This is a genomic window from Gilvibacter sediminis, assembly GCF_028561565.1.
Taxonomy (GTDB): Bacteria; Bacteroidota; Bacteroidia; order Flavobacteriales; family Flavobacteriaceae; genus Gilvibacter; species Gilvibacter sediminis.
On record NZ_JAQQTE010000002.1, the window covers coordinates 57,672 to 114,754 of the forward strand.

Sequence of the window (57,083 nt, forward strand, 5' to 3'; positions counted from 1 at the left end):
CCTGGCTGTACTGTGCTTAGTGGATTCACACAGATGCGCTTGCTCCTCAAGGAAGGTACTTTCATGATACAAGGTATCCACACCAGAAATCAAAGGAACTATGGTGGGTTCATAGGCCGTGTCGCTGCAGTAGGCGTAGGATCTCGGAGAAGCTCCCGCCGTGGTGACCGTTTTATGATCAATAAGTACACCCGCTTCATTGTAGACATCCTGCCCCGCTTTTAATTTTCGGTAGTAGGCTTGGTCAATCCCCGCTTCTTTGGCCTCTTCTACCAGAAGCTTCAGTGGCCCCGGCTTTTCTCTGAATAGAAAACCGTTGGTGTAAATTCTGTGATTGAGTGGAATGGTGTGCACGGTGAGCTGCTCATCTTCATAGATCAATTCTGAAGATTTTGACTTGAGTTCGACGAACTTGAGTTCAAACTGCGGCCAGGAGTTCCCCAAGCGCAATTGCATGCTTATTACCTCTTTGAGTCCTTTTGGCGCATAGATGGTCAATGGGGTCTTTCTTCCCAAAAGTTGAAAAGTAGATATCAAGCCAATGAGCCCAAAGTAATGATCGCCGTGCAAGTGTGATATAAAAATGGTTTGCACACGTGTAAACTTGATCTTTGAGCGCCTAAGCTGTACTTGAGTGCCTTCTCCACAATCTATTAAAAAATGACGCCCTCGAACCTCTAAAACCTGAGCAGTGGGATGCGTGCGTGTACGTGGAGTAGCTGAATAACAGCCAAGTATAGTCAGTTTCACCTCATGAGGAGTTTAAAAGCCAAGATCGCGCTCTATTGTTTCCATCTCTATGATGTCACCAGCTTCTTGAAGTGTAGGCACCACCACCATTTCAAAAGGGATATCATCAACGGGGACTGAGGTGCAGACCATTACAAAGGAGTGCTTTGCAGCGCGATGCGCATTAGAAACTGGTAAAAAGTGTAAAAGCTGTGCTAGTGAAAAGTCCTTGTATTTGGTGAGATCTACTACCACGTTCTGCTCAGCGAAATACTGCGGTATCACTCGCCCCAGATGATCTGCAAAGTCTTTGGGATCGTTGTAGTCGTCAATCAATACAGTAAGATTGTCCTGCTGTTTAACTGTCATCTCGCTTAATTTTTGAGGCTAAGAGATAGATCACCGCCATTCTAACGGCCACCCCATTCTCTACCTGATCCAATATAATGGCTTGGTTGGAATCTGCCACATCACTCGTGATCTCTACGCCGCGATTTATAGGTCCTGGGTGCATGACCACGATCTCCTTATCCAGCCTGTCTAAGTGTGCTTTTGTGAGTCCATACTGCAAACTGTACTCTCTGCTCGAAGGGAAATACGAACTGTCCATGCGTTCGTTTTGAACGCGAAGCATGTTGGCCACATCACACCATTGAAGTGCTTTTTCTAGATTCAATTCGACTTCAACCCCTAATTTATCTATGTATTTAGGAATAAGTGTCTTAGGACCGCATACTTTAACTGAAGCTCCAAGCTTTTGCAGTGCAAAAATATTCGACAAAGCTACTCGTGAATGCAAAATATCGCCTACAATGACTACTTTTTTCCCAGCCACATCACCGAGTTTTTCGCGAATGGAAAAGCAATCCAACAGCGCTTGGGTCGGGTGCTCATGTGCGCCGTCACCTGCGTTGACAATGCTGGCCTTTACATGCTTGGATAAAAACAACCCAGCTCCAGGATTGGGGTGACGCATCACCACCATATCCACCTTCATGGATAAAATATTATTTACGGTATCAATAAGGGTCTCTCCTTTTTTTACTGAGGAAGAGGCCGCAGAAAAATTGATGACGTCCGCAGAAAGTCTTTTCTCTGCGAGTTCAAAAGATAAACGCGTACGTGTGGAATTTTCAAAAAAGAGATTGGCAATGGTAATGTCTCGCAGGGAAGGCACCTTTTTGATGGGCCTATTGATCACTTCTTTGAACTGATCTGCAGTTTCAAAGATCAGTTGAATGTCTTCTGGGGTGACGTATTTAATCCCGAGTAAGTGGTCTACACTTAAGCTACTCATTGAACTTATTTATTAATTAAGTAAACGGCGTCTTCGCCATCATTCTCTTGCCAACACACCTTCACCTTTTCATCGTTTATGGCATCTACCTGCCGTCCACGATAATTGGGTTGTATGGGTAAATGTCTGCTAAACCTACGGTCGATAAGACATAGTAATTCCACGTTCTTCGGCCTTCCAAAGGCCTGGATCGCTGTCAATGCCGCTCGTATACTACGACCGGTATAAAGCACATCGTCTATGATCACCACGTTCTTATCCTCTACGATAAACTCAATATTTGTGGCGTTAGCTGCTAGAGGTTTGTCTCCCCTTCTAAAATCATCTCTGTAAAAGGTGATGTCCAAATAACCGAGCTGTAGGTCTTTGATGTTGTAATCCTCTTTGAGGAGTTGCGCCAAACGATCTGCGAGATAAACCCCTCGGGGTTGAAGTCCGATAAGTACGGCGTTGGAAAAGTCTAGGTGATTTTCAAGCAATTGACAGGCCAAACGGTGCAGTGTAATATGCACTTCGGTTTGGTTAAGCAGGACTTTTTGACTCATACATTGCTTCTCTACTGCAAAAATAGACGATTTTCTCGGGTTGTGCAATGCCTTCGCTAGTCAAAGCGCAAGTCGATCAAGGAACGCACTGCATCTAAGAGCGATATGAGATCCATGCTGTGTTTGTGAGCCATTTTTTCTGACTGAATTTTTCCCGCCTTCAGGCAAGAGACCACCTCATCGATCTCGTGATAATAGCCTCGGCCCATATAAGGAAGCTCCAAGGTTTCAAGCGTTCCATTCTTTTCAATACTGATGGCTTGACAGTGATGAAAACGCGGATGCATATAAATTCCGCCCTCAGTCCCTTCTATGATGGCCTCCGTGGGCGTGGTCTCTAAAAAGGTAGATTCCAATATAGCACTTTGCCCCTCATCATAGGAAAGCTCCATATGACAATGACTATCAACCCCAGTATAATGCATAGTAGCCTCAGCGTCAATAGCCTCTGGCCTACCCAAAAGCAAATAACTCAAATACAAGGGGTAAATTCCAATGTCCATCAAAGAACCCCCTCCCAAACTGCGATTGAACAAACGCCCGTTGGGATCTTGAGAAGCCGGGAAGCCAAAATCTGCTCTAATGGAGACTGGCTGGCCAATAACTCCTTGTCCGATCAATTCTAAAACTTTCTCTGTTGCAGGAATAAAGCGTGTCCAAAGCGCTTCCATTAAAAACAATTGCTCAGCCTTGGCCTTGTTGATCATTTTTTTGACCTGAGTGGCATCAAGAGCAAAGGGCTTTTCACAGATCACATGTTTCCCTGCCTCCAGGGCATCCATAGTTTGTTGATAGTGCAAATGATTCGGGGTCGCAACGTAGACCACATCTACTTCCGAATCCTTAAAAAGAGCGTCGTAACTGCCGTAATGCGAGACCGCCTCGTACTGTTTGGCAAAAGCTCGGGCTTTTTTTGTAGATCTGGAGGCAACTGCTTGTAAGCTCGCTTCAGGGTGAAGTGCGAGGTCTTCCGCAAAGCGACCTGCAATTTTTCCCAATCCTATGATGCCAAATCGAATCATAGTCTAAAGATACGCACAAATGCTTAATCCACTGCTGTGATAAAGCCACTGGTCACCGTCTGGGTTCCGCGTAAAACCGCTTCATAACTATACTTATTGCCTTGGATTCCGGTAATTCTTACAATTAGTACTTTGCCAATTAGATTTACCGCGTGTTCACTTGTAGATTCGGTATAAGTCAATTGATAGTTGCAAATATTGTCCCAGGTCACTGTGGCCTTGGTCACTGCTCCAGTTTTTATGTTGGTTTCAATTTGCTGATCGCCTTTACGCTCAATGCGGACGGCATAATCATCCTCAGGTTTAACAATCTCAAAAACACCTTCGTGAAAGTCTTCACAGGTCATTGGAGTGTCTTTGCATGACCCTAGCGTTAGCAGCAGTCCAAATGTTAAGGCAACTCTATTTAATGTCATCGGTATAATGTCCGTCATGTTTTCCTTTTGCAAATTTTTGGTCATTGAAAGCTTTGGAACCTCCCTTTGGAATGCTCAAAGACTCCCAGTCTTGATCCTTGAGCATACGTCCTACATATACTATCTGCCCAACGTGATAGGCGTAATGTGCTAATTGTCTGTTGCACGCAGCGGAAATGCTGTGTTTTTGATTCCGAATATAAATCGGTTGGTCAAAATTAGAGGCATTTATAGAATCTAAAGCGGTAAATAGGCAGCTCCAGCCTGATTCCCATTTTTGATTCAGTTGCATTCGCGTCTTAATGGTCTGTTCAAATTCTGAATCGCGCTGTCTCCAGGTCTTTTCACCATCTGAGCTAAGAAAATCGGTCCAACGTGACAACATATTGCCGTGCAAATGATTTACCATGATCGCAATAGAATTACTCGCTTCATTATAATTCCAGAACAATTGCTCATCCGTCAATTGAGTGAAGGTCTTATCGCCCAAAGACTTGTAGTACTCAAATTGAGATTTGATGTTCTTTAAATATTCCTGAGGATCCATCAGTCGTTAGGTAACTGCTCAAACAAAGCGCGCTTTTCATTGAAGTAGCGTTCCATGGCCTCTGGTGAATCCATCAGCTTTTTAATGGCTTGCATAGCTTCTAAATGCGGCTTATCGCCTTTTTGAAACATTTCCATGCCGTGATTTTTACTCGAGGCGATCATCTCTTCAAAGGTTGCTGCCCTGAAGCTAAGCTCACAAGCACCACCCAACTGTTTACAAGTCATTGTTTTCATAAGCATTGCTTTTAAAATTGCACTCCGTAATCTGCAGGGAATGGAGCAGGTATTTGCGCTGAATCCTCTCCCAGGTTCTGGCGCAGATCAATCTCAATACCTCTGGCAATAGTAGATATCGGCACATCATTGGCAGTGCCCTCAAACGGATTTTCCCCGGTTCTACCAATGCGCTCCATGGTGTGAAAGATCCAGGCCACCGCCATATAAATAGGTATGCAAAACCAAATAAAGGCCATTCCCAATAAGGGTCGTGTTAAAGCGATCTCCTGCCCTATCTCTAAAAACTGAGGGACCAAGGCCATGGGTAAAAGCAACAACAAGGTCCACATAAAGAAGTGGTTCAAAGTGGCGTATTGTCTAGGATAAGGGAAATTCTTAATACGCTCAGATTTACCTTGCAAGGTAAAGAGCTCTTCCAAAACTCCCTCCAATTGTAAGAAGGCAAACTCCCAGACCAATCCAGCCTCTTTAAGCTTCCGTAAATGGTGAGATTGTAGGTAGAGCACAGCTGTCTGTTTATTGCCTTTACTCAACACGTATTCCAGATCTTCTTTGGGCAAATAAGGCTCAAGTGCCTCTGCCAGGGGTATCTGAGATTCTGGAGTTTTGATTCCCCATTCGGTATTGGTTCTATGCTGACTGGTGGTCTCCCAAGGCTTTAGTTGCCTCATGGAGTAACGCAAAGCGGTCATCCAAGCTATATGGCGATAGGTCAAGGTCTTAATGCTCGCATTGATTTCTTGTTCTGGCACGACCTGTTCGCAATATTCATTGGAAACCATGTCTTGAACAAACATACCGAAGGTTCTAGAAGTGTTGACCACGCCACCCCAGATTTTACGGGCTTCCCAAATTCGGCCGTAAACGGCATTGTTTTGAAAACCGATCACAAAGGCCACCGCAGTACCGATCAGGGCTACAGGGGTCCAAGGAATGGTAAGCCACTCAATATCGAGGAAAAAATAGGCTGCCACCCAAAGGCTTATATAGAAAATAAAAAATAAGGATTCGTAGCGCGTCCAAAGCACCATGGCTTTTAGCGAATAGATCTTTCCGGTATACATGTGTTATTTAGCTAATCGATGCGATTAAAGATAGGTAAATATCAACGTTTATAAAACCGGCGCGAAGGTGGTGAATGTTAACGCGTGACCTCTTTGAGGATCTTATCCACAACGCGCTTTAATTTCCCAGGTGTCTTAGGGCCGCTGTGGTTGGTAAAGATGGTGATCGCAAAATCTTGATCCGGATATAGATAAACCCAGTTTTGCATGCCCGGACTTCCCCCGTGGTGGTTGTACGAGGTGCCGTACTTATCTTTCCAAATTCGCCAGTAATAACCTAAGCGCGTGGTTTTACCGTCGTGAAAGAGCTCTTGACGAGACTCAGCGATCGTTGGATCATCACTTTCCATTAAGAATTCGAGGTAATTGGTCATGGCGAGCAAATTGGACTTCACCCCTGCACCACCTGCCCACAGCGTATTGGCAAAATAAGGTGAGGGTTCTAAATTACCCATCCAATAGCCCAAAACAGCATTCGCCTGCATCTCAGCGGTCATTGCAATTCCCGATAGTTCCATATCGCATTTTTGAAATAACTCATCTTGCAGCAGCTCATCTAAGGATTTGCCGTAGACATTTTCCAAAATATATGACATCAACTCCGCCCCCGCATTCGAATAATAGAAACGCGTTCCGGGTTTTTGAGTCAGCTCAAAGCTTTCTAGCGCTTGCCAAAAATCATCCTTAGTAACTGCAGATTCTACTTTATAAAAATCAGTTGGCACCTCTGGACTTAGGCGTTCAAAAATTCCATCTAAAGATTCCGGCATAAAATGCGGCAAGCCCGAGGTATTGGCAAGTAAGTGCTTAATACGAATAGGGTCTCCTTCATAACTGAGGTTGGGATACGGTTTTCCCAAGTACTTTTGAACCTCGTCATCTAGATCGATCTTACCCTCCAAAACCGCCTTGGCCGCCAAATAACCCAACATGGTTTTACTCACAGACGCGATCTCATAGACCGAAGAATCATCAAGCATATTGGGGTTTTGATCGCCTTGCTGTCCAAAATAATAACGATAGGTTTCGCCTTTATAATAAACTCCAACAGCTACTGCTTTGATCTCTTTATCCTTGAGTAAGGATTTGGTTTGTTTGTTTACTGAGGATTCTAGTTGTTCGCTGTACTGTTGCGCATAGCTGATATTTGCCATAAAGAGCAATAGGAAAATTCGGAGGTAAAGATGTCGCATAGTTTTTTTTAAGCAGGAAACTCAAGAATCAGACCAAAGGGGAGTCAATTCTTTATTTCTGTTTTTCGATTAAAGATCTTATCAGGACCAAATTATCCTTGAGCTCCTTATAAGCCCCTAAAAGGTCATAACCCATAGAAAGGCGCTAGGAAATTAAATTTTCAAACTCCAGGTCTGACAATACTTTATAATTGTCATTCTTGTAGAGTTTAGACGGATGGGTACCGTTCCCATCAGTGACTCGATAGATCAAATTTGTGATGCTGTAATTCTTGTTCAAGTAGGGTAAAAAGTGATCGGAAAGGTCATCATTAGTCATCTTCTCGCGTTCCTCTGCGGCCGCATTAAGCCTTACATAGCTATAGATAGCAGCGGTGAGCGAATCGTCTTGTATCAAAGCAAGGTCGCCATTTTCTCGACCTTCAATGATGATATTCATATCCAAGTTCAGATCAAAATCAAAAAGATTGTACATCACCAGCGAATCTATGGTCGTATCATTGACCTCATCTTCTGATTTACCAATGATGGTCATTAACCTATTGGTTTCCGCATAAAAGAAATCATTGGTCTCAATATATAGATCAATGGAAAGCTCGTTGCGATCCAACTGAGCACTTAGTTTTTCTAAAAAGCGATTGGCCTGCTCGACTTGTTGGCTCCTCGTATTTAATGTGTCCAACCACAAGGCGATCAAAATCCCGATAACCACCAGGAAAATCTCTCCGAGTGCATAGAACCCGTACTTTTTGAATTTGCCGTTCTCTAAGAGTTGTTTGCGAATGTTGCGAAAAAACCGAATCATGAGGCTGCGATAAGCCTGTAAGTTACGCTTTTAGAAAAAACTCTTTACCGTGGCGATAGCACAAAGCCCCAATAGAACAATAGAAACTACCGTCCAAAACTGTTTTTTGCTTTGCGTTAAGTATTTGATTCCAATAGCGGTAAAAACAACCAACGCGATCAAAAAAGGAATGGTCAAAAGTTCACCTACGGCTTGTATGGCCTGACTTTTAAGCTGATAGTAATTGACCAAATACAAGAGTGAAAAATAGGCAACGATCAAAAAATTGACCACAGTAAGCCCCTTGTTGCTCAATACTTTATTCATAGAAGTTTTCTTTTTATAACCGCAGAAAACTCAAATTAGTATTTAGAATTACTTGAAAACCGCAATGAAAGATTCAAAGTCAATCAAAGAGTTGGTCCAAGCCTAAAGCCTCGGTATCCATAAAGTAAATATTCCACGGGCCGTACTCGTAATTCCCTAAATTCTCCGCTTGAGTAAAAAAGAAGTATTTGCCGTCTCTAGAAAAGCGAGGGCTGGTCTCTTCATTTTTGGTATTGAGCAGACTCAAAGGTTTTGCCTGAGTCCAACCGTCGGCACTGCGTTTGGAAACATAGAGGTCTTCCCCACCTGCTCCACCAGGCGCTCCATAGGAATTAAAGACCAGATACTGATCATCTGGACTGATCACTGCAGAATAGACCCAAGTACTGTCATTCTCAAAGAAACCATTGATCACTTCTGGCTCAGAGAATCCTTTTGCTGTCTTGGTGGTGGTATAAAGTCTGATGGCATAGTCTCCCCGCTTCATAGTAGTGTAATAGAATTGCTCACCATCATTGGTGAAGAAGAAATTATTGTTGGAGGAAGGCCAATTCTCATCCTTTACTTGTACTTCGTTGATGGGGGCCGGCAATGATGTTGGCTTACCCCAACGTCCCGATTCATCCTTGGTCATTTGCCAAATATTCATATCAAAGCCTCCTAAGTTTGGACACCCTTCAATGGGTCGCTCTGAGCCAAAATATAGCGTGTTTCCGTCTGGAGTGATGCTTACCGTTTCGTCTCTATCTGTGGAAAAATCGGCCAATACGGGGCTGCTCCACATACTGTCGTTAAAGGTGGTGACAAAAAGCTTTTGCTTCTCCCCTTCTTTACGCCTGGAAAAGTAAGCCGTGTAGCCATCGGCACTAAAGCCCAATTCAAACTCATTGAGTTCTGTAGAAACGATTCCCGGAGCGAATAACACAGGTTCATTTAAAGCGACTTTAGAATACTTCGGAAAGGGTTTGGGGCTGTCTGAATCGCATCCCAAGCAAATAAAAACAAGACATAAAAGCGGAAATACAAACTTCATAAATCAAAGATTTCCTTGAAGTTAGCGATATTTTATTCATTGTGACAAAAAAGCCTCCCTTTTACAGGAGGCTCCGGAGAGTATAATCGAAGGATTAATACTCGTCTACCTGAAGCTTTTTGACCAAATCTCCCGTTTCATCATAAAAACTCCAAGTGCCTTTGGGTTCGCCGTAGCGATCAATTTTGCCTTCCAGACAAACTTTCCCATTTCTGTAATAGTATTTCAAGCGTGAGCCTGAGTAAGAGATCAAGGTCTCTCCGCTCATATAAAAGATCTCAACATCATCTTGCTCTTCCCCGTTTCTGTACTTACCTGTTTTGTAGAAATAAGGACCTATTTCCAGATAGGGTTCCAGTTCAAAGTCTTCGTCCGTGAAATAGGGATATTCAAATTCGGAAGAGGTTTTAAAAGTCAGGCGCCATTTACCATCGCGTTCTCCTTTCTTGTAATTACCCTGCTCCTCTATGTCCCCATTTTCCATATATGAGGTATACAAACCATTGCGATCGCCGCCTTTATAACTCTCTTCCGTTCTTTTGGATCCATCCTCATAAAAAGTGGTATACGGCCCTTCTAAGGATCCGTATACATAGGTTCCTTGATGGCTCACTTGAATGGAGTTGGGAAAGAGCTGTTTGTATTCTCCGTGGCGCTTTCCGTCTACCTTGTTGACACTCCAGCTCACAGATCCGTCAGTATTTAGACCAACATCGGCGGTGGGAGTCTCTTTATAATCTAACTTTCCGTCTTCATAGTAGTAGGTTTCAAAAGGGTCTTCTTCCAGTTCCTGTCCTTTAAATACCTCTCGGTTGTACAATTCACCCTCATAGTAAGAATAGAGTTCAACCAACAAACCTCGGCTGTTGTAAACCCGCTTTTCATAAAGATCTCCATAATCGTCTTTCTCTACCCAGGTTCCGAATTTGTAAATATGTTCGTCTCCGGGGATTATAAAATAAGCACCATTCTTTCCAGGCCTGGTATCCTTTGCCACCCCAACAACACCTTTGTATATGGCACGATTTCCATCATAGCTACGGTATTCTATGATAACGTTTCTGGCATAGATAGAGCTAAAGTCACCAAAGTAACTCGTTACGGTCTCGTTGGAGTTAGACATGCTGTAGTCAACCATACGGCTGTACTGGCTATCGTCTTTATACTCGATATAGTCAATGACTTCTTCAAGGATCTCAGAGTCGCTCATTTGCCCTTTTGCTGTGAGGGCGCAAAAACACACTAGTAAATAAAATAGGATTCTCATGTTATTAATATTTACTCCAAAACTAGTGTGCGGTAGTAAGGCAAAACATACCCAGTACCGTGTATAAAAAAAGCCCCCCGTTACCGGAGGGCTTCTATTTTTAAAGAGGCTGGAAATTATTTCTTCCCGTCCATCTTGTCTTTCAACTCTTGAAGTTTAGCGTTAGCATCACCAAGGGTTGGTTTTTCAACCTGTTCTGACTGCTTCTTTTGTGCAGCGCGAACGTTCTTGGCTTCTTCTTCGCGGTGGATCACCATGTGAGAGGCAACTACACGCTTGAAGTCTTTACTAAACTCAATGATTTGGAATTCAGCTTCCTCACCTTTCTTAAGCTTGGTACCGTCTTCCTTCTCCATGTGACGCTGTGGTACAAAGGCTACGATATCTTCGTTGAAAGTAATAGTAGCTCCTTTGTCAACGATCTCAGTGATGGCAGCAGTGTGCTTGCTTCCAACTCCGAAGTCATCTTCATACTTGTCCCAAGGGTTCTCTGTAGTCTGCTTGTGACCAAGGCTTAGCTTGCGTCCTTCCACATCCAACTCCAAAACGATCACCTCTAGAGTATCACCAACATTGGTAAACTCACTTGGGTGCTTCACTTTCTTAGTCCAAGAAAGGTCAGAGATGTAAATAAGACCGTCGATTCCTTCTTCCAACTCTACGAATACACCGAAGTTAGTGAAGTTACGTACGATTCCACTGTGCTTAGATCCAACAGGATACTTAGTTGTGATATCAGTCCATGGGTCTGGAGTCAATTGCTTGATACCTAGACTCATTTTACGCTCTTCGCGATCAAGTGTCAAGATAACTGCTTCGATCTCGTCTCCAACGTTTACAAAGTCTTGCGCACTTCTCAAGTGTGTAGACCAGCTCATTTCAGAAACGTGGATCAAACCTTCAACACCTTCAGCAACTTCGATAAATGCACCGTAATCTGCGATTACAACAACTTTACCTTTTACTTTGTCACCGATCTTCACTTCTTCACCTAGTGCATCCCATGGGTGTGCGCTAAGCTGCTTCAATCCAAGTTGGATTCTTGTTTTGTTTTCGTCGAAGTCTAAGATTACCACGTTCAGCTTCTGATCCAATTCTACGATCTCGCTTGGGTGGTTGATACGAGACCAAGACAAGTCGGTAATGTGTACTAATCCATCTACACCTCCAAGGTCTACGAATACACCGTAAGATGTGATGTTCTTTACAACACCTTCCAATACTTGACCTTTCTCCAATTGAGAAATGATCTCTTTCTTTTGTTCTTCGATATCTGCTTCGATAAGCGCTTTGTGAGAAACAACTACGTTTTTGAACTCGTGGTTGATCTTAACCACTTTGAATTCCATAGTTTTTCCAACGTACATATCGTAGTCGCGGATTGGCTTCACGTCGATCTGAGAACCTGGCAAGAACGCCTCGATTCCAAATACATCAACGATCATACCTCCTTTAGTACGACACTTCACGTAACCGTTAACGATACTACCTTCGTCATGAGCTTCGTTTACACGATCCCAAGCTTTGATAGTACGTGCCTTACGGTGAGACAGGATCAATTGTCCTGTGCTGTCTTCACGCACATCGATCAATACTTCTACTTTGTCACCTACTTTTAGATCCGGGTTGTAACGGAACTCGTTTAGTGAAATAACACCTTCACTTTTTGCGTTGATGTCGATGATCGCGTCACGCTCGGTCATGTGAATAACCTCACCTTCAACTACCTCATCATCTAAGGTGTCAACAAAATTCTCAGCAACTAACTTTTCAAACTCTTCTAGTTTAGAGTCTTCGATAGGGTCGATCCCCTCTTCGTAGTTGTGCCAGTCGAATTCTTTAAGGAATTTTTCAGGGTTCTCCTGAGCTGGAGATACCGCTGGAGCCTCTTGGGCTTTTTTAGCTTCAGTAGCTTCTGCTACTACCGCTTCTTCTTTAGCTTTTTGAGCCATAAATTGAATTTATTCTTCGCCGCTTGTGCAGTCGAAAAATAAGGGTTTGTATTCTGTAGTTCTCGGGAAGCTTTACTGCGGATCAGACCGTACAGAAGTTTTCTACTTTGTTTTATTCCTTTTTGATGCTTCCATACCGCCAAAAAGGACGGCAAAAGTACACCAAATATTTTGAAAATCAAAAGTCTAGCGGTAAACAAAAGTGCGGGTATATACGCGCTCCACAGATCCTATTCGTGGACGTTCTATCTTGGTGATCCAGTTGCCTTTATCATCGTAGGTGTATTCATAAGTAAAACTGACACGACCCTTCTTGAATGCCACAACATCTCCCTGCTCGTTATAACTGTAGGTGGAGACCGTTTCCCTACCCGATGCGCTGCGTCTTGTTTCTTGAATTAATCGTCCGCTATCATCATATAAATAATCAATTACAGCATCTAAGGTGGAGCTGTCCTTATAACTCAATGCTCTGGAGATTCCATACTCCCCATAGGCCTTAATCGACTTAAAGGTCTTAAAGGTATTGGTGATCTCTCGTGTCTCGCAATGATAGGCTTGATCATCCGTTAAGTCTTGCATTTCTTGCGCTTCACAAGCGCCTATACTGTAGACAATGGTCTTCACCACATCTCCAGTATTGTTTAGATGCGTCTCTTTTTGCAGCCAAAGCCCGTTAGCATCCCACTGATAATCAATTTGAAACACATCATTTCCCTCAAAGTCAACTCTTTTGATCTGACTGAGGTTTTGATCGGCGTCATCCAAATAAGAATAACTCACACGCTGATTGTAAACAATTCCATTCACGGTATCATAGACCACTTGAGATTTGATTCGACTGTAGTCGAGTTCCAATTCATAACGCGTGATCTTCTGAATTTCAACATTACCGTCTTTGGTCTTTTTCTGTTTGACCTCCTCTACCGTAAAGGATTTGGGCTTGACTTTAAAGTCTTCCAAATAGTCCGGTTCAATTTGAGCGAATGCATTTACTGTGAATGCAGTAAAAAGGGCAGTTAAAAGGATGATGCGATAATTCATAATGTGGATTTTCACAAACATAACACAATCACATTCAAGTGTCTATTAGTCAATTGCCCTATATTTTAACAGCGGCATTGTAAGGGATTTGCCGAGGTGTAACTTCCAATTTTTAGAACTAATCCGTACTTTTAGATTCTAAACCAACCTCGTATGAAAAGAATCATCTCCCTATGTTTGTTGCTTATTAGCGGCAGCCTCTTTGCCCAGCAAGGACTTACTGAAAACAAGAAAGCAATTTTAGCATCCGTAGAAAAGCATCAGAAAAATCTCATTGAGATCTCAGACGCTATTTGGGCTAACGCCGAATTGGCCTTTCAAGAAACCAAGTCTTCCAAGATCTTGGCAGACTACGCAGAAGCTAACGGCTTTAAAGTAGAAAAGAACATTGGCGGCATGCCAACAGCCTTCATTGCTACCTATGGTAGTGGTGAACCGGTGATCAGTATTTTAGGCGAGTTTGACGCCCTTCCGGGGATATCGCAAAAAGCACAACCCACCAAAGAGCCTTTAGAAGAAGGTGCGGGTGGCCATGGCTGCGGACACAATATGTTTGGAACTGCATCTTTGGGAGCAGCAATTGCCATTAAGGAACTGATGGAAGCTGGCAAGATCACCGGAACGGTAAAATTCATGGGGACCCCTGCTGAAGAAAAGTTCTTTGGTAAACTTTGGATGATAGAAGCTGGAGCGTGGGAAGGCGTTGATGTGAACATCAGCTGGCACCCCAGTGCTAAAACGGAGGCAGATGTACAGAGTTCATTGGCCTTAGTAGATTTTATGGTGGAGTTTTACGGACAAGCGGCCCACGCAGCTGCTGACCCTTGGAATGGCCGTTCGGCCTCTGATGCCTTAGAGCTCTACACTCAAGGGATCAATTACTACAGAGAGCACGTACGCCCTACGGTGCGTATGCACTATCATATTCAAGACGGCGGACAAGTAGTAAATGTGGTTCCCGATTATTCCAGACTTTGGGTACGGGTAAGAAATTCAGACCGTGCGGGAATGATGCCAGTTTACGAACAAGTCATGAAAATGGCAGAAGGTGCTGCTATCATGGCGAATGTGGAATACAAGGTTTCCCTCATCTCTGGTATTCACGAGGTCTTGGTGAATCGTACTGGAGGAGCCATCATGCAAAAGAACTTAGAGCTTTTGGGCCCTATTGAATACACCGATGAAGAAATTGCCTTTGGAAAGAAGATTCAAGAACTGACCGGCAAGCCTCAAGTAGGAATGGACAGCAGTATTAGTCCACTTTTGGATACGCGTGAGAATCCAGGAGGAGGTTCTACAGACGTGGGCGATGTAAGCTGGAACGTAGCCAACATCAACTTGGGCGTAACTGTTGCGCCTAAGGACACTCCTTGGCACAGTTGGGCTGTAGTAGCCTGCGGCGGAATGAGCATTGGGCATAAAGGAATGTTGCAAGCCACTCGCGCTATGGCCATGACCATGGTAGATCTATTTGAAGATCCGGAGAAAGTAAAAGAAGTTAAAGCAGAATTCGTAGAGCGTAAAGGCGACTACGAGTACAAAGCACTTATTCCAGACGGACCACCACCAATTGGGCAGAACTAAACCCGTCCCGCAATTCGGTCTTTGACCAATTGCAAAATAGTGTGGAACTGATCTTCTAGGTTGGTTTCTGTATTGTCGATCTCAATGGCGTCTGCCGCTTTAACCAGTGGAGAGTCTGCTCTTGTGGTATCTATACGATCGCGCTCGGTGACGTTCTCATAGACCTCGTCATAAGTAATATTATCACCTCGATTTTTAAGTTCTAAGTAGCGGCGTTTAGCACGCTCCGCAGCATCTGCGGTCATAAAGATCTTCAGCTCGGCATTCGGGAATACCACGGTCCCAATATCGCGACCGTCCATGACAATTCCACCTTCCTTGCCCATTTGATGCTGAATAGCGACTAACTTTTTACGCACCTCAGGAATGGCCGCTACAGGGCTGACGTGCTCAGAGACTTCAAGGGTTCGAATCGTGCTCCCAACTCTTTCACCGTTGAGCAAAACTTGAGAAGTGCCTGAATCAGAATCATAAGAGAAAGCAACCTCTATTTGAGGTAAGGCAGCAATTAAGGCTTCTTTGTTGAGATCCTCGCCTTTAATTATTCCCTCATTTAAGGCATAAAGGGTAATGGAACGGTACATGGCTCCGGTGTCCACGTAGATATAACCGAGGTAATCTGCCAATTGCTTGGCGACTGTAGATTTTCCGGTAGAAGAATAGCCGTCTATGGCTATAGTAATTTTGCGCATTAGCGATTCAGATCTATGTTCAGACCAAAGAAACTGGCGTTAGCAGCAGCACTGTACTGCGAATAGCTGTAACTGAGTCTGATCTTGTTGAGTTTTATCCCGAAACCAGCACTGAGGCCGGCAAAAGCTCGTTGCTCTAAAATACGAAGTTCTTCGGCTCTGCGCACGTTGTATCCCAAACGAATGTTGAATCCGCTTTCTGGGAAGAGTTCCAGACCAAAGATCATGTGGCGAATGGCGTTGTCAAAAAAGTTGATGTTTTCGGTAACCACGCCACCTTCTAAGTCTGTAATGGAACGGTTCGGGTTTTCAAAGGCAATGTTCCAAACCTGCATGTTCTCCAAGGTAAAATGCCAGCGAATCGGAATGTTCTGTAGGGTTTGAGAAATACCAAAGATCAGCTCAAAGGGCAAAGGCTCATAGACCTCATTAAAAGGCGTGAACTGCGTTCCTATATTCCGTGCCACAGCAGAGATGTGCAGATCCCAAGGCTCATAGACGTACATGATCGCCAGATCTATGGCACCACCAAAGGAGCTGTACTGTTCTAGCTTGGAAGAGATGAGCTTGACGTTTGCACCAACGTGAAAATCCGTATAAGGGATGTTTCTAGCATAACCTGCGGAAAGGGCAACTTCTCCTCCACTAAAACTGTTGGTTGGGTTTCCTGCCTCATCAAAACCATCAAATTGTCCGTAGTTGATGTAGGTCACCCCAGCGTGTAAAACTTGGGTGCGTCTGTCCCAGAGATAGGCATAAGAAGCCGTTCCATAGTTTACGTCCGCAAAATAGTTGACGTAATTGATCTGCAGTTGATTGTCCATCTCTGGATTGATCGATGCAGGATTGTAGAGTCCCTGCGATGGATCCCAGTCGTAATTGGTGATCACTTTTCCACCCAAAGCTGCCTGCCGCGGAGAGTTCACCAAATTGAGAAACTGATAGGTGTATCGGCCTCCAATCTGAGCGCTCGCGGTAGCACTGGCAATCAACAGGAATAGGACAGCAATTTTTTTGGACATGGATTGGATAAACCGGTTATTCCATTAACGATTGCAAGTATAATTTATTTTTGAGCTAGAAAAAAACGAATGGCCTGCAATCTGGGCGATTCCACCGATTTAGCCTTAGAGCTTTTTAGCCTTTGCTACTTTTTGCTTTAAGAGGGCTGCATCGATCACCTCACCCATGTCTTTGACGTAGTGAAAAGTCACCCCTTTCAAGTACTGCGGATTGATCTCTTCCACATCGCGTTTATTGTCCTCACAAAGAATGATCTCCTTGATACGTGCACGCTTGGCCGCCAAGATCTTTTCTTTAATCCCTCCTACTGGTAAAACTTTACCGCGAAGGGTAATCTCTCCGGTCATGGCCAGTGACTGCTTCACTTTGCGTTGGGTAAATAAAGACACCAAAGAAGTCAGCATGGTAATTCCTGCGCTTGGCCCGTCTTTAGGTGTAGCCCCTTCTGGCACGTGAATGTGTACATTGTATTTATCAAAGATATCGTCAGCAATACCGAGGTCCGTAGCATTGGATTTGATGAACTCCATGGCAATGGTAGCTGATTCCTTCATCACCTTTCCGAGGTTTCCTGTAATGCTCAAGTTGCCTTTACCTTTAGACAAAGTGGATTCAATAAAGAGAATATCCCCACCTACGCGCGTCCAAGCCAATCCAGTGACTACACCAGCAACTTTGTTGTTTTCGTATTTGTCACGTTCCAGCTTAGGAATGCCCAATACATCTACCACGGTCTGCTTGTCTGCTTTTACCTTGTAGTCTTGCTCCATGGCAATATTCATGGCAGCATAACGCACCATTTTAGCGATCTGTTTCTCCAAACCACGTACTCCAGATTCACGGGTATAGCCTTCCACAATCTGTTCCAATTGTGGCTTGCCTACTTTTAAGTGTTTGGACTCCAAACCGTGCTCCTCCAATTGTTTAGGCAGCAGGTGTTTTTTGGCGATCTCTACCTTTTCCTCTATGGTATAACCACTAACGTTGATGATCTCCATACGATCTCGTAGTGCAGGCTGAATAGGCCCTAGACTGTTCGCCGTAGCAATGAACATCACTTTGGAAAGGTCAAAGCCCATCTCTAGGAAATTATCATAAAAGGCCGAATTCTGCTCAGGATCGAGTACCTCTAGCAAGGCAGAAGACGGATCTCCCTGATGTCCTGCTGCGAGTTTGTCGATCTCATCCAATACAAAAACTGGATTGGAAGTTCCTGCCTTTTTAATGTTTTGAATGATACGTCCCGGCATGGCTCCGATATAGGTCTTGCGGTGACCGCGGATCTCTGCCTCATCGCGCAATCCGCCTAGCGAGATACGCACGTATTCACGCCCTAAGGCTTCTGCAACAGATTTCCCCAAAGAGGTCTTCCCGACCCCCGGAGGGCCGTGTAAACACAAAATAGGCGATTTCATATCGTTGCGCAGTTTTAGAACCGCTAGGTATTCAATGATGCGTTTTTTAACGTCGTCCAAACCGTAATGATCTCGGTCTAAAATGCGCTGAGCACGTTTAAGGTCGAATTTATCTTTAGAGAATTCATTCCAAGGCAACTCCAAAAAGAGGTCCAAATAATTACGCTGAATAGAATACTCCGCAACCTGAGGATTCATGCGTTGCATTTTGGCCAATTCCTTGTCAAAATGTTCCGCAACTTTCTCGTCCCATTTTTTAGTTTTGGCCTTTTCGCGCATATTGCTGATCTCTTCTTCTGTAGAGCTTCCACCCAATTCCTCTTGAATGGTCTTGATCTGCTGTTGCAAGAAGTATTCGCGTTGCTGCTGATTGAGATCACTCTGCACCTTGTTCTGGATGTCGTTGCGCAAACTCAGGCGCATCATCTCCTCATTGAGGTACTTGAGTGTAGCCAAGGCGCGCTCTTTGAGGTTATCGATCTCTAAAAGCTTTTGCTTGTCCTTTACCGGAACATTGAGGTTGGAACACACAAAGTTGATCAGAAACGAACTGCTCTCAATATTCTTGATGGCAAAAGAAGCCTCGCTAGGCAGGTTTGGGCTGTCTTTAATGATGTCCAACGCCAAATCCTTAATGGATTCAATAATGGCCAAGAACTCGCTATCGCCTTTTTCTGGTCTGGATTCACCAACCTCTTGAATAGTGGCTTGCATATAAGGATCTTCTTGAACCACTTCTTTGATCTGAAAGCGCTTCTTTCCTTGGATGATCACGGTGATGTTCCCATCGGGCATTTTTAAAACGCGTAAGATGCGCGCTACAGTACCCTGCTGATGGATATCCGCCGCAGTTGGATCTTCTACAGATTCATCCTTTTGCGCCACCACTCCAACTACTTTACTGCCTTTATTGGCCGTATTGAGTAGTTTGATGGATTTATCCCTTCCTGCTGTGATTGGAATAACTACTCCGGGGAAAAGTACTGTGTTGCGCAAGGATAAAATGGGCAAAGCATCTGGCAAGGCTTCTTTATTCATGGCCTCCTCATCCTCGGGAGTCAATAAGGGGATCAATTCAGCTTCATCACTGAAATCATCCAATGACAAACTGTCTATATTTACAAATCGATTCTTCGACATAGTGTATTTTAAGTCATATTGTCACCCAACTGCTATGGTGGGTGTCTTTTTTAAAGCAATTACCGATGGGCTTTCATCACTCAAGGCCCTTTAATTGGGCTTTCTAGGCTACATCAGCTGCTACAATAAGTCAATTAATATGCCAATTCAGAAAAATTTTGTCGTAAACTGTAACATCAAAGCCGCTAGGCCTTCTTTACCATAAACAATAGTTTTTCTTGGCACTAACCCAACCAAATACTGATCAACCCATTGAAGCCCTATTGGGTCTTTGTAGAGACGGTAACCAACTGGCGCAATTGGAGGTCTACAACCGTTACCAAAAGGCCATGTACAACACGGCCGTTAGAATTGTAAAGGATTCCATGGAGGCCGAAGACGTTATGCAGGAATCTTTTATAGCAGCCTTTAACAAGCTAGACACGTTTAAGGGCGATGCCAGCTTCGGGTCTTGGTTGAAGCGTATTGTGGTAAACAACAGTATTGCCAAATACAAGAAGAACAAACGTTTTACAGACCTATCGGTAGATCAACTGCCGGAAGAAGCAGAAGAGTCGAGCTCCTTGACAGAAGCCGATTATTCTCAGGTCAAAGTAGCAGCGGTCATGGAAGGCATGAACGCTTTGAAGGACAATTACAGACAGGTACTAAGTCTGCATCTTATAGAAGGATACGACCATGAAGAGATCTGTGAGATCATGAAAATTAGTTACGGCAACTGCCGCACGATGATCTCCAGAGCGAAAGAAAGTTTAAGAAAGAAGTTAAGCGTATGAACCAAAATGACAATATAGAAGCACTCTTTAAGCGCTTGGAAGGTGAATTCGACACCAAGAATGCGCCTCAAGGACACAACGCTCGTTTTATGCAGCGCCTCAACAAGGAGCAACCCATGAGCAGCGGGAAGCCAAAGATCGCTTATTGGAAGATCGTTTCGGCCTTTGCAGCCGTGATCACCCTAGCCTTTTTATTGACGGGAGTTTTTAACCCGGCAGCTCAAGAAACCAGCGGTTTGGCTAGTGTTTCTCCAGAGATGGCTCAGACTCAGGAATTCTTTAATACTGCGATCAACTCAGAATTGGAACGCCTGAACAGTTTTGAATCCGAAGCAGCTAAACAGCTCGTCAATGACGCCATGCTTCAGATGGAAAACCTTGAACAGGAATACCAACAACTGATTGTTGACTTGGAAGAAAGCGGAAACGACAAACGCGTGATCCACGCCATGATAAGCAATTTCCAGAATCGTATCGATCTATTACAACACGTAATTTCAACCATAGAAGGAATCGAACTAATAAATCAATCCAACACTGATGAAAGCATTATTTAAATCCCTAATGATATTGATGCTCCTGCCCTCGCTTGCCGTGGCTGGAGACAACGACAAATTCAAAGGTCGTTACACCAAAGAAAAGACCTTGAATCAAGAGTACACGGTTAATGCCAATGCCGGACTGCTTATAAACAACACTTATGGAAACCTAGATATAGTTACCTGGGATCAAAACAGAACCATTATTGAGGTGACCATTAGAACCAATGGAAACGATGAAGACAAGGTTCAAAAACGCTTGGACCAGATCACTGTAGATTTTTCCGGAAACGGATCCTTAGTGACGGCAAAGACCAAGATCGGTAACGGCGGACGCTCTTGGAATTGGTGGAACAACAAAAACAACGGCGTTTCTATAGAAGTAAACTACGTGGTGAAAGTTCCTGTGACCAATTCCCTGGACCTAGGCAATGATTATGGCGCCATTACCCTCAATGAGAGTGACGGAAACGTAAAGATCTCCTGTGACTATGGACAGCTCAATATTGGCCGTCTCAACGCAGCGAACAACCTATTGAACTTTGACTACACCAATAATTCATCTATTGCCTATATGAAAAGTGGACGCATCAATGCGGACTACAGCGGCTTTAGTTTGGATGAAGTGGAGTATTTAGAACTCAACGCAGACTATACCAAAAGTACCATTCAAAATGTTGGGGAACTCAACTACAGCTGTGACTACGGGAAGCTCAACGTGGGCGACGTAAAAACAGTGATCGGCAATGGAGACTATATCCCAGCGAGCTTTGAGACACTTTCGGGCGATTTGAACATCAACTCCGATTACGGATCGATCAGCGTAGATCGCATGACGCCATCGGCAGGAAATGTGACTATTAAATCTTCTTACGCGGGAATCCGATTGGGTTATGACGCTGGATACAACTTTGACTTTATTGTAAACCTGTCTTACGCCAGTTTAAGCGGTAAGGACGATCTCAACGTGAGCATGGAGTCTAAGGACGGCAGCCGCAAGAGTTACCAAGGAAATCACGGTAGCGCCAATTCTGGCAACACCATCAATATACGCTCCTCTTATGGCGGAGTGACCATGAAAAAGAAATAATCAATCATCAAAATCAGAAGACATGAAAACCACAATCAAATTGTTAAGCGTGCTGTTTATCCTTTCAGCACTCCCGGCTCAAGCCCAATGGGGAAGCAAAAAAGTAAAAGGAAACGGTAATGTAACCACCGAGACCGTTTCTACAGGAGACTATGACGTTGTTGCCGCAGTAGGCCCTATGGATGTTTATCTAGTTAGCGGAACTGAAGGAACCATTAGCGTAGAGGCTGACAGCAACTTCCACGAGTATATTGAGATCGAGACCAACGGAGATCAATTGGTTGTTAAGATCAAAAAGAACTACAACTTAAAGTCTAAGAACCCTATTAAAGTAACTGTTCCTTTTGAGGATCTAAGCGGAGTAAAACTGACAGGATCTGGGGATGTTATGACGCGCGATGCTATTAGCGCAGACAACTTCAATGCAGCGGTAACGGGATCTGGAGATGTGAGTTTAGAGGTAAATGCAGACAATGCTAGCTTTAAGATCACTGGATCTGGAGATATGCGATTAAAAGGTAGCGCAGATATGGCCACCTTAAAGATCAGCGGAAGCGGTGACTTTGACGGAAAAATGTTCCGCACCCAGAATGCAGAGGTTTCTATCTCTGGATCTGGAGATGCCACAGTTTTTGCTGAGGGGAACTTAAAAGCACGTGTTAACGGCTCAGGAGATATTACGTACGGAGGCAATCCGAATGTAGACAAGAAAGTATCAGGATCTGGAACAATCAGTTCCAGAAACTAGGTTTCATTCATCAACTAACAAAAAAGCCACGCTTGATCAGCGTGGCTTTTTTTATGCGTAAATAGTTTTCTTTTACAACGGCATCACATCAAACTCTCCATTGGTGACTTCAATGGTCGGTGCTGCCGGATCCACAAAGTTTTGTAGGATCAACTCAAAGGTTCCAATATAGCGTCCATCTGCAGTGATCTCAGTGATGGTAAAGGTTCCTCCAGATTGAGATCCGAATACCACAGAAGGATCGGCTGCGTCTGGGTTGTAAGTCATAATCGTTGCGCCTGGTGAAGGCAGACTTTCAAACTCATAAGTACCTGGAGTGAGCGCCAAGTTGAATTGCAAACCGAGAACTTGATTGGTCGTATCGTTGATTCCAGAAATAGTTATTACGGTCTCTCCAGCCGCCTCAACAGTACTCACTAAAATAGTGGTAGCACCGAGCTCTGTCCCGTCTAGATCTGCTTTAAAGATATTGTCATCAGTTCCTCCAAGATCTCCCGTGTAGAAAACATCAGAAAACATTCCCTCTGTAATTTCTACAAACTCTTCCACGATCTCACCAGCATCGTTAAATACTTCGCGCTTTGCTGTAAAGCTAAAGGTTCCGCTGGTTTGTCCTGCAGTTAGATCAAGCTCTGTAATATTTATCACTCCTGGACTGTCTGCTTCACCTACAGAAATATAGGCTGATTCATCCGGATCGTCATCATCAAAAGCTGGGTCATAAGCGCCTCCAACGGTAGGTCCAGTTCCAAAATTGAAAGGAATCTCTCCTAAAGTTGGACTCTCAACAGTGATCAAGATCTCATCACCAGTGGTATTGTCACGCGCTGCAATTGCATAAGTTCCTATAGAGATCCCTGCAGAAACATTCGTTCCGCTGGCAAAAAAATCCGCGCCATCAACTTTGGCACTAAAGGTTCCGCCAGTAGGGTCGGGGTCTGTGGTATCTCCTCCTCCATCTCCGTCAGTATCTCCACCGTCCATGGTGGTATCGTCAGTTACAAATTCTCCCTCTAAAGGTTCGTTATCACAAGCAAAGATGCAAAGGCAAATGGCCAAAATTGGCAGTATTTTCTTAATCATAGTAGGTTGATTTATTTGGACAAACTTAATTAATTTCTTCAGACTTGGTGGATTTTGGAACACGCATCAGCATAAACACCCCCACAGCGAAGAACAGAATTAGAAAAATAACTGAATTCCGCATGCTACCTGTGATCTGATCAATCACGCCATAAATCCCCATTCCAATGACGATTCCGATCTTCTCAGCTACATCATAAAAACTGAAATAAGAGGTTGTGTCTTCCGTTTCTGGCAAGAATTTAGAATAGGTAGATCGAGATAAAGCCTGAATACCACCCATGACCAATCCCACTACTCCGGCTGTGATGTAGAACTCTATGGGTTCAGTTATAAAATAAGCCACCACGCAGATCGCTACCCAAATGATATTGATGACCATCAAGGTCTTGATGTTCCCAAAACTTTTAGACGCTCTGGCGGTCAATGTTGCTCCCAGGATGGCCACCAATTGAATCACTAATATGGATACAATCAAGCCCATGGTCTTTTCAGAACTACCGCCCCAGGCAATCTCTTGCTCCCCAAAATAAGTGGCTACCAACATTACGGTCTGCACGGCCATGGAATACACAAAGAAGGCCCCTAAAAAACGCTTGAGCCTTGGGTTGGTTGCTAAGGAGCGATAAACACCTCTGAGCTCTTTATAGCCGTTGCCTAATATCTCCCGGTGGATCTTCCCACTGCTCGAATTACCTTTTGGTAAGTGATAAAAGGAATATTGACTGAATACGATCCACCAGATCCCGACCATCACAAAAGACCATTTCATGGCCGCCATTTCACTACCCTCGGGAGCTCCAAGAACCATCACTAAGTTCACAATCAATAGCAGTACGCTCCCAAAGTAACCCATAGAAAAGCCTTGAGCACTCAAACGGTCTTGCTGCTCTGGGAAAGCTACATCAGGCAGATAAGAATTATAGAAAACCAAACTGCCCCAAAAGCCGATCAGCGCTAAAAAGTAAGCGGTTGCGCTTAGATACAAGGAATCCAGATCAAAGAAATACAAAGCCATACAGGAAGCTGCACCCAGATAACAAAAGAATTTCATGAAGTTCTTTTTGTTCCCCACATAATCAGCAATACCAGATAGAATGGGAGAAATGATGGAAACCACCAAAAAAGCTGCAGCGGTAACATAGGTGATGAAGGGAGTCTGTGGAATTTCAAATCCTAAAAAGTTTACGCTATCTACGCCAGCGATCTCAAAGAGTGCACCGTAATAAATGGGGAAAATTGCGGAGGCAATTACCAGACTGTATACGGAATTGGCCCAGTCATAGAAAGCCCAAGCGCGCATGAGCTTCTTGCTGCCTTTAGGGAGTGCTTGTTTCAAGGTATTTGGTGTTTAGTTGTTGTTCGGTCAAAAAAAAGTCGCCCTTTCAGGCGACTTCTAAGTTAATTATTTTTTAAGTGGACTACACACTATTTAAAAGAGGTTACTCCAAATTTTGCTGCTTCTGCCTTGGCTTCTGTTACCCAACCCTTTATGTTGTTAATTCGGGTCTCATTACTCGGGTGCGTGCTTAAGAACTCTGGTGGAGCCTGCCCGTTTGAAGCTGCAGCCATACGACGCCAAAGTTGAATGGCCTCACTAGGCTCATAACCGGCAATAGCCATGATGGTAAGCCCTATGCGATCTGCTTCTGATTCGTGTTTTCTACTAAAAGGAAGCATCACTCCCACAGAAGTACCAATTCCGTATGCTTGATTGAATATTTGCTGATTCTTAGGATCATTACTCAAAGCCACATTACCCGCTACTGCTCCAATAGCTTGCAGCTGTCCAGCACTCATACGCTGTTGACCGTGATTGGCCAAAGCATGAGCTACTTCGTGCCCCATAATAGCAGCCACACCGCGCTCGCCATTAGCGATTGGAAGAATCCCTGTATAAAAGACGATCTTTCCACCGGGCATACACCAAGCGTTAACCGTTTCATCTTGAACTAAGTTGAATTCCCATTGGTAATCCTTCAAATAGCCAGCATATCCGTTCGCGTTCAACCAACGTTCAGCAGCTGTAGAGATCTTTTGTCCCACATTTTGTACCATATTGGCGTCTACCGTTCCATTGACCACTTTATTCTCAGACAAGAATTGATCATACTGCTGGAAAGCCATGGGTAGGATCTGCGAATTCGGCACCAAAGCCAAAGTCTTCTTCCCAGTAAAAGGGTTCGTGGTACAGGCCACTAAAAGACTCGCCATGGCGATATACGTGAGTGATTTTTTAAATATCATAGGATGGTTTTTTCGAAAATAAAAGGTACAAAATTTATCCATTCAAAGATGCACAATCCAAATTTAGTACCAGAATCACTTTAAGGGTAATTATTTGCAATTCGACACTTGACAAAATAAATCGATTAAAGACAAAATAGACTTAAGCCTTAACTTTGGAACGACTTTTGAAAGAACGTCTCTATACCCGCAATTCTGCAGAATTGTGGTTCTGAAATCAAAAACGCAAAAATTAAAAACTACAACGACATGAAACGAATTGCACTACTACTTTTGCTAGCCTTGCCCTTAACCGTATTTACTTCTTGTGAGGGAGACCCAGGACCTCCGGGACCTCCAGGGTTGGACGGAACAAGTTTACTGGGAACCGTATTTGAAGTCAACGCGAACTTCAACGCCAGTAATGAATTTAGAAACTTCTTTAGTTATCCAAGCACGTTGCAAGTCTTTGATTCTGATGTAGTCTTGGTTTATCTATTAGAGGAAACCACTCCAGAAGGCTTAGACGTTTGGAGTTTGTGTCCGCAGACCTTCTTTACGCCTAATGGTACCTTGGTCTATAACTTTGATTACACGGCGGTAGATGTTTCTATTTACCTCTATGCTGATTTTAACCTGAACTTGGCCGGACCGGAGTTCACACAAAATCAAATTCTAAGAGTTGCGGTTGTTCCTGCTGATTTTGGCGAAAATATCGATATCTTTGATATGGAAGCTGTAATGGATGCGCTAAACGTTTCGACAGACTCTATTGAACGACTAGAATTGGATTAAAATGTTAAAGAAATTTGTGCTTTTAGCACTCTGCGCAGTCACTTTGGGCTGCAACGGTCAACAAGAAAAAGAAAAGGAAGAAGCAAAGGTCTATCCGGTTACCAAGACAGACGCCGAGTGGCGCGCTGAATTGTCGGAATTGGAATACTATGTGCTCAGACAGGCGGGAACCGAACGCCCGTTTACCTCGCCTTTAAATAAAAATTACGAAGCCGGAACTTACGTCTGTGCAGCCTGTGCCACACCTTTGTTTGAATCTGAGAATAAGTTTGACAGCGGAACCGGTTGGCCGAGTTTTGACCAAGAGATCAAAGGCAATGTGGAATATTCCACGGATTATAAAATTGGTTATGCCCGAACGGAAGAGCATTGCGCTACTTGCGGTGGACATTTAGGTCACGTCTTTAACGACGGTCCTAGGGACACTACTGGAAAACGGCATTGTATCAATGGCGCAGCCTTAGAATTCATACCCAAAAAGGCACAAAATTAATTAAACCTTTTTCAAGATTTAGGGTCTTATAAGTGTAACCAAATTGGACACTTATGAGGCCTTTTTTTATTGCCCTTATTGCCCTTTGCTTTGCCACAACCTCCTGTGCGCGGCGTGTTGTAGTAACTCCTAAAAAACAAGTCACCGTAGTAAAGACGGCTCCCAGAAATCATCAGGTTGTGGTGGTACGCGGACAACGCTACTATACCTGGAACGGAAACCACTACAAAAAGACTCGTCAAGGCTACGTCTTGGTGCGCATTTAAAACTCATTGTAAAAGTTGGAATCGGTTTAGGTTATTTCGTAACTTTGAGGTCTTAAAAAACACCTTTAAATAGTAGCGAAATGACGCAATACGATGTTATAGTTCTAGGAAGCGGACCTGGTGGATATGTAACTGCCATTCGAGCTTCTCAACTCGGTTTTAAAACTGCAGTAGTAGAAAAAGAAAGCCTGGGTGGGGTTTGTTTGAACTGGGGATGTATCCCAACCAAAGCCTTGCTTAAAAGTGCTCAGGTCTTTGAATACCTAAAACACGCCGAAGATTACGGTTTGACTGTTGAGAATGCAGACAAGGACTTCGGGAAAGTTGTGGAGCGCAGTCGCTCAGTAGCCGATGGCATGAGTAAAGGAGTGCAGTTCTTGATGAAAAAGAACAAGATCGACGTTTTGGAAGGTCACGGTAAACTCAAGCCGGGTAAAAAGGTAGAAGTTAACGGAACCGAGTACAAAGCAGATCACATCATCATTGCAACCGGAGCACGCTCTAGAGAATTGGGGAACTTACCTCAAGACGGAAAGAAAGTGATCGGATACCGACAAGCAATGACCTTAGAAAAACAACCAAAGAGTATGATCGTGGTTGGTTCTGGTGCTATTGGGGTTGAGTTTGCGCACTTTTACAATTCCATGGGAACTGAGGTAACTATTGTAGAATACCTACCAAACCTTGTTCCTTTAGAGGATGAAGAAGTTTCTAAGCAGTTTGAGCGTTCTTTCAAAAAAGCAGGGATCAAAGTGATGACCAATGCTTCTTTAGAAAGTGTAGATACTTCTGGCAAAGGCGTTAAAGCAACTGTTAAGACTAAAAAAGGCGAAGAGATCCTTGAAGCTGACATTGTGTTGTCTGCTGTTGGGATCAAATCGAATATTGAAAATATAGGCTTAGAAGATGTTGGGATCGTAACAGATCGCGACAAGATCGTAGTAAACGATTGGTACCAAACTAACATTCCAGGCTACTACGCCATTGGTGATGTAGTTCCTGGTCCTGCTCTAGCCCACGTAGCCTCTGCAGAAGGAATTACTTGTGTGGAGAAGATCAAGGGAATGCACGTTGAACCTATCGACTACGGCAATATTCCTGGTTGTACCTACGCGACTCCAGAGATCGCATCTGTAGGGATGACTGAAAAGCAAGCTAAAGAAGCTGGTTACGATATCAAAGTTGGGAAGTTCCCATTCTCTGCTTCTGGTAAGGCAAGCGCTGGTGGTCACAAAGACGGTTTTGTCAAAGTGATCTTTGATGCTAAATACGGCGAATGGCTAGGCTGCCATATGATCGGCGCTGGGGTTACAGACATGATCGCAGAAGCGGTACTTGGACGTAAACTAGAAACCACTGGACACGAAGTATTGAAAGCTGTTCACCCACACCCGACGATGAGTGAAGCGGTGATGGAAGCTGTGGCTGATGCTTATGACGAGGTGATTCACCTGTAAGCATTTACACAATGAGATATTAGAAAAGGACTCCAAATGGGGTCCTTTTTTTGTGCAGTTTAATGTGGCTTCCTGAGGAATTTTTTGTCGGGGCTTCCAGCCCCGCCCCAAATTAAATTAGAAATCACTCAAAACAAACAAAAGTCTCCGTCGCAGGTATTGATAAATCTATTGAAGTCCTTCCGAAGCTTTTAATGTATGAATAATCAAAAGAAGAACTCTATCCTAAGGATCTTCATTAGAGGTTACACTTTGATTTTCTGTGTTTCACTGTTTCTTTTTTTGCGGGGGCTTCCAGCCCCACCCCAATTTAAATTAGGAATCAATCCGAATAAATAAAAGATTTATTAACTGGAATTGATGAATCCATCGAACTCTTTCAGTAGTATAAGTTCAAAGAAATATCTCAGTAAGGCGGGCTACTTTTAGACTCCTTTATCAGTGGTTGTTCTTTGATTCAAGGTACCGAGCCTCAACAAAAGTGTAGATAGCCTTTAGATCATCATCTGTCAAATTGGGAAAGGAGAACATGGCGCCCCAATTCTCTGATCTGAGTTGTAGCGCAATAGAATCACCCTCTCGGGACATTTTTTGAGAATCTCGCGTATAAGCATATAACCAATCTTGGTCTCTTCTTGTAGTTATACCGCCAAGAGCCGGAGCTGTGGCTACTTTATCCATACCAATATAATGGCAAGCCTGACAGTTCTTTTCAAACAATTGTTTGCCTTGTTTGTATAAGGATGTTTGCTCCGCAATGCGAGATTGAGAAGTATAATTCTCTTGAGGTGATTGAAACGAAACTAAAACTAGACTTACAAGTCCGAAAAGCCCAAGTATATTTGAACTTTTCCAACGCATTAAAGAAAACTCTGTAAACCGAGCTCATAACTCTGCAGACCAAAACCAATTACAACGCCTTTGGCGTGAGCAGAAATGAAAGATTCATGACGAAACTCCTCACGAGCAAAGGTATTGGAGATATGGACTTCCACTACAGGAGTCTCTACTGCGCGTACAGCATCTCCTATACCCACAGAAGTATGTGTATAGGCACCAGCGTTAAGCAAAATACCATCTGCAGTAAAACCAACTTGTTGAATTTTAGTGATCAACTCCCCTTCTACGTTGGACTGATAATAATCAAAAACTACATCTTTATACTTGGCTTTGAGTTCATCTAAAAATTCCTCAAAAGATAAAGAACCGTAAACATTGGTCTCTCGCTTGCCGAGAAGGTTTAAATTGGGTCCGTTGATGATACAAATCTTCATAATGCTTATTTTAATAGTACTACGTTCAGTCCCACAGTCACGCTGGAAGCGTCGTAATCATCTATGAGAATGGAACGGTAGGCTGCTTCTATGCTGAGTCTATCTGAAAAACGATAACGCAAACGCGGGCTGTAATAAAAGCCATTGACATTCTCCACCGGGATCCCAAAAGCCTGATCGTTCTGATCAAAACCATTCGCCCCAAAACCATATCCTATATCTGCCCCTGCCCAAAAACGATCGGCAAACTCTATAAGTCCAGCCGCAGCAACGGTCAAATAATTCTGATTAGGCGCATCGATCAGATCATTGGGTACAGCTACCTCGTCACCGCTCATGGCCGAATAACCTACTTTTGGCCCTAGAGCCACTTTATCTACTATGTTCACCCAATATCCTGCCTCTACCACAAAATTGGCAGAAACTGCAAATCGAGCATCGCCAGTAGGCAAGCCAAAGGCCGCACCTACTTCTAAACCTTGTTGCCCAAAGCTTAGGGCAGAAAATAGCAGCGCGAATAAAGAACATTTTAAAATTTTCATAGCAGGTGTTTTTAAAATCGACACTAAACAAATTTACAAAAAGAAAAAGGAGGCCGTAACCTCCTTTCACTTTTTCATACAATCGATAGTTTTCAATCAAGTCCAAATTCTGCTCCTAAGGAAATTACATCCCAAGAGCCACCATCTACGCTTACACCTCTATAAGCGGCGACTATATCTATTGCTTCGCTTACGCTGTACTGCGCGCGTGGAGAATAATAGAATCCACCATCATTCCCATCATTAATCCCAATGGCATAACCTACATCAGCACCTAAGGTAAAATTTGGAGCCACTTCAAAGCGACCAGAGGCAGCTATCGGAATGAATTGATCGTCCTCAGCCTCTATAGTAACCCCTAGAATAGTTACTTCTTCACCAAAGGAATGACTGTAACCAGTAGCTACACCAGCATCAAATTCATCAGATATCTCAAAGAGATAGCCCAAGTCGACAGCTATAGCAAAGGTTGCAAAATCAGCTGTATCACCAATTGGAATACCACCACTGATTCCTGCTCTAAATTCACCTTGAGCCTGCATAGCCCCAAAGCCTACAAATAAAAATGCTGCAAATAAAAATACTTTCTTCATAATGAATACAAATTAGTTAACACCCTTAAAGTTAGTGTTTTAAGATTTACACAAACTAAGGCAATTGCCCTATTTATACCTATGGTTTTTAACAATTCAATTGAAAATCAGGGTTTTGACTAATTCTCCCTCGATATTCCTACAGAAATTCATACAAACAAAAAAAGCGCCCCGAAGGACGCTTAATATTTTTTATTGCGGATACTCTACAGGAATGAATATCCCAGAGAAAGTGTCACCACAGAGTTCTTTCCTTTGTCAAAGTCAATCCCTGGCTCATCAGGCACATCGGTAAGTCCAAAGTTATAACGGCCTTCCAGGCGCAATCCAAAAGGAATATCTAAGCCCAATCCAACAACTCCAGAGATGTCAAAGTCATTGGTAGAAATATCATTGATTACCTCTCCCACTACTGTTTGGGTGTCGTCATCAATCAAAACCCCAAACTGCGGTCCTAATTGAATGTTCAATCCTCCCGCTACGTAATATTTCAATACCATTGGGATATTGATATAATCCAAGTTGAAGGATCCAAAGTCAAACTCCGCACCTTGTTGCGAGTAGAGTGCGTCTACTTGAATTCCAATATTATCGCTCAATTTGGCGCCGATGAACAATCCTCCAACAAAGCCCGTTCTGTTATCCAGTCCTGAGGCATCTGTAATGTTGGCAAAGTTTACCCCGGCCTTTACCCCGAAGTCCAATCCTTGGGCCTGCGTGGACATACTAAAGAGTCCAATCAAAGCCACTAAAAGAAGTTTTTTCATGTCTGTCTGTTTTCGTTTTTTGAATTGTCGTGAAGTATTAAGCACTTCATGTATAAAGATAACGAAGTCTTTTGGGGATTATTAGATATTTCGTGGATTTCTTAGCATCTTTAGGGAGCTAACAACTAAGGCTGAATGAACTGGAACAGCGCACTTAAAGACTACGCGACCTACATCAGAATTGAGCGTGGACTCTCTGATAATACCATTCAAAATTACACCTTGGATGTGCAAAAGCTTGTGGGTTGGTTGGCTGATAATTCTTTTGAAGAAGGTCCAATACACATTGGGCAAGAGCGGATTCAAGAATTCATTTACGCAATTGCCAAAGATGTTAATCCGCGTACTCAAAGCCGTATAATTTCTGGGCTTAAAGGCTTTTTCAATTACCTCATCTTTGAAAAATACCGAGAAGATAATCCATTAGAATTATTGGAAGCACCCAAAATCGGCCGCAAATTACCCGATACACTTTCTGTAGAAGAAGTTGATCAACTGCTGATGGCCGTGGACCTGAGCCATCCGCAGGGAACCCGCAATCGCGCTATGCTGGAAACCCTTTACGGCAGTGGTTTACGTGTCACAGAATTGGTAGAGCTCAAACTCTCCGATCTCTTTTTTGAAGAAGGAGTCATCAAAGTCACGGGAAAGGGTAACAAACAGCGCTTTGTCCCCGTGAGTCAAGCTTCGGTGAAATACATTGATCTGTATCGCACCACAGAAAGAGTCCAACTCGCCGTTCAACCTGGGCATGAAGACACTTTGTTTCTAAACAGACGCGGAAAAGGCTTGACCCGAGCCATGATCTTTACCTTGGTCAAGCGCTTAGCAGAATCTGCAGGAATTAAAAAGAGCATTTCTCCACACACTTTTAGACATTCGTTCGCGACCCATCTTTTGGAAAATGGTGCAGATCTCAGAGCTATTCAGCAAATGTTAGGTCATGAAAGTATAACGACTACGGAGGTATATATGCATGTGGACCGCTCGCATTTGACTGAAATAATCCGTAAATTTCATCCTAGAAGTAAACAGCTATGAAAAACTTAAAATTTAGAGACAATACAAGCATCCCAGCCTTGGGATTAGGAACCTGGAAATCAAGCCCAGAAGTGGTCAAAAAGGCCATCATTGATGCCATTGAATTGGGTTATCGTCATATTGATTGCGCCGCTATCTATCAGAATGAGGACGTCATTGGTGAAGCTTTTCAAGAAGCCTTTGACCGCGGATTGGTGAAACGTGAAGAGCTTTTTGTGACCTCTAAATTGTGGAATGATGCGCATAAGGGCAGTGATGTTCGCCCAGCCTTAGAGAAGACCTTAAAAGACCTTCGTTTGGATTATTTGGATCTGTATTTGATCCACTGGCCGGTGGCATTTCAGCCTGGGGTGACCTTTCCGGAGAATCCAAGTCAATACGCTTCCTTGGATGAAATTCCTTTGGAAGAAACTTGGTCTGCCATGGAAGCAGCCAAAAAAGATGGCTTGGCCAAACACATCGGTGTATCCAATTTCAGTATTCCAAAACTAAAGCGTTTGATGGCCAATGCCGAGGAAGCACCAGAAATGAATCAGGTGGAAGGGCATCCACTACTCCAACAGCCAGAATTGCATAGCTTTTGCAAAGACAACGGCATCTTGATCACTGCTTATTCACCTTTAGGTTCTACGGACCGATCGGACGCTATGAAGGCAGAAGATGAACCCAATATGTTTGAACTCCCTGAGATCAAAGCCATAGCAGATAAACACGAAGTAACTCCTGCACAAGTCCTTTTGGGCTGGCACGTAAACAGAGGAAATACCGTGATTCCAAAATCGACGAACAAAGGCCGACAAGCACAGAATCTCGCTGCTGCAGAGCTATCACTCTCCGAAGAGGATATGAACACCATCGCCGGATTGGATCGTCATTTCCGTTATGTCAATGGCAAATTCTTTGAGAACCAAGAAAAAGGCTATGTGAATATTTATGATGATTAATTTGTAGCTTTAGGCTTCAACTAACGCATAAATCATGGCCAAATCAGACACCAGTCATCACGACGAGCGGATTGCCAATATGGTCTTTGGCTCCATACTGCCGCATTACATCAACAAGGTTGAAAAGAAAGGGCGAACCCAAGAGGAAATGTACGCTGTAATGGAATGGCTTACCGGTTATGATAAAGCTCAGGTGTTGGCCCATGCAGAGAACAAAACCAACTTTAGAGATTTCTTTGCGGGTTGTACGTTAAACCCCAATGCACATTTGATCACGGGAGTTATCTGTGGCTATCGCGTAGAGGAGATCACCAATGAGACTACACGGAATTCACGTTATCTGGATAAGCTTATAGACGAGCTCGCCCGTGGTAAAAAAATGGAAAGTATCCTTAGGAAACCGAAGTAATTACTTCGCAATATTCACTGCTCGCGTCTCACGGATCACGGTAACCTTTACCTGTCCTGGGTAGGTCATATCTGTCTGGATCTTTTGAGAGATCTCAAAGGACAGCTGTGCTGCCTTATCGTCACTCACTTTTTCAGATTCAACCATCACGCGTAATTCACGTCCAGCTTGGATCGCATAGGCTTTGGTTACACCGCTAAATCCAAAGGCAATATCCTCCAGATCCTTAAGGCGTTGAATGTAGGAGTCCAATACCTGTCTGCGCGCTCCTGGTCTCGCACCAGAGATGGCATCACAAACCTGTACAATAGGGGAAAGCAATGAGGTCATTTCAATCTCGTCGTGGTGGGCGCCGATGGCATTACAAACATCTGGCTTTTCGCCATACTTCTCTGCCCATTGCATTCCCAATAAGGCGTGAGGTACTTCTGTTTCGTTTTCAGGCACTTTTCCGATATCGTGCAATAGACCTGCACGTTTAGCCAGTTTTGGATTCAATCCGAGTTCTGAAGCCATTACCCCGCAAAGCTTAGCTACTTCACGTGAGTGTTGTAATAAGTTTTGTCCGTAAGAGGAACGGTATTTCATACGCCCCACAGTTTTGATCAGCTCCGGATGCAATCCATGTATACCTAGATCAATAACGGTTCGCTTACCAACCTCAGCGATCTCTTCATTGATCTGCTTGGTGGTCTTTTTAACAATCTCTTCAATACGTGCCGGGTGTATACGTCCATCCGTAACTAATTTGTGCAAAGACAGTCGTGCCACTTCACGGCGTACTGAATCAAAGCACGAGAGGATGATCGCCTCTGGAGTATCGTCCACAATGATCTCCACTCCTGTCGCAGCCTCTAAAGCTCGAATATTACGTCCTTCGCGTCCAATGATGCGACCCTTTACATCGTCGCTTTCTAAATTGAACACCGAGACACAGTTCTCAATAGACTCTTCAGTTCCGATGCGCTGAATGGTATTGATCACAACTTTTTTGGCTTCTTGCTGCGCAGTAAGCTTCGCCTCTTCAATAGAGGACTGAACGTAAGCCATGGCATCAGTCTTGGCCTCTTCACGCAAACTTTCAATAAGTTGTTCTTTGGCATCTTCTGCCGATAAGCTTGAAATCACCTCCAATTGCTCTACTTGGCGGCGATGCACCTTTTCTACCTCTGCCTGACGCTTGTCTAAGAAGTTCAGGCGGTCTTCGTATTCTTTCTTTTTGGATTCTAAAGAAGCGTTGAGCTTTTTGTTGCGGGAAAGTTCGTTGGATACTTGTGATTCTTTATCTCGAGTGCGCTTTTCTGCTTCAGACATCTTCTTTTCACGGTTCAGGATTACCTTTTCGTGTTCTGCCTTGAGTTCAATAAACTTCTCTTTGGCCTGAAGGATCTTGTCTTTTTTGATGCTTTCTGCTTCACTCTTGGCTTCTTTTACAATGCTTGCAGCATTCTTTTTAGCCTCCCCGACAAGCTGGGAACCTTTAGACTTTTCGAGCATTTTAGCGATTACAAATCCTAGAATGAGCCCGCCCAATCCCAAGGCGATATATATGATAGTTGTATCCATTTGATGGTGTAATTATGAATAACCATTCACTTCGATCAAGCAGATTATTCAGTATATAATTGTAGGGTCACAACTTTGATTTTTCATAACCTGAAAAATCAAAGTTGGGATCCCTAAAAAAAAAGCCTACATCGATAGCGATAAATTGTATAAACTCCTTAAAAACAAGTTTAGGGCTAACAAGCTGGTCAAGGATCCGTTCAAAGACGGCCTGCTTTTACAGCTTCAACTCACCCTTTTTAAAGAATTCCTGTTGAGTTTACCAAATTTGTATCAATGTAGGCAGTAACCTAGTTTTATTTAAAGATCGTTTAGGACATATGGTCCTGGAGTAATTGATCTAAGGAAGCGAGTTTTGCTTCGATCTGTTCCAAGTCGTTATCCTTATCTATAGAACGTTGCTCTACTTGAGCTGCAAACTGTAAGGCACACATGGCCAGTACATCTTGTTTATCTCTTACCGCATAGTTCTGTTCAAAACGCTGGATCATCTGCTCGATCTTCTTGGCCGCCTTTCTCAAGCCCTCTTCTTTGTCAGGGCTAATGGTTAAAGGGTAGACTCTATCGGCTACAGAGAGTTTTATTTTTAGCGTTTCGGCCATATTTATTCGGACATCTGGGCTATACAGTAATCCAGTTCCCGTACTAATGCATTTATTTTGAGCTTCGTTTCTCGTTTATATTGGTCGCTGCCGAGCATTGCATTGGCCGTCTTTAGGGTTTCATACTTTTGCTTCCACCCGCTGATGTCTTCCATGATTTCCTGCTTCTGTTTCTTTAAAGCAGTCAATTCTTGCTGCAACTCCATATTGGATTTACGCAACAAATCGCTTCTGTGTAGAAGCTTACTGATTCTATTTTCTAGTGAATCAACAATTTGAGAAAGATCACTCATAGTGGCCAGTCATTCAATGCTAACTACACAAAGTTAACATACCCCTTCTAATAAGCCAATAATTTTAAAGTTTTTTTAAGCCGAGGCTAAGAGCGAGTTTAAACTCAAAATTTTAGCGGCTTATTTTTATATACTCAGACTTAATTGGGTTGGTTCTGCGTTGTATTATTTTGTATCATTACTTTTTGGAACGATAACCTCATTTTCAATTTACATTTATGAACCGAATTTCACTTTGGTTACTCCTCTGCCTTTGTTTTATTACTGATGGATTCGCGCAAGCCCCACAGGTCCCTCAGGACTACTTTTCCAATCCTATGGAAATTCCTCTGATTCTTTCAGGAAGTTTTGGAGAACTGCGCAGTAACCATTTTCATTCCGGTTTAGATATTAAAACACAACAGCGGGAAGGAATCCCGGTCTACGCTCCTGCAGACGGCTTTGTAAGCCGGATCAAAGTTTCGCATTACGGTTATGGGAAAGCCTTGTATATCAAACACACCAACGGTTATTCAACTGTATATGCCCATTTGAGCAACTATGCAGGTCCTATTCAGGATTATGTAAAAGGGCAGCAGTATAAGAAGGAATCCTACGTTATTGAGCTTTTTCCTGAGGCAGAGCTTCTGCCCGTGAAAAAAGGTGATCTGATCGCCTATTCTGGCAACAGTGGTAGCAGTGGTGGACCTCACCTCCACTTTGAAATTCGAGATGGGAATTCCCGCCCGATGAACCCTATGCTTTTCGGCGTGGACATCCCGGACGGCAAAAAACCCTTGATCAATAGTGTGATTGCCTATCCACAGAGTTCAGAGGCGCATATCAACAATGCCTTCAAGCCAGTTAAGCTCAGATTGATTCCGCAAAAAGACGGCTCTTTTAAAACTGAGAAGGTCAAAGCAATTGGGCAGATCGGTTTTGGAATTTCTGCCTATGACCAAATGGACGGCGCTTCTAATAAAAATGGTGTTTATGAGATCAAAACATCTTACAATGGTGAAACCAAATTAGAAGTCCTCTTTGATCGATTCAGCTTTAATGAAACGCGTTATTTAAACCAATACATCGATTACGGCTACTGGCAACGCAATAAAAGCCGCGTTCAACGTCTTTTTGTAGCGCCGAACAACCCTTTAAGTCTTTTTAAGAACCAAGATGCCAGTGGGCTTATTGAGGTGGAAGAAGGTTTCCAAGGAGTTTATTCCATCACGGTCAAAGATTTTCAGGACAATACTGTTCGTATAGACATTCCCATTGAGGGCGCGGCTACTACCAGTACTCCAAAGCAAAGCGATACCGACGGACTTAATTTTGTGAGTGCTGCTGAGAACACTTCCATTACCAAGGGCAAATTCTCTGTATTTATTCCGAGTAACAGTTTGTATGAGGACGTTTATTTGGATATTGAAGCCGAGGCAGACACCTTGGATTTCCATTATGATGAAGTCCCAATTCATAAAAACATTACCATTAGTTTTGATGCGAGTAACTATTCGGATCAGGACCTTGCCAAGCTCTTTATTGGGCGTTTGAACTACAAAGGAGAGCCGTACTATAATACCACCTATCGCAAAGGCAAAAAACTATCGATCCGCACCAGAACCTTTGGGACCTATGCTTTGGCTACTGACTTGCAAGCCCCGACCATCAGCCCAGAGAACTTTCAGGATCAAAAATGGATCAGCAACAACAAAACCCTTAAGATCAAGATCGAGGATGAAGGCAGTGGGATCAAGTCTTACCGCGCTACACTCAACGGCAAATTCATCCTGATGGAATATAATTACAAAAAGGACGTTTTAACTTATGATTTTGGGGATAATATCAGCACTGATACCGAAAACAATTTGAAGTTGGTTGTAGTAGATAATGTGGGAAATAGTACTACATTTGAAGCAACCTTTTTTAGAAAACAATCATAACCAACGCGTTTGAAACCTTCTAGACTCCCGTTTTTATTATTCTTTGTATTACTCACTTCTTTTGTTCAGGCGCAAACAGCGACTGTTAGAGGTATCGTTTTTGACCCAGACAACAATCCCTTAGATTCAGCCAATGTCACTTATGCTGACGGAGGAACGCTAACCGATTTTAGCGGATTCTATTTCTTAGAAATTCCCGCGAATCAAGAAGTTGTGGTCACCTTTACCCATGTAGGGCACAAAATGGTACAGATTCGCTTGAATCTAGACAGTAATGAAGATTACGAGTTCAACCCGCAAATGCAAGTGGATGTTACCCAGATCACAGAAGTAGTGATCACAGGGCGTGAAAACAAACAGGTTCAAGGGGTAACTTCTATTTCCCCGGCAACAGTGCGAAGAATCCCTGGAGCCAATGCTGGAGTGGAAAATTTGATCAAATCCTTACCGGGAGTTGGTGGGAACGATGAACTCAGTACGCAGTACACGGTGCGCGGTGGTAACTTTGATGAGAACCTGCTCTACGTTAATGAAATTGAGGTTTACAGACCTTTTTTGATCAGAAGCGGACAGCAAGAAGGATTGAGTTTTGTCAATACAGACTTGACTTCTTCTGTAGATTTCTCTGCTGGAGGATTTCAAGCCAAGTACGGAGATCGTTTGTCTTCTGTACTCGACATCACCTATAAGAAACCCACGGAATTTGAAGCCAGTGCAGACTTGAGCCTTTTGGGCGCAAGTGTATCGGCAGGAAGTATTTCTAACGACGGTCGTTTGAGCGGCATGGTTGGTTTGCGCTATCGTGACAACAGCCTTTTTGTAAACGCCAAACAAACCGAGACCAACTTTAGACCGCGTTTTGCAGATGCACAAGCCTATTTGAATTACAAGGTCAACAATCGATTTGACTTGAGCTTTTTAGGAAACGCAGCGATCAACCGATACAGCTTTGAACCTCAAACCCGTCAAACCAATTTTGGAACCTTAGCGGATCCTATCGCCTTGCTCATCTTCTATGAAGGACAGGAAGAAGACCGCTACGACACCTATTTTGGAGCCTTAAAAGGAACTTACCTAGTTTCTGAGAACTACACGGCCAAATTCATCGCTTCCATCTTCCAAACGCAGGAACAGGAATACTTTGACATCTTTGCCAACTACCGTTTGGGACAGGTGAACAACAATATTGGAGACGAGAATCTCGGGGAAGTTGAATTCAGTGAAGGTATCGGATCACAGCTTACCCACGCTAGAAACGATTTGGATGCTTTGATCATCAATGTGGAGCACAAAGGGAACCTGGCTGTTGGAGACAATAAGTTTGAATACGGCGTGAAATACACTCGTGAGGACATCATTGATCGCGTAGAAGAATACGAGATCATTGACTCAGCAGGATTTTCTATCCGTCCACCGCTTGTAGAATTTAGAAACGATCAACCCTACAGCCCGAACGCGACACCAATAGTACCTTTCAATACCATTCGCGCTCAAAATGATGTGCAGACCAACCGATTTTCTGGATATGCGCAATGGAGCCGCAAAACCACTTGGGGCAATAGCGATGTATGGCTAAACGCGGGAGTTCGCGCACACAATTGGACGGTTTCTGGAGACAATATTGAATCGGTGACTCAAACTGTGGTAAGCCCAAGAGTACAGTTTGCCATCAAGCCAGATTGGGATATGGACATGTTGTTCCGTCTTTCAGGTGGTTTTTATCATCAGCCTCCCTTCTATCGCGAGTTGAGAGATTCTACAGGAACGGTGAGACCGGGAGTAAAGGCACAACAATCTATTCATATTGTAGTGGGCAATGATTACAGCTTTAAGCTTTGGGGACGTCCTTTTACTTTAAATTCTGAGATCTATTATAAAGACCTGACTGATGTAAATCCGTATACCTTAGAAAACGTTCGTATACGTTACCGTGCTCGCAACAATGCTGTGGCCTATGCCTACGGTTTGGATATGCGATTGGCTGGGGAGTTTGTTCCTGGAACAGAAAGTTGGGTAAGTATGGGCTTTATGAAGACAGAGGAGAATATCGATGATCGTGGGTACATTTTTAGACCGACAGATCAACGCTTTAAAATCGCAGTACTCTTCCAAGATTACGTGCCTGTGATTCCACAATTGAAGGCCTATTTGAATTTAGTCTATAATACCGGATTACCGGCAGGTTCGCCGAGTTATGCAGATCCATATGATTTCCAAACACGATTGAGAGACTACCGCCGTGCCGACGTAGGTGTGTCTTACGTATTGGTAGATCAACAGGATTTCAAGCGCGAAAACGGATTCTTGAGCAACTTTAAGGAATTGAGCTTCGGAGCGGAGATCTTTAACATCTTTGACGTGAGAAACTCCATCACCAGCACTTTTGTGCGAGATGTGAATTCTAAGGTGCAGTTTTCCATCCCGAACTTCCTTACGCCTCGTGTATTTAACCTTAGGTTAAGAATGAAATTCTAGCAACTAGCTTTCCATAAATTCTTTTAGAATCCCTACTACGTAGTCGATCTCTTCTTTAGTATTGAAGATGCTGAAGGAGAATCGCAAGGATGGCTTTTTAAGGTCTTCCTCACTCAAAAAAGCAGACAGCACATGAGATGCTCCTGTACTCCCACTCTGACACGCACTCCCTTTAGAACAAGCAATACCCTTAAGATCCATTTGAAACAACAGCATTAACGCTTTTTGCGGCGGAATGGGCAAACAGACGTTTAAAAGCGTGTACGTACTCTGTGAAGGGTCTGCACAACTACCGTTAAAATTGATACCTGGCATATGCTCCTTAAGCTGCGCAATGAAATAATCCTTAATTCCTTGGATATGGGCACGCTCTTCTTCTAAATTGGCATAAGCCATCTCTAAGGCTTTAGCCATACCTACAATATTGTGTGTAGATTCTGTTCCCGCGCGCATTCCGCGCTCTTGTGCCCCTCCAAAGATCAATGGTTTTAAACCAGTATCCTTGCGGACATAAGCAAATCCAGCACCTTTTGGCCCGTGAAATTTATGCGCAGCTACGGCAGCAAAATCAATTCCAGAGGCGCCTAGATCTACATCGTAATGACCAATGGACTGCACGGTATCGGAATGAAAATAGGCTCCCGCCTCTTTAGCCATAGCCGCTACGCGCTCCACATCCAGTTTGGTACCTACCTCATTGTTGATATGCATTAAGCTCACTAAGGTCTTCTTAGAAGTATCAGCCAACAAACTCGATAAATGATCGTAATCAATATTGCTACATTTTTTAATGTTGACCCAATCGGCCTGAATTCCTCTATCTGCAGCCAACTCCTCTATGGTGTGTAAAACAGCGTGATGCTCTATGGGGGAAGAAATGATTCGCTCCACTTCCAAATCCCGTACACAGCTTTGCAGGATCAAATTGTCAGCTTCTGTCCCTCCTGAAGTAAAAATGATCTCTCCAGGATGCACATTGAGTTGTTTGGCTATGTCCTTTCGGGCTTTTTCAATTAGCGATTTAGACGCTCGCCCACTGTGGTGGGTAGAAGAGGGATTCCCAAAAGAATCGGCAAGCACGGCGGTCATGGTTTCTACCACTTCTGGTCTGAGTTGCGTGGTTGCGGCTGAATCTAGATATACAGTTTTCAGAGCCTTAAAATTTAGTTATTGTTGGTTAAAGTATAGCAAAAATAACATATTTCGAGTATTTTCGTTTTTAGTACTGTCTGCGGACTTTTTTTTGATCTATGAAGCGATTTACCTCCCGATTTTTATTACTCCTAAGCCTCGTTATCACTGCTGTTTCTTGTGATGATGGGGACATTATTGTAACCACTTTTGACTTTGATGATATTGCACTCACCAACTGTGGAGAGGTAGGAGATTACGTCTTCTTTAAGGTCAATAATACCAATTTGGAGTCCATCTCTTTGGTTTTGGGAACCAATGATGATATTTACCTTTCTACTCAAGAACGAAGCTATTCGCTTAACGGGACGAGTAATTTTGTGAACTACAGAACGTATACCGGAGAAGTTGATGCGAGTTTCTTTTGCAGTAATGTAACCCCATCAGAACCACAGATAGTCAGTGATTTCTCTGGTAATTCTGGGGAAGCTGTCTTAGATGTTATCGCTGTTGAAGATGATAATGACGGCATAGCCTTAGACAATGAGCTTGACGAACTCAATGAGGACGAAGATGACGATCCATTTACCAACCCGTTGGATACAGACGGTGATGGCCTTCCGGATTATATCGACTTTGATGACGATGGAGACAATATTCCCACAGAAAATGAGCTCGACACGGAAAACGCAGACGGCGATAACGATCCATATACCAATCCTAGAGACACGGACAACGATGGTATTCCAGATTATTTAGATCCAGACGATGATGGCGACGGCATTCTTACCCGCAATGAGGATACTAATGCCAATGAAAACCCGGCTGACGATGTGACGGACCCTTCTGTAGGCCCAGATTATCTAAACCCGGCTGTGACTAATGAAACTGTTGTGGAATCTTACCGCCCGCATGATTTTACTTTAAATACCTCAGTTACGGTAACACTTCTAGATCTAGTGCTGAGCAACGGCAGCGAAGAGCTGATTCGGGAAACCTTGTTCCTAGGTACCATTGACAACGCTTTCAATGCCACTTTTACCATCATTCCAGAGTTTACCAACGACTAGCCTTCTGGCTGATGTGTATTAGCGTAGCTCCTTGGCCGTATTTTTGGTAATCCGCAGGCTCGTGACGCAAACCGTCATAACGGCCAATAAGAAAGTGTAGCTCCGTTTTTAGCACCCCTTCACCTATTCCATGAATGAGCACAAGCTTGGGTAGTTTTTTCTGGATTGCCAAATCAATGCTTCGCTTTGCTCTTTCCAATTGAATCTCCAAATGCTCGTGAGGCATTAATCTGCGGTGATCTTTGACCAACTTCTCTATATGCAGATCCACCTCCATAGGCGGAATGGTCTTGGTCCTTTTAGGCTGTTGTTTGTGCTTTTGCTTTTTCTGAGCTTCCTGCTGTACTTCTTTTTGTTTGTGAGCAGCAGCAGCCATATTCAGCGGTTGATGGGCTAACTGTGGAACGAGTTCGTGGAGTTCAAATTCCAGGTCGAATCCATCCTCAGTTCTAACAAGGGCTAGTCCTTGACCAATTGAAACGATTTCTCCTTGGGTATTGTCTTCGATAGCCTCTACTCGATCACCAACCGAAAATCCCTGATTAACTGCCATTTAACGTCATTTAGACTGGATTACACGTAATTTTCGGGTAATTTATCGAATTTGTTCTTGGAACGTTTAGTTTTTTCCTACTTTTATGACAAATAATAGTACTTGCCCCCAATAAGTACACCCATAACTTGTTGAAAATCATGAAAAAACTATTGTTATTCTCATGCTTTGCAGCTGGACTCACTTCAGCATTTGCACAGCTCACAGTCCGACCGAATCCTACTTCTTCGACGGACTCCTACATTTATGTGAACGACGAGGTTCTCTATGTAGATGACGAAATAAATTTGACCTTAAACACTTACGATCCCACAACAGAGGCCAGCATTTACTTGCGCGGCGACAGTCAGCTTATTCAAGGCAACACAGGATCAAGCCCCAATTCAGGTACAGGTTTACTTTCTGTTTACCAACAAGGGTTTGCAGACAGCTACGAATATAACTTTTGGGCTTCCCCTATAGGTAGCGCATCTGGAGCGGCTGGAAATGAATACTTCGGTATTCGAAAGTTCTATGACGTAGTTGATGTTACCGACAGTAACCAAGCAACTAGAACTACCGCCTTTAATGGTTCCTCTAGCCCACTTACTATTTCTACACGTTGGATCTGGAAGTTTACGGCAGGAACAACTTATTCTGACTGGGTATACGTAGGTCAGAACACTACGGTAGCTCCAGGACAAGGATTTACTATGAAAGGTGTTGACGTTGGAGCCGATTTAGCCACCACACCCCAACAAGAATACGATTTTAGAGGAAAGCCGAACAGTGGTGACATCACCAACGCTGTGCTAGAAGACCAATTGACCTTGATTGGAAACCCATATCCCTCTGCTGTTGATTTGCAAGAGTTTTTTGATGGTAATCCTGATGTTGATGCCCAGGCCTTTTACTGGGAGCAAGACCACTCGGTAAATTCTCATTACCTAAACGCTTACCAAGGTGGTTATGCCGTTTGGACAGCAGACGGTACTGCTGATGGTTTTTATCAACCTGCGATCTTTTTATCGTATGCAGGCGATGGTTCTTCTGGACCTCCAACGGGAACGAGTGGAACAGCTTTAATTCAGCGTCGCTACGCTCCTATTGGACAAGGATTTATGGTACGTGGAGCTGCAGACGGTACGGTTACCATGCGTGATGAATACCGTGAATACGTGGTGGAAGGCGCATCTACTTTCTCTGAATTTAAAAGTGGAAGTGCTGATGGTTCTGCAGCAATGGTTGTAGACGGTACCGCGGCTGATGGTGATGAAACAGCGCGCCAAAAAGAGCGTCCTTTTGTAAGAATCACTGCGTTTATCAATGATAATTTTGCCTCTCCTCTAGCCCTCTTATTCTTTGACAAAGCAACCTTTGGTGAAGATCGCGGGATGGATGCCAAAAGCCCGAGAGATTTTGAAAATGATATTTATTGGAGTATTTCTGACGATCCCGATAATGAATACATCATTCAAACGGTACCTTTTGACCGAGGTGCAATGATTCCACTAGGATTTAAAGTTGGATCTACATCTGATTTCCGCTTGTATATTACTGAACGTGCTGAATTCAGTAAGGACATGTACTTATACGATGCAGTAAACGACACATACCGTTTGTTCAGTAAAGAGAATTATATAGAAATTAATGATCTGGCTCCAGGTGTCTATGAGGATCGCTTTTTTGTAGCGTTCAATAAAAGAGCTCACGAGGGTGAAGCTGCTACAGCCGCCGTTGAGGCCAAAGTACAGATCTTCCAAAATAATCCTTCTAAGCAATTAGAGATCTTAAACGACGAAGCCTTAGTACTTGAATCTGCAACGCTCTACGACATTAACGGACGTATCTTGTGGACACGCAATGACCTAGGTGCTAATTCTCGATATGCCTACCCAACGTCATTACTCGCAGACGGAATCTATATTCTAAGACTACAGACTAAGGACGGCGCTGTCAAAACAGAAAAGATTCGTGTATTCAACAAATAAGTAAACACTACAACATATCAAGTAAAATCCCCATTTCTTATGGGGATTTTTTATTTGCCTTATATTTTATTACTTTCAACTCCTAGGCAAGATGCCATCACAACCAATCAACTAATTAACCATGGAACAAATTCAAAACAAACCTAAAAACTATCTTGTTGAATCCATCTTAGTGACCATATTCTGCTGTTTGATCTTCGGGATCATTGGAATTGTAAATGCGGCTAAGGTGAACTCTGAGTATGAAGCTGGAAATATAGAAGGTGCATTGGCTGCTTCTAAACAAGCCCGAACTTGGACCCTTTGGGGCTTCATTATAGGCATCTTACAATACGTCATAGTAGCGATCATCTATTTCGTAATTGGTATTGCAGCACTTGGGAATTGGGGCTAGTGAAAATCAGCTTTAAAAACATTATCCTTGCATCTATACCAGTAGTAGCTTTACTACTGGTATATTTTTTTTACAACCCAGAAGATTTCAATTGGTTTCCCAAATGTCCTTTTTACAGTTTGACAGGTGTTTATTGTCCGGGTTGCGGAAGCCAAAGGGCCTTGCATAGCTTGGTTCATTTAGAGTTTGGTAAGACTGCTTCTTATAATTTTTTATTCCTCCCTGCCCTAGGAGTGGTCCTCTACAATTTTGGAGTCACCCTTTATAATCAATTATCCCAAAAGCAAATCACCAACTACATTTACAAACCCATCTTTCCAAAAGTGGTTTTGATCATTGTGTTGGTGTTCTGGGCTCTGAGAAATATTCCCTTTCAGCCTTTTTGCTATTTAGCTCCCTAATTATTGCTTTATAAAACGCTCAGTAATGGTGCGATTTGTTGCAGTAACTTTCAATACAAATACTCCCGCGCTTAGATTAGAAAGGTCAATCTGCGCCTGGTGACTCGTATTGAATTTCCCGCTGAGGACTTCTTGGCCTAGCGTATTATAGACCACGTAAGATTCCATGGATTCTTTAGGAAGTTGTAAATTCAATACTTCTGTTGCCGGATTTGGATAGAGTCGCAATCCTTGACCAATCTGTTGCTCCTCCACGCTTAAAATGGCATTGTCCTCAATGATGGTCACCGTCTGGTTAGCACTAAGGTCGTTGTAGGTATCTACAATTCCACTGGGCCAATAAACTTTCACTTGATCTACTGTTGCAGCTGTGCCAAGACCAAAGAACTCAGCCTCTGAATTCTGGCTTAAATACCCCTCTAAGGAAGCCGTAAAACGGTATTGTGTCAATCCATTGGCCAAAAGCTCAATTCGTGCGCCGATGCCGTCGCGATTACTAACCGTTCCTTCTAATTTTACTTTGAAGTAGTTGTTATTATTGAGCTCGCTGGTCTTGTTCTTCCAGATATAATCTGTGTAGGGATCTCTATTCGCTACTATTATGTCTGGATAACCGTCATTGTCAATATCGCCCATGGCATTACCATAGGAAAAAGCCAGATCTTCCTCAAAGCCCTGCCCCACGATTCGCTCAAAGCTAGCATCGCCTTGATTGTCATAGTAAGCCGCTGGTAAAATACCACCACCATCCGTGGCAAATTGACCACTCACGTAAAGATCTAAATAGCCGTCAAGATCTCCATCGAGCCATACCGCTCCCCAAGAGAAATAACCGAATTGCACCCCAGCACTAATTGCCGTGTTGCTGAAGGTTTCATCACCATTATTCTTCATTAAATAATTTCCCGGATCGGGATCTCCCGAATCTATAGTGGTGTTGGTAATATACATGTCTGTGTAACCATCATAGTCATAGTCTTCAATGGCTGAGCTCATCGCATTCATCTGATAGTCTGAACCCGAGAAGAAACTAATATCAGAAAAGGTCCCATTCGCCTGGTTCTTATACATAATGTTCTTACTCAACAATCGGTCATTGATCAAATAAAGCTCCATATAACCGTCGTTGTTGATGTCGTAAAAGGTTCCTTGAAAACTAAGCTCTGATCTGTTGCCTATCAAGGCCTCATTATTTACCAACGTAAAGGTCCCATCGTCATTGTTCTTATACAACATATTAGGGATCACTTGACTCAGATCGCGATTGGCTAGAAAGACATCTAAAAGGCCGTCATTGTTGTAATCACCCCAAGACGCTGAATTGGTATAGACATTGGTCGTTGGAAAACCAGCGGACTCCGTGATATCTATAAAATTAAAATCGTCATTGCGGTAAAACTTGTTAGGTCCAGTTTCACAGGACACAAATAGATCTTTGTCTCCGTCATTATCAAAATCGACCCAAACCACGCTCTTTGAAGCTACCATAGGGTCATCAATATCAAAACTAATCTCGGTAAAGTCTCCACCGGTATTCTTATAGAATCGAACCGGTTCTCCAGCGTTGGTACAAACGGTAATATCATCCCAGCCGTCGTCATCAAAGTCGACAAAGCTAATTCCAGTACCGTCACCTATATTTCTTATTTCGTTAAGGCCAAGTGAAGTCGCGGTCTCTTCAAAGAGCACTTGGCCGTGACCGCCGCTTGCCAATAGCAAGAACGGGATCACCAGTTGAGGGATTGATCTCATTAATCGGGGGGATTAAATAAAACACCCCCAAACCGAAGCTGGGGGTGTTAATCAAGATTATCTCAATAAGAAAATTCTTATTTGTTGAAAGTCATTGGTTCTACTTCTTCCATAATGAACGGAGCATCAATAGCAGAGGCGTCTTTAGCACCTTTTTCAGCTACAGTGGCTGCAGTTACATATTGGATACAGATTTCCCATCCTGGCTCAGTGAATAAATCATCAGATTCAAACACGAAAGTCAAACTAGCTCCAGAAGATTGGAAGGACTCTCCTTGAAGGCTTGTTCCTGTAAATCCGCTGTTTCCGTTAGCAGTTACTGTAGTAGCTCCACCAATGGTAGTTACTTCAGTTGCAGGATCTTCTGTAGCTCCATCGTAAACGCGCATGTAATCCCACTCGCTTTCAATATTGAATGCTTGGAAAGTAGCTAGTACAACCTGTCCTAAAGGAGCAGTAAATGTAGTGGTAGTATCTTCATTAAGACCATAGTCTCCAGTTGTTCCTCCTGAATCTACAAAGTCTTCATCACATACAAGTGGCGGTGGTGCTACTCCACAAACTTCAGCAGTCCATCCTTCTTCGGTTACAGAGAAGTCAGAAGTAAATACTAAAGTCAATGAATCTCCGGTTCCATCAATTTGCTGTTGGAATAAGTCACCTCCAGAATAAGTTCCAATCTCAGTCGCAGTAGCATCTGCACCATCATAAATGGTCAAGAAATCACAACAGCTTTCTGTGTTAAACGAGGTGAAGTAAAGGCTCATAGGAGAACCGTCAGCAGTAGTCACTACACGAGTAACGTTCTCATCGTTACGGTAATTTGTAATTGTTCCTCCAGTATCAGCAGAGAAAGAGATCGGGTCTGTACAAGTCAAAACAGGAAGTGGAACGTCTCCAGGGAAACTTACTGTTCCTGTTCTTCCGTTCCAAGACCAAGTTCCTTGGCTCTCTGTGATAAAACAACCGGCAGTTCCACCAGCATTTTGATTGGAGAAAGAATCATATCCAATATTGTTGAAATCACGAGCTGATGAACTTACACCTAAGTCATAAGTTGCTGTTGCAGGTCCCCATACTGAAGACTGGTCGAACAACCAGATCTCGTTCTGAACTCCTGCATTCAATAAGATCAAACCAGGAATTCCTGTCTGTCCGAAACATGCAAAGTCAAAAGTCTCAATGGTAGTATCCGTGAAAGGATTTCCAGATGGAGACAACACAAAAGATTCTGTAATGATCTCTCCAGCACCGGCAGGGTGAGGACTTCCATCACTAATCAAGTTCCAAACTCCTGTGAAGGCAGCATCACCGTCGTCCACATAGTTACCAAGAGATACAACACCTCGTTGAGAGCTGAATTCTTTGTACACGTGGCTGATTCCGTCTTTACCGTTGATGGTCACATCACTAACGATAGGATTGCCAAGGTCTGAAATGTCAAACGTAAAAGTTCCAGCTACACCTTTAAAAGTGAACTGAGTTCCAGCCATATCGGCTTCATGAGAAAAGAATGAATACTTCTCTCCATCAATAGACTTAGCCGTAGCGTTGAATTTTCCGTCGTTACCGGCGTTAATCCAAATCTTGGCGTTAAAGTCTGAGTCTAAAGTTGCAATAAATCCGTGGTACATTCCCAAGCTTGAATCGTCCAAAGCGGCGCTTGGCGTTGCTTTCGGGTCCACCGATTCTAAAAATGCGTTGGTTTCATTTTGATCTAGATCGGTACCTTCCTCGCTACAGGAGTAAGCCACAACCCCTAGAGCAAGTAGTAAAATAAATTTCTTCATTGTTAAATGCGAGGTTTTGAAAAGTTAAAAGTTCTGTTCGCTAAAATTCGAGTTGCCAATATATGTGCATTTTTAAAAAACGCAATGGAATTGTTAAGGAAATTTTAAAATTTCCATCAACAGTGTTATTTTTTCGATGTGTGAATAATAAAATCCTAAAATTTCTGACAATTCGTGATTTAAAGCTGCTGTCAACCCTTGCATAATGGGCGATCACATGGATTTGACACCTATGACTGCCTCAACACGCTCAAAACGAGTCAATTTCTATTCTGAACCATAAAAAAAGCCTTTAAAACTCAAATCAATTGAATTTTAAAGGCTTTATGCTCTTTTCAAAGAGCTAATGAACAGAAAAAGACCTTCCTTAATCTAAAACGATGGTACCGTTTCTGCCGTTCCAAGACCAAGTTCCAGAAGCAACTTCTGTGCAACTTAGATCTACATAGGCCTGTGTCCCTACTGTAGCACCATTAATAGTCGAACCAATATTCCAAGTAAGATCATTACCCAAAATGTTTGTAGTTTGTCCAAAGGCAGCAATTTCATCAACGTCTCTAGCTCCGATGATAGGAAGCACTAAGGTTTCTGGCCCCAATGTAAAAGGTGCATAAGTCCCTTCAGGAATAACACCACAACCTGAGGCTGTAAAACTTTCTTGAGAAGTGTCGTTGAACATACGTCCTTCTGGAGTTCCGTTGTCATAACAAATCACCAACTCGTCAATATTATCAACTGTAATGGTAAAGGTAAATGGTGGAAATGGAATAGGCTGAGTAATGTCTGTGGTTGAAGTACTGATGAAATCCCAAGTTCCTCCAAATCCAGAATCAGCTGAATCCACAAAAGTTCCTAATGAAACAGACGCTCTGGTATCAGCATCATCCTTTACCAAGCGAATATGGATAGGACGACTGTTTAAGTCAGATCCTAAAATCAATACATTATCACGATCTGATACGTCAATAGTAAAGAACGCATCTGCATTCTTGAATCTGAATTGATTCTCCCCTAAAGCCTGTCCTTTAAAGTAAAGCGATTTATCATTGTCCAATGCTACCAATGCCATTGGAGTTTCTGTTTCTGATATAGAAACGATCAATTCTCCATGAAACTCAGTATCTGCCGATACGAATACGCCACGATACATTCCCAAATTCGTTCCGTCTAAAGTAGCATCTGGTGTTGCGGTAGCCAAGGTGGCAATCTTAGCCAGGTCAATGGCATTGTCCTCAGGTAATTGTTGCGGTTCTTCTGCACAAGAAAACATTAGTGCAGCGGCACAAAGGCCTAGAAAAGTTCTTTTCATAGTGTGAGATTAATTAAAATTTTATTGGTTATTCAAATTCTTTGAGCGTTTTAGTTATGATTTGCACACAATCCAAAAGCTGCTCCTTATTCATCACCAATGGGGGAGCGAAACGAATAATGTTTCCATGGGTTGGTTTGGCCAATAGGCCGTTATCGCGCAATGCTAAACAAATGTTCCAGGCAGTATCTCCTTCTTCATCATCGTCAATAACGATGGCGTTCAAAAGACCTTTTCCGCGGACCAAAGTCACCACATTACTGGTTGCGATATATTTATTTATTTCTGATCTGAAGAGTTCACCCAATTGAAAGGCGTTCTCTGCAAGTTGTTCTTCTTGAATCACGTCTAAAGCAGCCATGGCTACCGCAGCAGCGATCGGGTTACCGCCAAAAGTAGAACCGTGGTTCCCAGGTCGGATCACGTTCATTACGTCATCATTGGCCAACACTGCAGATACCGGATATACACCACCACTTAGGGCTTTTCCTAAAATCAACATGTCTGGCTTAACCTCAGGAGTACCGCTACAATTCTTATCTGCGCAGCTACAATTCCCACAGGTAGCCAAAAGACGACCTGTTCTGGCAATACCGGTTTGCACCTCGTCCGCTATGAAAAGTACATTGTGAGCTTCACACAGGGCCTTCGCCTTTTTTAGGTAATCTTCAGAAGGCACATAAACCCCAGCTTCACCTTGAATAGGTTCCACTAAGAATCCAGCGATCTTATCATTATCTTTTAATACTGTCTCTAAGGCCTCAACATCATCATAAGCGATCTTGATGAAACCTTGGGTATACGGTCCAAAGTTCTTACGAGCCACAGGATCATTGGAAAAAGAAATGATGGTCGTGGTACGTCCGTGGAAGTTGTTTTCACAAACCACGATCTGCGCTTCATTCTCAGGAATACCTTTTTTCTCATAAGCCCATTTACGGCAGATCTTAACTGCCGTTTCAACGGCCTCTGCCCCTGTGTTCATAGGGAGCAACTTGTCAAATCCAAACAGCTCTGAGGCATATTTCTCATAACGCCCCAAAAGATCGTTATAAAATGCACGAGAAGTTAAGGTGAGTGTTTCTGCTTGATTGGTCAGTGCCCCAACGATCTTTGGATGGCAATGCCCTTGATTTACTGCTGAATAAGCCGATAAAAAATCGTAGTATTTCTTTCCTTCTACATCCCATACATATACTCCTTCTCCTCGAGAAAGAACTACAGGTAGTGGGTGATAATTGTGAGCGCCGTACTTATCCTCTAAAGCCATGGCCTCTTGCGATGTCAATCCTTCTAAAACAGACATTTTAAATATTTTTCAATTGAAACATGAGCAATTCCTTCTTGGCTACTACTGTCAGCAGGAGAGAAATCATCCTTTAGGGACAGCAAGTTACTAATTAGTTCACTCAGTATTTAAAAAGTAAACACAAAAATGTTGGAATTGTGGTACTTTTGCCGACATGGCGAGAAAACGCAATAGAAAAGTATTTGAAGCCCTTGAAATCATTGATGCTGGGGCTAAAGGGAAGGCAGTGGCAAAAGCTCCAGATGGACGTGTAGTTTTTATTGATAATGCAGTTCCTGGAGATGTGGCTACTATTCAAACCACCAAAAAACGCTCGGCCTATTATCACGGCACAGCTATTGAATTTCAAAGCTATTCAGATAAGCGCGTGGAGCCAGCTTGTGCGTACTTTGGAACCTGCGGAGGTTGCAAATGGCAAAATATGGGCTATCCCCATCAGTTAGAATACAAACAGCGAGAGGTTACACAGAACTTGAAGCGCTTGGGCGGTATTGAACCTCAGGAGATCATCCCAATCAAAGGATGTGACACTCCTTATTTCTACCGCAACAAAATGGAATTCTCCTTCAGTAACAATAAATGGTTGACCTTAGAGCAGATTAACTCGGGAGAGGCCATTGAAGACCGAAACGCCTTGGGCTTTCACATTCCGGGTATGTGGGACAAGATCTTGGATATTGACCAATGCCACCTGCAAGCAGATCCGTCTAACGCCATTAGAAATTTTGTCCGTGACTTTGCCAAAGAAAAAGGATTGGCCTTTTTTGACCCAAGAGCACAGCAAGGTTTACTGCGGACTTTAATGATCAGAAATACGAGCATCGGTGAGATCATGGTGCTTATTCAGTTCTATGACAACGACCAAGATGCCATTACCCTTGTTTTAGAAGCGGTTAAGCAACAGTTTCCAGAGATCACTTCCCTGCTTTATGTGATCAACCAAAAAGCAAATGACACTCTATATGATCAGGACATTTTGGTTCACTCCGGACGCGATCACATCATTGAAAACATGGAAGGGCTGGAATTTAAGATCAACGCCAAGTCGTTCTACCAAACGAACTCAGAGCAGGCTTACGAACTCTATAAGATCGCTCGTGAATTCGCAGGCTTAAACGGAACCGAACTGGTCTATGACCTCTATACCGGAACAGGCACCATTGCACAATTTGTATCTAAACAGGCGGCCAAGGTGATTGGTGTTGAAGCGGTTCCTGAAGCCATAGAAGCTGCAAAAGCCAATGCACAGCACAATAAGATTGACAACTGCGAGTTCTATGTGGGAGACATGAAAAACATATTTAACCAAGAATTCATTGACACTCACGGCGCGCCAGATTTGGTGATCACAGACCCGCCAAGAGACGGTATGCACAAAGATGTGGTAGCACAATTGCTTCAATTGGAAGCTCCTAAAATTGTATACGTGAGCTGTAACAGTGCTACTCAGGCACGAGATTTGCAGCTGCTTGCAGAAAAATACGAGGTTGTAAAGTCTCAGGCTGTGGATATGTTCCCACAAACCCATCATGTAGAAAATGTTGTACTTTTAACCAAACGATAGTTGCCTGCTTTGAAAAGAACATTTGCGTTGTTGTGTTGTTTATTATTTGTCATGGGATGTACCCGAGATGATATCTGTCCGGAAAGCACACCGACCACTCCCCTTTTGATCATCACCTTTAAGGATTTTGCCAATCAAACGCAGTCCAAAACTGTCCCTAGTCTGGAAGTGCGCGACGCAGATACAGGAGAACTTGTGCTCTTTAGTGTTGCAAGTACGGACTCCATAGCGATCCCACTGCGCAATTTTGCAAGCCGCACCGATTTGCTTTTTATTCGTGAGGCCGACACCACGGATATGGAGGACTCCAACGTTGATCAGTTTAATTTGGTTTACACCACAGAAGATATTTACTTAAATCGCGCTTGCGGATTCATTAGTAATTACAATGATGTGAGCGGTCAACTTATCAACGAATCGGGTACGAACTGGATCTTTAGTTTCGAATTATTACAAACCACAATCAGTGATCAGAATGAGGCTCACCTTACTCTTTTTCATTAGCCTGTTGCTTTTTAGCACTGCGGATGGCCTCGCACAGGATACCACAGAAGTGGTTCAAGATTCTGTTCGACTGAAAAAACGCGACAATAAATACGGATTGCGTGTGGGGCTGGATCTGGCAAAACCCTTACGCACTGCCTTAGAGGATGGGTATACCGGCTTTGAGATCACTGCAGACTTTAGAGTTTCTAAACGATTCTATGCCGCTTTGGAACTAGGGACCGAGGAGAAAGAACGCAATGAGGAGAATTTAAACTCAGTAGCCAGAGGGAGTTATTTTAAGATCGGAGCTGATTTTAACGCTTATGATAACTGGCCTGGACTCAACAACAGCATCTTTGCGGGCTTGCGCTATGGGTTCGCCACCTTTAAACAGGAACTGGTTTCCTATGGTATTTACACAACCGATCAAAGCTTGCAGGAGTTTGAGCTTAGAGATAATCCGCAGACCTTTGAAGGCTTAAATGCCTCTTGGGTAGAACTGATTGTCGGTGTTAAGACCGAACTCTTCAACAATTTATTCTTGAGTTTGAATGTGCAGCTTAAGAATAGAATTAGTGAGACCAAACCGGAGAACTTTGACAATCTTTACATTCCAGGTTTTAACAGAACCTATGACGAAAGCAAATTTGGTGTGGGCTACGGATACACGATCAGCTATCTGATCCCGATCTTCAAGCGCTAGTGTTGCTTTTTAGCCTTTTTGCTCCCAGAGTACATTTCATAGCGGACCAAGCGACTTTCTAATTTACCATTGAAGAGTTTGATCTTGCGCGATGGACGCAGTCCAACAGACTTGAGCGCTTCTAAATTTCCGCATAACATCCATGCTTGCGTTCCGGGATATCCTCTTTTTAAGGTATCCCCGATCTTCTGATAGAAGGCTTCCGTATCTACGGATAAACGCTCGTCATAAGGCGGATTAAAGATGATGAAACTCGGTTTGTCGTCGGCTTTGGAAGATTCGAAAAAGTCTTGTCGCTCGATAGTCACAAATTCACCAAGGTTGGCATTTTTTATGTTTCCTCGAGAGACCTGCAAGGCCTTCCCGTCTATATCAAATCCTTTGATCTTATAATGAAAGTCTCGAATCTTGTTCAAGGCAGCGTTTTCTATGGTCTCATAAAGGTCTGGATCAAAATCGGGCCAATGCTCAAAACCGAATTCATCCCGATTTAAATTCGGGGGTATATTACAGGCGATCATAGCGGCTTCTGCCAATATGGTCCCGCTACCACTCATTGGGTCTAACAGGTCACATTGCCCGCGCCAACCCGACAGCAGTACAATTCCAGCAGCCAGCACTTCATTGAGCGGAGCCAGCGTGATTGCCGTTTTATAGCCGCGCTTGTGCAAAGATCCGCCGGAACTATCTAAAGATACCGTACAACGATTTCTGTCAATATGCAGGTTTATGCGCAAGTTTGGGTGCATCAGATCAACATTGGGGCGCGTTCCTTCGCGTTCTCGGAACCGATCCACAATCGCGTCTTTGGTCTTAAGGGCAATGAATTTGGAATGTGTAAACTGCTGAGAGTGCACTGTTGCATCAACGGCAAGGGTGCCATCAGCCTTCATATAATCTTCCCATGAGATCTTCTTAACCTTATTGTAGAGATCATCTTCTGAAAACACCGGGAAACTGGCTATAGGCTTTAAGATCTTTATTGCAGTTCTGCAACAGAGATTGGCCTTATACATAAAGCCAAGATCACCCATAAAACTAACAGAACGTCTGCCAGAGGTGACTCCAGATGCTCCTAATTTTCTCAATTCTTCTGCCAATACCTCTTCCAATCCAAAGAGTGTCTTGGCTACCATTTGATAGTTTTTTCCCATAAGATCGCTGTACGATGCCCTAAAAATAGACTATTTTAGCCCTTTAATCCATTTGCATGCAAGAGATTCCTGAATCTTGGTACACATCCTGGTTCAATTCCCCGTATTATCACATCCTCTATAAGGATCGCGATTATTCGGAAGCCGCTGGTTTTATGGACAACCTGACAAGAGCATTGAATTTACCTAAAAGTGCTCACATTCTAGATTTGGCCTGCGGACGAGGTAGACATTCTATTTATTTGGCAGGTTTAGGTTACCGAGTCACCGGTGCGGATTTATC

General features: G+C 43.3%; 59 protein-coding genes and 1 other RNA gene (2 of these 60 cut by a window edge). 22 read left to right on the top strand and 38 right to left on the bottom strand.

Annotation, left to right across the window (positions count from 1 at the left end):
* The 16 genes from POW22_RS06915 to POW22_RS06990 all read right to left on the bottom strand — a co-directional run.
* A protein-coding gene (locus POW22_RS06915) for a ribonuclease Z (RefSeq protein WP_272831902.1) crosses the window boundary here: on the bottom strand, positions 1-750 show its 5' portion. It extends 156 nt beyond the left edge of the window; only the first 750 of its 906 coding nucleotides appear in the window; it begins with the start codon at positions 748-750; its stop codon lies beyond the left edge, outside the window.
* A gap of 12 nt (positions 751-762) precedes the next feature.
* The gene (locus POW22_RS06920) at positions 763-1,098 is read right to left on the bottom strand and encodes a ribonuclease Z (protein ID WP_272831903.1); all 336 of its coding nucleotides are present in this window, start codon (positions 1,096-1,098) and stop codon (positions 763-765) included.
* Positions 1,088-2,026: an aspartate carbamoyltransferase catalytic subunit gene (locus POW22_RS06925; RefSeq protein ID WP_272831904.1), complete on the bottom strand. Its 939-nt coding sequence runs from the start codon at positions 2,024-2,026 to the stop codon at positions 1,088-1,090. The genes POW22_RS06920 and POW22_RS06925 overlap by 11 nt, the downstream gene beginning before the upstream one ends.
* 5 nt (positions 2,027-2,031) lie before the next feature.
* Positions 2,032-2,571 carry a bifunctional pyr operon transcriptional regulator/uracil phosphoribosyltransferase PyrR gene (gene pyrR, locus POW22_RS06930; protein ID WP_272831905.1) on the bottom strand — a complete coding sequence of 180 codons (540 nt, stop codon included), beginning with the start codon at positions 2,569-2,571 and terminating at the stop codon, positions 2,032-2,034.
* Positions 2,572-2,627: 56 nt separating this feature from the next.
* On the bottom strand, positions 2,628-3,593 hold the full coding sequence (locus POW22_RS06935) for a Gfo/Idh/MocA family protein (protein WP_272831906.1): 966 nt from the start codon (positions 3,591-3,593) through the stop codon (positions 2,628-2,630).
* A gap of 23 nt (positions 3,594-3,616) precedes the next feature.
* Positions 3,617-4,027 (bottom strand): hypothetical protein, encoded by a 411-nt coding sequence (locus tag POW22_RS06940; protein ID WP_272831962.1) that lies wholly within the window; start codon positions 4,025-4,027, stop codon positions 3,617-3,619.
* A complete protein-coding gene (locus POW22_RS06945) occupies positions 3,996-4,556 on the bottom strand; it encodes a DUF1572 family protein (RefSeq protein WP_272831907.1) in 561 nt (186 codons plus the stop codon). Before POW22_RS06945 ends, POW22_RS06940 begins: the two co-directional genes overlap by 32 nt.
* A complete protein-coding gene (locus POW22_RS06950) occupies positions 4,556-4,792 on the bottom strand; it encodes a DUF1059 domain-containing protein (protein WP_272831908.1) in 237 nt (78 codons plus the stop codon). The genes POW22_RS06945 and POW22_RS06950 overlap by 1 nt, the downstream gene beginning before the upstream one ends.
* A gap of 11 nt (positions 4,793-4,803) precedes the next feature.
* Positions 4,804-5,859: a bestrophin family protein gene (locus tag POW22_RS06955; RefSeq protein WP_272831909.1), complete on the bottom strand. Its 1,056-nt coding sequence runs from the start codon at positions 5,857-5,859 to the stop codon at positions 4,804-4,806.
* Between the two features lie 77 nt (positions 5,860-5,936).
* Positions 5,937-7,052, bottom strand: a complete 1,116-nt coding sequence (locus tag POW22_RS06960) for a serine hydrolase domain-containing protein (RefSeq protein ID WP_272831910.1) — start codon at positions 7,050-7,052, stop codon at positions 5,937-5,939.
* 145 nt (positions 7,053-7,197) lie between these two features.
* Positions 7,198-7,857 (bottom strand): hypothetical protein, encoded by a 660-nt coding sequence (locus POW22_RS06965; protein ID WP_272831911.1) that lies wholly within the window; start codon positions 7,855-7,857, stop codon positions 7,198-7,200.
* A 30-nt stretch (positions 7,858-7,887) separates the two neighbouring features.
* The gene (locus tag POW22_RS06970; RefSeq protein WP_272831912.1) at positions 7,888-8,163 is read right to left on the bottom strand and encodes a hypothetical protein; all 276 of its coding nucleotides are present in this window, start codon (positions 8,161-8,163) and stop codon (positions 7,888-7,890) included.
* Between the two features lie 79 nt (positions 8,164-8,242).
* Positions 8,243-9,196, bottom strand: a complete 954-nt coding sequence (locus tag POW22_RS06975; protein WP_272831913.1) for a TolB-like translocation protein — start codon at positions 9,194-9,196, stop codon at positions 8,243-8,245.
* A gap of 94 nt (positions 9,197-9,290) precedes the next feature.
* Positions 9,291-10,463 (bottom strand): toxin-antitoxin system YwqK family antitoxin, encoded by a 1,173-nt coding sequence (locus POW22_RS06980; RefSeq protein ID WP_272831914.1) that lies wholly within the window; start codon positions 10,461-10,463, stop codon positions 9,291-9,293.
* 116 nt (positions 10,464-10,579) lie between these two features.
* The gene (gene rpsA / locus POW22_RS06985; protein WP_272831915.1) at positions 10,580-12,415 is read right to left on the bottom strand and encodes a 30S ribosomal protein S1; all 1,836 of its coding nucleotides are present in this window, start codon (positions 12,413-12,415) and stop codon (positions 10,580-10,582) included.
* 186 nt (positions 12,416-12,601) lie between these two features.
* Positions 12,602-13,459 (bottom strand): hypothetical protein, encoded by an 858-nt coding sequence (locus POW22_RS06990; RefSeq protein ID WP_272831916.1) that lies wholly within the window; start codon positions 13,457-13,459, stop codon positions 12,602-12,604.
* 153 nt (positions 13,460-13,612) lie between these two features.
* Between POW22_RS06990 and POW22_RS06995 the strand changes: the two genes are divergently transcribed.
* Positions 13,613-15,043 carry an amidohydrolase gene (locus tag POW22_RS06995; RefSeq protein ID WP_272831917.1) on the top strand — a complete coding sequence of 477 codons (1,431 nt, stop codon included), beginning with the start codon at positions 13,613-13,615 and terminating at the stop codon, positions 15,041-15,043.
* Here the strand turns inward: POW22_RS06995 and cmk are convergent.
* The 3 genes from cmk to lon form a co-directional block, all read right to left on the bottom strand.
* Positions 15,040-15,735, bottom strand: a complete 696-nt coding sequence (gene cmk / locus POW22_RS07000; protein WP_272831918.1) for a (d)CMP kinase — start codon at positions 15,733-15,735, stop codon at positions 15,040-15,042. The two genes, POW22_RS06995 and cmk, sit on opposite strands and share 4 nt — an antisense overlap.
* A complete protein-coding gene (gene porQ / locus POW22_RS07005; protein WP_272831919.1) occupies positions 15,735-16,757 on the bottom strand; it encodes a type IX secretion system protein PorQ in 1,023 nt (340 codons plus the stop codon). The genes cmk and porQ overlap by 1 nt, the downstream gene beginning before the upstream one ends.
* Positions 16,758-16,862: 105 nt before the next feature.
* Complete coding sequence (gene lon / locus POW22_RS07010) at positions 16,863-19,313, bottom strand: endopeptidase La (protein ID WP_272831920.1); 2,451 nt, start codon at positions 19,311-19,313, stop codon at positions 16,863-16,865.
* A gap of 218 nt (positions 19,314-19,531) precedes the next feature.
* On the opposite strand from lon, the gene POW22_RS07015 reads away from it, so the two are divergent.
* The 4 genes from POW22_RS07015 to POW22_RS07030 are packed head-to-tail and all read left to right on the top strand — an operon-like array spanning position 19,532 to position 22,466.
* On the top strand, positions 19,532-20,089 hold the full coding sequence (locus POW22_RS07015) for an RNA polymerase sigma factor (protein WP_272831921.1): 558 nt from the start codon (positions 19,532-19,534) through the stop codon (positions 20,087-20,089).
* Positions 20,086-20,646 carry a hypothetical protein gene (locus POW22_RS07020; RefSeq protein WP_272831922.1) on the top strand — a complete coding sequence of 187 codons (561 nt, stop codon included), beginning with the start codon at positions 20,086-20,088 and terminating at the stop codon, positions 20,644-20,646. Before POW22_RS07015 ends, POW22_RS07020 begins: the two co-directional genes overlap by 4 nt.
* On the top strand, positions 20,630-21,718 hold the full coding sequence (locus tag POW22_RS07025) for a DUF4097 family beta strand repeat-containing protein (protein ID WP_272831923.1): 1,089 nt from the start codon (positions 20,630-20,632) through the stop codon (positions 21,716-21,718). Before POW22_RS07020 ends, POW22_RS07025 begins: the two co-directional genes overlap by 17 nt.
* A 22-nt stretch (positions 21,719-21,740) precedes the next feature.
* The gene (locus tag POW22_RS07030) at positions 21,741-22,466 is read left to right on the top strand and encodes a head GIN domain-containing protein (protein WP_272831924.1); all 726 of its coding nucleotides are present in this window, start codon (positions 21,741-21,743) and stop codon (positions 22,464-22,466) included.
* Positions 22,467-22,538: 72 nt separating this feature from the next.
* On the opposite strand, the gene POW22_RS07035 is transcribed toward POW22_RS07030, so the two are convergent.
* The 3 genes from POW22_RS07035 to POW22_RS07045 form a co-directional block, all read right to left on the bottom strand.
* The gene (locus POW22_RS07035; protein ID WP_272831925.1) at positions 22,539-23,549 is read right to left on the bottom strand and encodes a DUF6252 domain-containing protein; all 1,011 of its coding nucleotides are present in this window, start codon (positions 23,547-23,549) and stop codon (positions 22,539-22,541) included.
* A gap of 25 nt (positions 23,550-23,574) precedes the next feature.
* The gene (locus POW22_RS07040) at positions 23,575-24,888 is read right to left on the bottom strand and encodes an MFS transporter (RefSeq protein WP_272831926.1); all 1,314 of its coding nucleotides are present in this window, start codon (positions 24,886-24,888) and stop codon (positions 23,575-23,577) included.
* A gap of 89 nt (positions 24,889-24,977) precedes the next feature.
* On the bottom strand, positions 24,978-25,796 hold the full coding sequence (locus POW22_RS07045) for a M48 family metallopeptidase (RefSeq protein WP_272831927.1): 819 nt from the start codon (positions 25,794-25,796) through the stop codon (positions 24,978-24,980).
* Between the two features lie 249 nt (positions 25,797-26,045).
* On the opposite strand from POW22_RS07045, the gene POW22_RS07050 reads away from it, so the two are divergent.
* The 4 genes from POW22_RS07050 to lpdA all read left to right on the top strand — a co-directional run bounded on the left by POW22_RS07050 (position 26,046) and on the right by lpdA (position 28,786).
* A complete protein-coding gene (locus tag POW22_RS07050) occupies positions 26,046-26,570 on the top strand; it encodes a collagen-like protein (RefSeq protein WP_272831928.1) in 525 nt (174 codons plus the stop codon).
* Between the two features lies 1 nt (position 26,571).
* The gene (msrB, locus tag POW22_RS07055) at positions 26,572-27,063 is read left to right on the top strand and encodes a peptide-methionine (R)-S-oxide reductase MsrB (protein WP_272831929.1); all 492 of its coding nucleotides are present in this window, start codon (positions 26,572-26,574) and stop codon (positions 27,061-27,063) included.
* Between the two features lie 53 nt (positions 27,064-27,116).
* Complete coding sequence (locus POW22_RS07060; protein ID WP_272831930.1) at positions 27,117-27,329, top strand: DUF6515 family protein; 213 nt, start codon at positions 27,117-27,119, stop codon at positions 27,327-27,329.
* A gap of 80 nt (positions 27,330-27,409) precedes the next feature.
* Positions 27,410-28,786, top strand: coding sequence for a dihydrolipoyl dehydrogenase (lpdA, locus tag POW22_RS07065; RefSeq protein WP_272831931.1), 1,377 nt, complete (start codon positions 27,410-27,412; stop codon positions 28,784-28,786).
* A gap of 438 nt (positions 28,787-29,224) precedes the next feature.
* On the opposite strand, the gene POW22_RS07070 is transcribed toward lpdA, so the two are convergent.
* The 5 genes from POW22_RS07070 to POW22_RS07090 all read right to left on the bottom strand — a co-directional run bounded on the left by POW22_RS07070 (position 29,225) and on the right by POW22_RS07090 (position 31,962).
* On the bottom strand, positions 29,225-29,647 hold the full coding sequence (locus POW22_RS07070; protein ID WP_272831932.1) for a c-type cytochrome: 423 nt from the start codon (positions 29,645-29,647) through the stop codon (positions 29,225-29,227).
* Entirely contained in the window at positions 29,647-30,060 is a 414-nt protein-coding gene (locus tag POW22_RS07075) for a type II 3-dehydroquinate dehydratase (RefSeq protein WP_272831933.1), read from the bottom strand. The genes POW22_RS07070 and POW22_RS07075 overlap by 1 nt, the downstream gene beginning before the upstream one ends.
* 5 nt (positions 30,061-30,065) lie before the next feature.
* Positions 30,066-30,602 carry an outer membrane beta-barrel protein gene (locus tag POW22_RS07080; protein WP_272831934.1) on the bottom strand — a complete coding sequence of 179 codons (537 nt, stop codon included), beginning with the start codon at positions 30,600-30,602 and terminating at the stop codon, positions 30,066-30,068.
* 92 nt (positions 30,603-30,694) lie between these two features.
* Entirely contained in the window at positions 30,695-31,195 is a 501-nt protein-coding gene (locus tag POW22_RS07085; RefSeq protein ID WP_272831935.1) for an outer membrane beta-barrel protein, read from the bottom strand.
* 206 nt (positions 31,196-31,401) lie between these two features.
* Positions 31,402-31,962 carry a porin family protein gene (locus tag POW22_RS07090; RefSeq protein ID WP_272831936.1) on the bottom strand — a complete coding sequence of 187 codons (561 nt, stop codon included), beginning with the start codon at positions 31,960-31,962 and terminating at the stop codon, positions 31,402-31,404.
* Between the two features lie 135 nt (positions 31,963-32,097).
* Between POW22_RS07090 and xerD the strand changes: the two genes are divergently transcribed.
* The 3 genes from xerD to POW22_RS07105 are packed head-to-tail and all read left to right on the top strand — an operon-like array spanning position 32,098 to position 34,356.
* Positions 32,098-33,003 (top strand): site-specific tyrosine recombinase XerD, encoded by a 906-nt coding sequence (xerD, locus tag POW22_RS07095; protein WP_272831937.1) that lies wholly within the window; start codon positions 32,098-32,100, stop codon positions 33,001-33,003.
* On the top strand, positions 33,000-33,947 hold the full coding sequence (locus tag POW22_RS07100; protein ID WP_272831938.1) for an aldo/keto reductase: 948 nt from the start codon (positions 33,000-33,002) through the stop codon (positions 33,945-33,947). Before xerD ends, POW22_RS07100 begins: the two co-directional genes overlap by 4 nt.
* A gap of 34 nt (positions 33,948-33,981) precedes the next feature.
* On the top strand, positions 33,982-34,356 hold the full coding sequence (locus tag POW22_RS07105; protein WP_272831939.1) for a DUF2200 domain-containing protein: 375 nt from the start codon (positions 33,982-33,984) through the stop codon (positions 34,354-34,356).
* On the opposite strand, the gene rny is transcribed toward POW22_RS07105, so the two are convergent.
* The 4 genes from rny to POW22_RS07125 form a co-directional block, all read right to left on the bottom strand.
* Entirely contained in the window at positions 34,357-35,922 is a 1,566-nt protein-coding gene (rny, locus tag POW22_RS07110) for a ribonuclease Y (RefSeq protein WP_272831940.1), read from the bottom strand. It lies immediately after the preceding gene.
* Between the two features lie 151 nt (positions 35,923-36,073).
* Positions 36,074-36,181: non-coding RNA, 6S RNA (ssrS, locus tag POW22_RS07115), on the bottom strand.
* Positions 36,182-36,233: 52 nt separating this feature from the next.
* Entirely contained in the window at positions 36,234-36,524 is a 291-nt protein-coding gene (locus POW22_RS07120; protein WP_272831941.1) for a cell division protein ZapA, read from the bottom strand.
* Between the two features lie 2 nt (positions 36,525-36,526).
* Positions 36,527-36,817 (bottom strand): hypothetical protein, encoded by a 291-nt coding sequence (locus POW22_RS07125; RefSeq protein ID WP_272831942.1) that lies wholly within the window; start codon positions 36,815-36,817, stop codon positions 36,527-36,529.
* Between the two features lie 218 nt (positions 36,818-37,035).
* Between POW22_RS07125 and POW22_RS07130 the strand changes: the two genes are divergently transcribed.
* Positions 37,036-38,739 carry a M23 family metallopeptidase gene (locus POW22_RS07130; protein ID WP_272831943.1) on the top strand — a complete coding sequence of 568 codons (1,704 nt, stop codon included), beginning with the start codon at positions 37,036-37,038 and terminating at the stop codon, positions 38,737-38,739.
* 9 nt (positions 38,740-38,748) lie between these two features.
* Positions 38,749-41,214, top strand: a complete 2,466-nt coding sequence (locus POW22_RS07135) for a TonB-dependent receptor (protein WP_272831944.1) — start codon at positions 38,749-38,751, stop codon at positions 41,212-41,214.
* Between the two features lie 3 nt (positions 41,215-41,217).
* Here the strand turns inward: POW22_RS07135 and POW22_RS07140 are convergent, their stop codons facing one another.
* Positions 41,218-42,366, bottom strand: coding sequence for a cysteine desulfurase family protein (locus tag POW22_RS07140; protein WP_272831961.1), 1,149 nt, complete (start codon positions 42,364-42,366; stop codon positions 41,218-41,220).
* A 98-nt stretch (positions 42,367-42,464) separates the two neighbouring features.
* Between POW22_RS07140 and POW22_RS07145 the strand changes: the two genes are divergently transcribed.
* Positions 42,465-43,415, top strand: a complete 951-nt coding sequence (locus POW22_RS07145) for a hypothetical protein (protein WP_272831945.1) — start codon at positions 42,465-42,467, stop codon at positions 43,413-43,415.
* Here the strand turns inward: POW22_RS07145 and POW22_RS07150 are convergent.
* A complete protein-coding gene (locus POW22_RS07150) occupies positions 43,402-43,968 on the bottom strand; it encodes a Smr/MutS family protein (protein ID WP_272831946.1) in 567 nt (188 codons plus the stop codon). The genes POW22_RS07145 and POW22_RS07150 overlap by 14 nt on opposite strands.
* Before the next feature lie 140 nt (positions 43,969-44,108).
* Here POW22_RS07150 and POW22_RS07155 point away from each other — a divergent pair, with 140 nt between their 5' ends.
* The 3 genes from POW22_RS07155 to POW22_RS15445 all read left to right on the top strand — a co-directional run bounded on the left by POW22_RS07155 (position 44,109) and on the right by POW22_RS15445 (position 46,733).
* Positions 44,109-45,938 (top strand): T9SS type A sorting domain-containing protein, encoded by a 1,830-nt coding sequence (locus tag POW22_RS07155; protein WP_272831947.1) that lies wholly within the window; start codon positions 44,109-44,111, stop codon positions 45,936-45,938.
* A gap of 121 nt (positions 45,939-46,059) precedes the next feature.
* Entirely contained in the window at positions 46,060-46,332 is a 273-nt protein-coding gene (locus POW22_RS07160) for a CD225/dispanin family protein (protein WP_272831948.1), read from the top strand.
* Entirely contained in the window at positions 46,332-46,733 is a 402-nt protein-coding gene (locus POW22_RS15445) for a DUF2752 domain-containing protein (RefSeq protein ID WP_419180994.1), read from the top strand. Before POW22_RS07160 ends, POW22_RS15445 begins: the two co-directional genes overlap by 1 nt.
* Here POW22_RS15445 and POW22_RS07165 read toward each other — a convergent pair whose 3' ends face one another.
* From POW22_RS07165 to rocD, 4 genes are all read right to left on the bottom strand, one after another.
* Positions 46,734-48,485, bottom strand: coding sequence for a T9SS type A sorting domain-containing protein (locus POW22_RS07165; protein WP_272831949.1), 1,752 nt, complete (start codon positions 48,483-48,485; stop codon positions 46,734-46,736).
* 77 nt (positions 48,486-48,562) lie between these two features.
* The gene (locus POW22_RS07170) at positions 48,563-50,275 is read right to left on the bottom strand and encodes a CUB domain-containing protein (RefSeq protein WP_272831950.1); all 1,713 of its coding nucleotides are present in this window, start codon (positions 50,273-50,275) and stop codon (positions 48,563-48,565) included.
* Between the two features lie 367 nt (positions 50,276-50,642).
* Positions 50,643-51,584, bottom strand: a complete 942-nt coding sequence (locus POW22_RS07175) for a hypothetical protein (RefSeq protein WP_272831951.1) — start codon at positions 51,582-51,584, stop codon at positions 50,643-50,645.
* Between the two features lie 28 nt (positions 51,585-51,612).
* Complete coding sequence (gene rocD / locus POW22_RS07180) at positions 51,613-52,890, bottom strand: ornithine--oxo-acid transaminase (protein ID WP_272831952.1); 1,278 nt, start codon at positions 52,888-52,890, stop codon at positions 51,613-51,615.
* A gap of 157 nt (positions 52,891-53,047) precedes the next feature.
* Between rocD and rlmD the strand changes: the two genes are divergently transcribed.
* The 3 genes from rlmD to POW22_RS07195 are packed head-to-tail and all read left to right on the top strand — an operon-like array spanning position 53,048 to position 55,646.
* Positions 53,048-54,457: a 23S rRNA (uracil(1939)-C(5))-methyltransferase RlmD gene (gene rlmD / locus POW22_RS07185; protein WP_272831953.1), complete on the top strand. Its 1,410-nt coding sequence runs from the start codon at positions 53,048-53,050 to the stop codon at positions 54,455-54,457.
* A 51-nt stretch (positions 54,458-54,508) separates the two neighbouring features.
* Positions 54,509-54,961: a DUF6452 family protein gene (locus POW22_RS07190; protein ID WP_272831954.1), complete on the top strand. Its 453-nt coding sequence runs from the start codon at positions 54,509-54,511 to the stop codon at positions 54,959-54,961.
* Entirely contained in the window at positions 54,933-55,646 is a 714-nt protein-coding gene (locus tag POW22_RS07195; protein ID WP_272831955.1) for a DUF6048 family protein, read from the top strand. The genes POW22_RS07190 and POW22_RS07195 overlap by 29 nt, the downstream gene beginning before the upstream one ends.
* Here the strand turns inward: POW22_RS07195 and POW22_RS07200 are convergent.
* Positions 55,643-56,800: a THUMP domain-containing class I SAM-dependent RNA methyltransferase gene (locus tag POW22_RS07200; protein ID WP_272831956.1), complete on the bottom strand. Its 1,158-nt coding sequence runs from the start codon at positions 56,798-56,800 to the stop codon at positions 55,643-55,645. The two genes, POW22_RS07195 and POW22_RS07200, sit on opposite strands and share 4 nt — an antisense overlap.
* A gap of 56 nt (positions 56,801-56,856) precedes the next feature.
* On the opposite strand from POW22_RS07200, the gene POW22_RS07205 reads away from it, so the two are divergent.
* A protein-coding gene (locus tag POW22_RS07205; RefSeq protein WP_272831957.1) for a class I SAM-dependent methyltransferase crosses the window boundary here: on the top strand, positions 56,857-57,083 show its 5' end (the start). Its footprint extends 505 nt past the window's final position; the window shows 227 of its 732 coding nt (coding positions 1-227); the start codon lies at positions 56,857-56,859; its stop codon lies beyond the right edge, outside the window.

What these genes read in the sequence shown, in the direction of transcription:
- POW22_RS06920 (WP_272831903.1), bottom strand. Translation starts at nt 1,098, where the DNA reads ATGACAGTTAAACAGCAGGACAATCTTACTGTATTGATTGACGACTAC.
- POW22_RS06925 (WP_272831904.1), bottom strand. Translation starts at nt 2,026, where the DNA reads ATGAGTAGCTTAAGTGTAGACCACTTACTCGGGATTAAATACGTCACC.
- pyrR (WP_272831905.1), bottom strand. Translation starts at nt 2,571, where the DNA reads ATGAGTCAAAAAGTCCTGCTTAACCAAACCGAAGTGCATATTACACTG.
- POW22_RS06935 (WP_272831906.1), bottom strand. Translation starts at nt 3,593, where the DNA reads ATGATTCGATTTGGCATCATAGGATTGGGAAAAATTGCAGGTCGCTTT.
- POW22_RS06940 (WP_272831962.1), bottom strand. Translation starts at nt 4,027, where the DNA reads ATGACGGACATTATACCGATGACATTAAATAGAGTTGCCTTAACATTT.
- POW22_RS06945 (WP_272831907.1), bottom strand. Translation starts at nt 4,556, where the DNA reads ATGGATCCTCAGGAATATTTAAAGAACATCAAATCTCAATTTGAGTAC.
- POW22_RS06950 (WP_272831908.1), bottom strand. Translation starts at nt 4,792, where the DNA reads ATGAAAACAATGACTTGTAAACAGTTGGGTGGTGCTTGTGAGCTTAGC.
- POW22_RS06955 (WP_272831909.1), bottom strand. Translation starts at nt 5,859, where the DNA reads ATGTATACCGGAAAGATCTATTCGCTAAAAGCCATGGTGCTTTGGACG.
- POW22_RS06960 (WP_272831910.1), bottom strand. Translation starts at nt 7,052, where the DNA reads ATGCGACATCTTTACCTCCGAATTTTCCTATTGCTCTTTATGGCAAAT.
- POW22_RS06965 (WP_272831911.1), bottom strand. Translation starts at nt 7,857, where the DNA reads ATGATTCGGTTTTTTCGCAACATTCGCAAACAACTCTTAGAGAACGGC.
- POW22_RS06970 (WP_272831912.1), bottom strand. Translation starts at nt 8,163, where the DNA reads ATGAATAAAGTATTGAGCAACAAGGGGCTTACTGTGGTCAATTTTTTG.
- POW22_RS06975 (WP_272831913.1), bottom strand. Translation starts at nt 9,196, where the DNA reads ATGAAGTTTGTATTTCCGCTTTTATGTCTTGTTTTTATTTGCTTGGGA.
- POW22_RS06980 (WP_272831914.1), bottom strand. Translation starts at nt 10,463, where the DNA reads ATGAGAATCCTATTTTATTTACTAGTGTGTTTTTGCGCCCTCACAGCA.
- rpsA (WP_272831915.1), bottom strand. Translation starts at nt 12,415, where the DNA reads ATGGCTCAAAAAGCTAAAGAAGAAGCGGTAGTAGCAGAAGCTACTGAA.
- POW22_RS06990 (WP_272831916.1), bottom strand. Translation starts at nt 13,459, where the DNA reads ATGAATTATCGCATCATCCTTTTAACTGCCCTTTTTACTGCATTCACA.
- POW22_RS06995 (WP_272831917.1), top strand. Translation starts at nt 13,613, where the DNA reads ATGAAAAGAATCATCTCCCTATGTTTGTTGCTTATTAGCGGCAGCCTC.
- cmk (WP_272831918.1), bottom strand. Translation starts at nt 15,735, where the DNA reads ATGCGCAAAATTACTATAGCCATAGACGGCTATTCTTCTACCGGAAAA.
- porQ (WP_272831919.1), bottom strand. Translation starts at nt 16,757, where the DNA reads ATGTCCAAAAAAATTGCTGTCCTATTCCTGTTGATTGCCAGTGCTACC.
- lon (WP_272831920.1), bottom strand. Translation starts at nt 19,313, where the DNA reads ATGTCGAAGAATCGATTTGTAAATATAGACAGTTTGTCATTGGATGAT.
- POW22_RS07020 (WP_272831922.1), top strand. Translation starts at nt 20,086, where the DNA reads ATGAACCAAAATGACAATATAGAAGCACTCTTTAAGCGCTTGGAAGGT.
- POW22_RS07025 (WP_272831923.1), top strand. Translation starts at nt 20,630, where the DNA reads ATGAAAGCATTATTTAAATCCCTAATGATATTGATGCTCCTGCCCTCG.
- POW22_RS07030 (WP_272831924.1), top strand. Translation starts at nt 21,741, where the DNA reads ATGAAAACCACAATCAAATTGTTAAGCGTGCTGTTTATCCTTTCAGCA.
- POW22_RS07035 (WP_272831925.1), bottom strand. Translation starts at nt 23,549, where the DNA reads ATGATTAAGAAAATACTGCCAATTTTGGCCATTTGCCTTTGCATCTTT.
- POW22_RS07045 (WP_272831927.1), bottom strand. Translation starts at nt 25,796, where the DNA reads ATGATATTTAAAAAATCACTCACGTATATCGCCATGGCGAGTCTTTTA.
- POW22_RS07050 (WP_272831928.1), top strand. Translation starts at nt 26,046, where the DNA reads ATGAAACGAATTGCACTACTACTTTTGCTAGCCTTGCCCTTAACCGTA.
- msrB (WP_272831929.1), top strand. Translation starts at nt 26,572, where the DNA reads ATGTTAAAGAAATTTGTGCTTTTAGCACTCTGCGCAGTCACTTTGGGC.
- POW22_RS07060 (WP_272831930.1), top strand. Translation starts at nt 27,117, where the DNA reads ATGAGGCCTTTTTTTATTGCCCTTATTGCCCTTTGCTTTGCCACAACC.
- lpdA (WP_272831931.1), top strand. Translation starts at nt 27,410, where the DNA reads ATGACGCAATACGATGTTATAGTTCTAGGAAGCGGACCTGGTGGATAT.
- POW22_RS07070 (WP_272831932.1), bottom strand. Translation starts at nt 29,647, where the DNA reads ATGCGTTGGAAAAGTTCAAATATACTTGGGCTTTTCGGACTTGTAAGT.
- POW22_RS07075 (WP_272831933.1), bottom strand. Translation starts at nt 30,060, where the DNA reads ATGAAGATTTGTATCATCAACGGACCCAATTTAAACCTTCTCGGCAAG.
- POW22_RS07080 (WP_272831934.1), bottom strand. Translation starts at nt 30,602, where the DNA reads ATGAAAATTTTAAAATGTTCTTTATTCGCGCTGCTATTTTCTGCCCTA.
- POW22_RS07085 (WP_272831935.1), bottom strand. Translation starts at nt 31,195, where the DNA reads ATGAAGAAAGTATTTTTATTTGCAGCATTTTTATTTGTAGGCTTTGGG.
- POW22_RS07090 (WP_272831936.1), bottom strand. Translation starts at nt 31,962, where the DNA reads ATGAAAAAACTTCTTTTAGTGGCTTTGATTGGACTCTTTAGTATGTCC.
- xerD (WP_272831937.1), top strand. Translation starts at nt 32,098, where the DNA reads ATGAACTGGAACAGCGCACTTAAAGACTACGCGACCTACATCAGAATT.
- POW22_RS07100 (WP_272831938.1), top strand. Translation starts at nt 33,000, where the DNA reads ATGAAAAACTTAAAATTTAGAGACAATACAAGCATCCCAGCCTTGGGA.
- POW22_RS07105 (WP_272831939.1), top strand. Translation starts at nt 33,982, where the DNA reads ATGGCCAAATCAGACACCAGTCATCACGACGAGCGGATTGCCAATATG.
- rny (WP_272831940.1), bottom strand. Translation starts at nt 35,922, where the DNA reads ATGGATACAACTATCATATATATCGCCTTGGGATTGGGCGGGCTCATT.
- POW22_RS07120 (WP_272831941.1), bottom strand. Translation starts at nt 36,524, where the DNA reads ATGGCCGAAACGCTAAAAATAAAACTCTCTGTAGCCGATAGAGTCTAC.
- POW22_RS07125 (WP_272831942.1), bottom strand. Translation starts at nt 36,817, where the DNA reads ATGAGTGATCTTTCTCAAATTGTTGATTCACTAGAAAATAGAATCAGT.
- POW22_RS07130 (WP_272831943.1), top strand. Translation starts at nt 37,036, where the DNA reads ATGAACCGAATTTCACTTTGGTTACTCCTCTGCCTTTGTTTTATTACT.
- POW22_RS07145 (WP_272831945.1), top strand. Translation starts at nt 42,465, where the DNA reads ATGAAGCGATTTACCTCCCGATTTTTATTACTCCTAAGCCTCGTTATC.
- POW22_RS07150 (WP_272831946.1), bottom strand. Translation starts at nt 43,968, where the DNA reads ATGGCAGTTAATCAGGGATTTTCGGTTGGTGATCGAGTAGAGGCTATC.
- POW22_RS07155 (WP_272831947.1), top strand. Translation starts at nt 44,109, where the DNA reads ATGAAAAAACTATTGTTATTCTCATGCTTTGCAGCTGGACTCACTTCA.
- POW22_RS07160 (WP_272831948.1), top strand. Translation starts at nt 46,060, where the DNA reads ATGGAACAAATTCAAAACAAACCTAAAAACTATCTTGTTGAATCCATC.
- POW22_RS07165 (WP_272831949.1), bottom strand. Translation starts at nt 48,485, where the DNA reads ATGAGATCAATCCCTCAACTGGTGATCCCGTTCTTGCTATTGGCAAGC.
- POW22_RS07170 (WP_272831950.1), bottom strand. Translation starts at nt 50,275, where the DNA reads ATGAAGAAATTTATTTTACTACTTGCTCTAGGGGTTGTGGCTTACTCC.
- POW22_RS07175 (WP_272831951.1), bottom strand. Translation starts at nt 51,584, where the DNA reads ATGAAAAGAACTTTTCTAGGCCTTTGTGCCGCTGCACTAATGTTTTCT.
- rocD (WP_272831952.1), bottom strand. Translation starts at nt 52,890, where the DNA reads ATGTCTGTTTTAGAAGGATTGACATCGCAAGAGGCCATGGCTTTAGAG.
- rlmD (WP_272831953.1), top strand. Translation starts at nt 53,048, where the DNA reads ATGGCGAGAAAACGCAATAGAAAAGTATTTGAAGCCCTTGAAATCATT.
- POW22_RS07190 (WP_272831954.1), top strand. Translation starts at nt 54,509, where the DNA reads ATGGGATGTACCCGAGATGATATCTGTCCGGAAAGCACACCGACCACT.
- POW22_RS07195 (WP_272831955.1), top strand. Translation starts at nt 54,933, where the DNA reads ATGAGGCTCACCTTACTCTTTTTCATTAGCCTGTTGCTTTTTAGCACT.
- POW22_RS07200 (WP_272831956.1), bottom strand. Translation starts at nt 56,800, where the DNA reads ATGGGAAAAAACTATCAAATGGTAGCCAAGACACTCTTTGGATTGGAA.